We start from the raw sequence: 57,671 nt of genomic DNA on the forward strand, positions 1-57,671 counted from the left end.
ACACCTGGTTCAGCTCGGCCCTGGTGCCGTTCTCCACGCTGGGCTGGCCGGAAGAAACGCCGGACCTGAAAGCCTTCCTGACCTCCAATGTGCTGGTGACCGGCTACGAAATCATCTTCTTCTGGGTGGCCCGGATGATCATGATGACCAAGCACTTCACCGGCAAGGTCCCGTTCAAGGATGTCTACATCCACGGCATGGTGCGCGACCACGAAGGCAAGAAGATGTCGAAGTCCGAGGGCAACGTCATCGACCCGGTGGACCTGATAGACGGCATCGCGCTGGAGCCGCTGGTGGAAAAACGCACCACCGGCCTGCGCCGCCCGGAAAAGGCCCCGGCCATCGCCAAGGCCACCGAGAAGCTGTTCCCGGAAGGCATCCCGGCCTACGGTACCGACGCGCTGCGTTTCACCATGGCCAGCTACGCCACGCTGGGCCGCTCGGTCAACTTCGACTTCAAGCGCGCCGAAGGCTACCGCAACTTCTGCAACAAGCTGTGGAACGCCACCCGCTTCGTGATGATGAACGTCGACGGCAAGGACTGCGGCCAGGATGAAAGCCTGCCGCTGGAATACAGCTTCGTCGATCAGTGGATCATCGGCCGTCTGCAACAGGCCGAGATCGACGTCACCAACGCGCTGGAAACCTACCGCTTCGACATCGCCGCCCAGGTGATCTACGAATTCATCTGGAACGAGTACTGCGACTGGTACGTGGAACTGGCCAAGGTGCAGATCCAGGGCGGCAACGAAGCCCAGCAGCGCGCCACCCGCCGCACCCTGGTGCGCGTGCTGGAAGTGGCGCTGCGCCTGAACCACCCGCTGATGCCCTTCATCACCGAAGAGCTGTGGCAGACCGTGGCCCCGCTGGCCAACGCCAAGAAGGCCGACTCGCTGATGCTGGCCCCGTGGCCGGTGGCGGACGAGAGCAAGATCAACGCGGCAGCCAACGCCCGCATGGACGCGTTCAAGGAGATGGTCAACGCGGTGCGCAATCTGCGCGGCGAAATGGGCATCGGCCCGGCCGTCAAGGCCCCGTTGTTCATCGAAACCGCCGACGCGTCCATCGCCGACTTCGTGCCTTATCTGAAGCTGCTGGCCCGTCTGACCGAAGGCACGCTGGTGGCCAAGCTGCCGGAAGACGACGCTCCGGTGGCGATGTCCGGCGAAGCGCGTCTGATGCTGAAGGTGGAAGTGGACAAAGTCGCCGAAACCGCGCGCCTGACGAAAGAGCAAGGCAAGGTGGAAGCCGAGCTGGCCAAGCTGACCGCCAAGCTGGAGAAGCCGGGCTACGTCGACAAGGCGCCGGCGCATTTGGTCGAACGCGACAAGGCTCAGTTGGCTGAGTTGAATGACAAGTTGGAGAAGATTAAAGCGCAGCTTGTGAAGCTGGCTTGATAGTCAGTCGTCATTGTGATAAAACCCCGCATTATTTATGTGGGGTTTTTCAATTTGGAGTGTGAAATGAGTAATGGGGTTTTGTACTACCCGTCAATTAACCTTTCTTCGATTGAATACCTCAAGGCACTGTCTCTTTTCTATGATCATTTATATAGAATTGTTCCGGCTGGAGTGGATATTCGAGATGCTGATGGTGTTGAGTATTTGGAAGATATCGGGTTTGTAAGACCTGGGCTAAATCCAGCTCCATATGTTGAGGCTACTTCAGATGTTTTTTTGAATAAGACGAAGGAGTGGTCTGCAGCTGCACTTGATACCGGTGATGAGGCAGTTTTTGTCCATGAGGATAAGATTGATGTGGTTGTTAGGGGGATTTTTAGTGATCTTGGTTTTGATAATGATGGCGGGTGGTATTCAGTGCCAACTGACTTGGCATCTAATTACATGCTCTATTTGGCATCAGAGATTGCAAATAGAAATAATCTGAGTCTTGTGACGGATAATTGGGGGGCGTGGACTGCAACTAGCTATTTTAATCTAAATGGTGGTGTTGAAGAGCTTTGCTCTCCTCCGGACGTTGAAGTAAGTGAGTTTGCTTTGTTTTCATTTGTTATGAGTGATTTTGTCCCGCTTAATTTAGTGGATATTTCCTTGGAGGATATTGAGAGATTTAGGCGAACTCGCAGAGATGAGATAGTTGCATTCAGAGATTCTATTTCTTCTTTGAGGAAGGAGTTGAATGAGGTTCTTGATCATGGCGTAAGGCTGGATGTTATTAATTCAAAAATTAAAGAATATGATAAGGCTCTGTCTGACTATAAGAGATCAGCTAGTCTGATTAATATTAAAGGGTGGGGTGGTGTTTCAATGATGGGTATTCCCATGCCTTCTGCTATTACCAATCATCTTTCATTGGATGCAAGAAGTATGTTTGCGTTGGGCGTAAGTGGATTGGCTATTGGCGGGCTATACAGTCTTGTTAATAAGAAAAAAGATTTGATCGACTTATCAAGGGCCAATCCGGCATCATTTATTTTTCATGTGGAGAGAACATTTAAGAATTATACTTTAAAGAGAGGTGGAGGGGATATTAATTTTCATGCATGGAATTGTATGGAAGAGTATGTCAATGATTGATGCTGTGCATGTGAGAGATAGCCTTCGTATCGAAGGCTATCTCTCAATAAAAGGGAAGTGATGCTATTAATCCGGCAGTCAAATACCGTACAGAAAGCTCATGCCGCGTAGCGGATTTTTTCATGCCGGAAGTACGACCGGATTCTGGCCGGCTGCTTCTGCAATGAGCGTAAATGGGACAGCACTTTCCCTTGAAGTTGACCGTCTGATCGAACCGGCTCACCTGCGCTCATTCTGGCCTTCAGGTCGCCGTTCAAGTATTCATCCGGGTTCAGTTCCGGTGAGTAGCTGGGCAGGAAGAACAACTCAATCGCCTTCTTGTTCTCTTCCTCCTCCAACCATGCTTGCACCAGCTTGCTGTGATGCACGCGCAAGTTGTCGAGGATCAAGAACACCTTCTTGCCGCCAGCATCACGGATCAGCCGCATCAGAAACTTGATCAGCACCCGGGCCGTCAAGGTCTCCCGGTACAGCATGAAGCGCATCTTGCCTTGGTTGGTAATGGCCGAAATCAAGTTGATGCGCGCTCTTTTCGATTGGGATAACACCAGAACTGGGGTTTGGCCTTTTGGGGCGTAGCCACGCGGAAAGTGCTCAACACTCGACACCGCCGATTCGTCGCCCCAGCTGATTTCAGCCATTTCCGCTTTGGCACGCGCGACGATAGCCGGGTATTCCTCCTTGAGCCATTTCTCGACTGCTGCCGGTCGCTGCTCATAAGCGCGTTTGAGCGGGCGCTGCGGCGTAAAGCCCCAGCGGGCCAAGTACAGACGGACAGTACGGATCGGCAGATCGATCAGAAACATCTGCTTGATTACAGCCTTGACCGCCTGAGCACTCCACAGGGCAAACCTCAGCTTCATCTGGTCTGGCGTGCGATCCACGATGTCCTGCTTGATCCGGGCTTCCTGCGCCTCGGTCAGCCGACGGCCGGTGCCTTCGGCGCGACCGCGCTTCTGTTCTTTGAATCCCTGCGCACCTAGTGCTGCCTCACGCACCACCCAGGCGGAAATGGTGGGGCGGCGCAGCCCGAGTTCTTCGGCAATACTGGCTTGAGACCGGCCTCGCTTGTACATCCGGATAGCGGTACGCCTCAGCTGCTCACGGGCGGCCAGTTCAAGCTTGCGCACATCGATTTTTTCCATGCCGGAAGTATACAATCTGTACGGATTATTACTGCCGGATTAATAGGATTTTTGTGCCCGCTCCGCGGGCGGATGTTGGGGTGCCGGTTCCGCCCGGCGTGACGGTTCTTTTTCTTTTGCTCCGCCAAAAAAATGGGCGAAAGAAAAGGCGGCCCAGCAGTGCCATGAAACTCCGTTTTCAAAGCCATTCTCAAGAAGTCGCAGGAACTAGCGACGAGCTATCGTCGCACCGCGTCGAACAACCGGAGACTTAAAACCATTGAAAATGGCTTTGAAGCCGGCTTGCGCTGATGGGAGTGTGGCGTGATAGTTCGGTTTTATGCTCTCGAATTTGGTCAGTTTTCCTGTGGACGTTACATTTGTTTTCTGTCCTCCTTGTCAGTTTTTCCGTTGTAACTTACCCTTGACCCTTTTTCGTTTGGGTTTTAATCTGGCCAAGTCGTGTTCAATAGCACGACTGGGTTTGGCGACCCAGACTACACGGCAGGCATGGCATCACGGCTATGCTTGCTGTCCTCGTGCGCGCTCATGCACTCCATGGCGGGCCGGGTGGGGAGACCTCCGGGTCTGCCGGGTCGTGTAGCCGGTTCGCCAACCCCGCTTTGGCCTGCCGCCCCCGTTTGGCGATGTGGGTGGTGGAGTTGGTGAAACTGCACGGAGGTTCACTTCATGGAACATTCCATTTCATCACCCGCGTCCCTGTCTCTGCGGGAGTTCACTTTTCTCGATAATCCCTTTCGTCTTCTCCGCCGCCACAACGGCTTGTGGTTCTTCGCCGACGACGTCGCAACTGCGATCCAGTGTCGCAGCACCGACGCGTTGCTCGGCAAGTTGAACAAGGAAGAAGTCCGTACCTTGTCGCTTGGCGGCCAGGACGTGGTCTGCCTGTCCGAAACCGGCGTGGCCACGGCGATACGGCGCTATCGCAAGCCGGCGGCGCGGCGCTTTCGGCGCTGGCTGGAGGACGAGCTGCTGCCGGTTTTGCGCGGGGAGGGCGAGGCGATGTTGGCGGCGGACCAGCTGGAGTGGGCGCTGGCCCTGGCGGCGGAAGCGGCGCGCCAGGTGAGCCGGGCGGTGCTGGACGCGGTATTGGAGAACGGCGAGGCCTGCTGGCAGCATACGCGCTGGCTGGTGACACTGGATTACGAGCGCCACAACCGCCAGAAACATCCGCTCGGCCGCATGATGGGCCTGAACAGCGCCGTTTCCACACTAGATGGCCTGGCCGAACTGATCGCCGTGCCGGACGGCATGCCGGCCAGCGACACCGAGTTGGTGAAGCTGGCGGCGGCCTGCCATTTGCGCCTGGCCGAGCGGATGAGCCTGCGAGTAGGCGATGCATGATGTGTAGGGTGCGTCACCCCGAAGGGGCGACGCACCGATGGGCGACGCACCGATGGGCGACGCACCGATGGGCGACGCACCGATTGGTGCCACGCCTACGGCGTGCCGCACCGTTTATTTTCCATACCTTTAAATGTTGATTCGGTGAACGATGTGGCGGTGCGTCGCCCCTTTGGGGTGACGCACCCTACGAGCTGAACCGCGTCGTTTCCACATTGGATGGCCTGGCCGAGCTGATCGCCGTGCCGGATGGGATGCCGGCCAGCGACGCCGAGTTGGTCAAGTTGGCGGCGGCCTGCCATCTGCGCCTGGCCGAGCGGATGAGCCTGCGAGTAGGCGATGCATGATGTGTAGGGTGCGTCACCCCGAAGGGGCGACGCACCGTTTGCGTCTCACTCCCTCAAATGGTGATCCGGCGAGATGTGTTGGCGGTGCGTCGCCCCTACGGGGTGACGCACCCTACGAGCGGCATGACCGCCAGATGTGGTGGTGGGGGCGGCTCAGCCTGCCGATGCTTTCGCGTGTTGCGCCAGGTCGGAAAGGCGTATTTGCGCGAGATGCTGGAGCAGCGCTTCTTCAGCCGAGCTCAAGGCGGCGTCGAGCACTCGGTTGACCGTGGTTTCCACTGGGCAGGCCGGATTGTCATGGGCCGCGCTGATCGCGAACGCGCTCTTGTGCGTGATCGCCGCGTAGATGTCCCGCACAGTCAGATCCGCCAGTTCGCGGCAAAGCATCCAGCCACCGTTGGGGCCCGGAATCGACGCGACATGGCCGGCTTCACGCAACGCGGCCATGGTGCGGCGAACGAGCGAGGGCTGGGTGTGCAGCATTTGCGCGATGGTTTCGGAGGTGGTGGTGCCGCCGCGCAGATACATATGGATCAGCACGTGAAGCAGCCGGGCTAGCCGAGTATCTCTTTGCATGATTCTTTGGATGGGTGGTAATTCGTCACATTTAATGTTACGGTTTGGCGTGACTTTAGGCAACTATCGGAGCGCGATCATGTCTGCATTCAATCAGTCCATTCTTGAAATCAACGGCATTCGCCTGAGCACCGCCACGCAGGGCGCCGGACCGCTGGTATTGCTGCTGCATGGATTTCCCGAGACGTCGCACGCATGGCGGCACCAACTGGCGGCCTTGTCGGGCGCCGGGTTTCGTGTGCTTGCGCCGGATCTGCGCGGCTACGGCGCCAGCGAGAGTCCGGAGAATCCGCAGCGGTACACAAGCCTGGACATCGTTGGCGACCTGGTGGGGATCTTGGACGCGCTAGGGGAGGCGGATGCGGTGGTGGTCGGGAACGATTGGGGGGCCAGCATCGCATGGCAGGCCGCGCAGCTGCGACCTGATCGCTTCCGCGCCGTGGCTGCCCTCGGGGTGCCGATGATGGGCCGGGCGCCGATGGCGCCAAGCCGGCTGTTTCCGTCAAGCGGGCAGGCGTGGTTTTACACGCATTACTTTTCCCAGGCGGGGCTGGCGGAGAACGAATTCGAGCGCGACGTTGCCGCCACGCTGCGGAAAATCTATTTTTGGGCCTCCGGCGAGGCCGGCCCGCGTGATGGCCGGACGCCGAATCCTTTCGGGATGGTTGCGCGCGAGGCGGGGCTGCTGGATGCCTTGCCGGACCCTGGCGCACTGCCTCGCTGGCTGGATGGCGCGGATTTCGATGCTTTTGTGAGCGCATTCGAGGCGTCGGGCTTTCGCGGCGGCTTGAACTATTACCGCAATCTGGATCGCAACTGGGATCTGCAAGCGGCATTCAAGGACATGCTCGTCCACGTTCCCGCCCTGTATCTGGTTGGCGAGCACGACACTGGGCTGGCCATGCCCGGCATGCGCGACATCATCGACGCCATGCCGACGCTGGTGCCCGATCTTCGGGATTCCCGAGTCATTCCAGGAGCGGGCCATTGGTTGCCGCAAGAAGCCCCCGATCCAGTCAACGCCGCATTGATCGAATTTTTGCACGGGCTGTAGGGTGCGTCACCCCATCGGGGCGACGCACCGTTTGTTCCATACCTCTCAAATATTGATTCGGCGAGATGCGTTGGCGGTGCGTCGCCCCGTTGGGGTGACGCACCCTACGGTGGGACGCATCCTGCCATTGGTCCGGCGGGTGGGCCTGCGGGTGGCGGCATGTGACGCACCGTTTGTTTACAAAGCCCGAACCCATTATCCGTCTCGTGGTCTATTTACCTAATGCTGCTATGCTGTGGTTTAAAGCAGCCTTCATGCAGGTTTCTCGATTGCTCTTCCCGAACGGTTGCCCGGCTTGTCCTTGCCAGGTCTTTGCCCGGCGAGACAGGTGGCCGTTCGTCAACAATAAGGAAAATCCATTGATTGATAACACGATTCCGCGTTGGACCATTGTCACCCCTGTATTGGCCTGGGCCGCCATCGCCGCGTCTTCGGCGGCGGGCGGACAGGCTTTCTATCTGGTTCTGCTGGCGGTTTTGTTGGCGGGAACGGTATTCGCCGCGGTTCACCACGCCGAGGTGGTGGCGCACAAGGTGGGCGAGCCGTTCGGCACGCTGATCCTGGCGTTGGCGGTGACGGTGATCGAGGTGGCGCTGATCATTTCCTTCATGCTGGGAGGGGGCGAGGAGAAGCTGGCGCTGGCGCGGGACACCATCTTTTCCGCCATCATGATCACCTGCAACGGCATTCTCGGCATTTGCCTGCTGCTGGGCGGTTTGCGCCATCGCGAGCAGAATTTCCAGCTCAGCGGCGCCAAGGCTGCCTTGACGGTGCTGGCGGCGATTTCGGTGTTGGCGCTGGTGCTGCCCAATTACGGCACCAGCCAGCCGGGCCCGCTGCTGTCGTCGTCGCAGTTGGCGTTCACCGGCGTGGTGTCGCTGGTGCTGTACGGCGCTTTCGTGTTTGTGCAAACCATTCGCCACCGCGATTATTTCCTGGTGGAAGGCAGCCATGACGAGGACGAGCACGCGCCGCCGCCATCGAACAAGATGGCCTTGCTTGCCGTGGCGATGCTGCTAATTTGTCTGGTCGGGGTGGTGACCCTGGCCAAATTGCTGTCGCCGTCTATCGAGAGCTTCGTCGCGGCCGCCGGCGCGCCGGCGGCGGTGGTGGGCATCATCATCGCGTCCCTGGTGCTGCTGCCGGAAGGTTTGGCCGCCGCCAATGCGGCGCGGGCGGACCGGGTGCAGACCAGCTTGAACCTGGCCCTGGGTTCGGCGCTGGCATCGATTGGCCTGACCATTCCCACGGTGGCGATGATTTTCGTGTTCATGGGCGAGCCGCTGATCCTGGGCTTGGAAATCAAGGAAACCATCTTCCTGTTGCTGACCTTGGTGGCGTGTTCCTTGTCGCTATCGGTGGGGCGCACGACGATTTTGCAGGGCATCGTGCACCTGGTGATCTTCGCCTCTTTCGTGTTCTTCGCGATCAGTCCCTGAGCTGAGTTTTGTGAGATAAGGCAAAAGCCGCCGGCATCTGTGCTGGCGGCTTTTTTGTTTGTGGGCGAGGTGTTTTACGGCCACCTAATTGTTGATTGATATGTTGGCGGTGCGTCGCCCAGTGGTGCGTCGCCCCTTCGGGGTGACGCACCCTACGGGTGATCGTCCGGCTTTTCTTGGGTGCCAAACCATTGCGCCGGCCATGTAGGGTGCGTCACCCCAACGGGGCGACGCACCGTTTGTTTTCCATTCTCACAGGGGTGGATTTGGCAGGATATATCGATGGTGCGTCGCCCAACGGTGCGTCGCCCAGCGGTGCGTCGCCCAATGGTGCGTCGCCCCTTCGGGGTGACGCACCCTACGGGTGATCGTTGGGCTCTTGTGCTTGGCCAAACCATTGCGCCAGCGGCGCCGCTATCTCCTTGGCGTCGGGAGCTGTTTCGCTGGCCCAGGCCACGACACCGTCGGGCCGCACCAGCACGGCGCGCAGGCCGAGGCTGTTCTTGGCCTTCGTCGCTACATAGTCGACCCGCCCTCGCCAAGGCCGTATCGCGGTCGACAGCGGGGCGTCGGCATCGAAATCCAGCAGCAGCCCCCGGCCATTGCGCAACAGGCAACCGGCCTTCGTTCCGTCTGCAAATTCGAAATCCGGCATGCTGCGACCCGTCAGCGGATGCCGGCCGGCCAGGTCGTAGCGCAGCGACACGCCCCAGACCCGCTCGGCGAAGTAGCTCGCGCCGTCGACAGTCCCGACCAGGTCGTGGATGACGGCCGCTAGCGCGCGGGTGCTGGGCGTGGGGCGCATCAGCGCGACTTGGGCACGCGACCAGTCGAGCACCCGCGCGCCAGCGGGGTGCCGCTCGGCGTGGTAGCTGTCCAGCAGCCCGGCCGGCGCCGTGCCGCCTAGCGTCGCGGCCAGCTTCCAGCCCAGATTGATCGCGTCGGCTATTCCCAGATTGAGGCCCTGGCCGCCCAGCGGCGAGTGGATGTGCGCGGCGTCGCCGGCCAGCAACACGCGCCCTCGGCGATATGCCGTCGCCTGACAGGCGCGGTCGGTCCAGGTGGTGGCAAGCTTGAGGTCGGTCAGCGCCGCGTCCATCCCCGACACGCGGCGCAATACATCCTGTATGCGCTCCCGCGTCAGCGGCTGATGGCGATGACAGGCGCCGCCGTCGAATTCGACCATGGCGATCACGCCGGGACGCGCGTAGGTGTACATGCCGGTCGGCGTGTAGTGCCGGCCGGGCTGTAGCGCGTGCGGCTCCGCCAGCGTCGCGTCGACGGTATAGCCGGTGAACTCGGGATCGGTGCCGGCGAATGCGAAGCCGCCGGCCTTGCGAACCGCGCTGCGGCCGCCGTCGCAGCCGACCAGCCAACTGCTGCGGAACGCTTCGCCGCCGGCGTGGACGGTCACCTCGTCGTCCGTGGCCAGATAGCCGTCGACGCCGACGCCGCGCAGAATTTCCGCTCCCATCGCCGACGCCCGGCGGGCCAGGACGCTTTCGAAGACGTCCAGCGCGACCGCCATCGGGGCGTCGGCCGGGCCCGGCAGACGGAAAGGCCAGCTCGAGGCGTCGATGTCGTCGTGATAGAAGGGGATGCCGGCGAAATGCCCGGCGGCGCGACGCGCTTGCTGCATCCAGTGCGCGCCTGCCTCCGCCTGTCTGGCCGCGCCGCTGGCGTCGGTCTCGGCGACGACTTCGTCCAGCAGGCCGCGACGGTGCAGCGCTTCGACGGTGGGAATTGACAGGCCGCGCATGCCGAATGGCAGGCGCTTCAACGGGGACGATGAATCCCTTGCCCGCTCCAGCACCAGGACCGAAAGGCCGAACAGGCGAAGCTCGCAAGCAAGGAAGAGTCCGACGGGACCGGCGCCGGCGATGATGTCGTCGTAGGCGGAGGAATGGTGATTGCGCATGAGGGGCTCCTAAGTCGAGGTTCGGGTATCGATGTTCGACCGGAGCGTTTCTCGCCTGCAGACCCGCACGGACGAACAATGGGCGCTTGCAGCGCCTGCTGTTCGTCGCGGGGATCTTGTGCGCGAGGCCAAAGACCAGAGCTTTCGTTACCGAAAGGACTTGGGCTTACCAGACCAAGCCTGCCTTTTCCGACGCGGCTTTATACCACGCTGGCATGCTGGCTGCAATGGCGGGCGGTTTGTGTTGCGGGGTGGGGTGTGGGCCGATGGCGCGTCGCCCGGCGGTGCGTCGCCCCGTTGGGGTGACGCACCCTACGGTGCGGGGCTTGTCCGCGGCGCGGCGGATCAGACCGAGGTGAGCAGGGCGTCGGCCTGGTAGCTCGCGGTCTCGACGCCGGAGGCCGAGCTGAACGTGACCTGGAAGCGGCGGCCGATTTGCTTGATGGACAAGACTTTGAACGAGACGACCAGATTGTCGATTTGCTGGGTGATCAGGTCACCCTGTTTCAGTTCCTGAATTTTCATGGTTTATATTCCGATCGCCATGCCTTCGGCACGGCTTGCAATGATTAAAGCGCGTCCCTTCGGTAAGGACGGCCTGCGATATTTTCATGAGTTCTGCCCGGATGTCATGTAGGCTGCGAGACAAGGAATTCCAATCGGTCGACGCGCATTCAACGGGTTCGTGCTTGGCGGCTTGCAATGGGCTGCTGGCTAGGCTTGTGACAACTACCTTCGCGTGCCAACGACTGATGATTTGGAAGTAAGACTTGGCTTGAGAAGAGGAGCTTTGATGGCTCTTGAGCTGGACAACATGAAGCGATTTCTGCGGATTTTGCAGTTAATTTTTTGATTTGTCAACATTTTTAGAATGTCAATAGCGCAGCATCGACAAAATCGAGCATTCAACCCGGCCCGCGGAGGTGACGAACCGGTCGGCGGGGCGGGGCGGACGCGTCATGGCGGCGGTACTCTGAAGCGTTTGTTTTCGAGTGGAGCGGCCATCACTTGGCATTGGTTTTCAGATTGTTCAGCGAAGCCTCCAGCATTTTTATCCGGTCTATCGACTCATCGACCAGATCGGCGATTTCCTTCGACGACTTTGTCGACTCGACCGATAGTTTTCTTACCTCGTCGGCCACCACTGCGAAACCCCGGCCCATTTCTCCGGCGCGGGCGGCTTCGATGGTGGCGTTCAGCGCCAGCAGATTGGTTTGCGCGGCGATGTCGTTGATGGTGCCGATGATGGACGCGATCTTCTCGCTGGACGAGATGACCTGGCGCATTTCCTGGTCGGTCACTCTTTCCGCTTCCATCTTGGCGGTGACGTCGACGCCGTAGGTGACGATATTCTTGACGACGCCTTGCTGGGAGGTCAGCGGGCAGACGGTGACGTTCATCAGCACCATCGATCCGTCCTTTTTCCGCATTTTGAATTCTTCGGTCAGCATTTCACCCTTCAGCGCGCGGCTGAAATTATCCGACCCTATGATTTCCGACAGCGGGCGGGCGTGTTCCTGCAGCTCTTCATTGTCCTTCAGCGCGAGATGGGAAACCATGTAATCGTTGGCTTGCAGCACCTTGCCCTCGGTGTTCCATTCGCAGATGGCGTTGGACATGCCTATCGCGGCGAATTTCTTGCTGTATTCCTCTTCCCTCTCCTTGGTTTCGGTGATGTTGGCCTGGATGGAGATGTAGTTCGCCAGATGACCGGTCTCGTCGAATACCGGATTGATGGCCAGCGAAACCCAATAGGGTTTCCCGGCCTTGGTGTAATTGAGGATTTCGCCATGGAAGGGGCGCTGTTCGCGCAGGCAGGCGCCGATTCTCTTGACGGTTTCCGGATTGGTTTCCTCGCCCTGCAGAATATGCCCCGGTTTTTTGCCTATGATCTCGTCCGCCGCGTAGCCGCTCATTTTCGAGAAGCCGTCGTTGGCGAAGATGATCAGGCCGTTCCGATCCGCCACCAGCGCCGCGTTGTCGGTCTGATTGATGATCAGCGACATCAGCTTGCTGGAGTTTCTCGCCTTGACGGCCTCGGTGACATCGGTCGCGTATTTGACGATTTTGATTATCTTGCCGTCGGGGTCGAAGATGGGGTTGTAGGTTGCCTGGATCCAGACCTTGCGGCCGTGCTTCGCCACGCGGCAGAATTCCCCTTCGTGGAACACGCCGCTTCTCAGGCTGTTCCAGAAGGCCTGGTAGGTGTCGTTTTGGCTTTCTTCCGGCAGCACGAACATTCGGTGGTGCTTGCCGACGATTTCCTCTTCGTCGTAGTTCAGCGCGCGGCAGAAGTTCGGATTGGCGCGCAGGACGATGCCGTCGGTGCTGAACTCGATGACAGCCTGCGAGCGGTTGATGGCCTCGATCTGCCCCTTGCGGTCGGCGACGACCATTACCTCGCCGCTGATGTCGGTGGCGAACTTGATGACGCTGACGATCTTGTCGCCTTTACGGATCGGAATGTAGGAGGCCTGTATCCACACGTCCCGCCGGTTTTTGGCCACGCGCCTGAATTGCGCCGTCTGGTGTTTCCCTTGGCGCAGATCAGTCCAGAATTGCTGATAGGAAGGGTTGTTTCTCTCGCCGTCCGACAAGAACATGCTGTGGTGCCTGCCCACCACCTCGTCCAGCGAATAGCCCAGCAAGTCCAGGAAAATGGTGTTGGCGCCGATGATGGTGCCGTCGGGCTTGAACTGTATGACCGCCTGCGCGTCGTTGATCGCGTCGACGATGTCCCGAGAGCTGCCCGTTCTGGAGAAATGTTTGGCGAGTTCCACTTTTCTTTTCCCTGTATCTTGGCCGGCTGGCGTTGGCGGCGTCTACCGACAAGCCATTGGCATGTCCCGATCACCTTATCTTTCTAGATCAAGCGGTTTTTATTTTCTTGACATTTTTGACTGGGCAATAATGGGATGGGATCGGCTTGTGCGCTGTCTATGCTTGGCAGCAGAGGACGCCTGCGGCGGGCTATGATGAAGTTGCGCAGGTTTTCTGCGCGACGAATCCGGCAGCAAGCCACCGTACGGCGATGCCCGATGGCGCGAGCGCGCGACACCGACCTTGAACGGGACTTCGTGCCGAAGCCATGGGTGAATGATCATGAAGAAGGCGATGATGGTTTCCCTGCTGGCCATCTCCGGCGTGTGTCATGCCGGCGGCGGCGGCGGGTATGGCGGCGTGCCGTCCCTGGCGGAGCCGTTCATGCATGTGGGCGAGTGTCTGGACAAACATGGCAAGGAGATCGGCGGCACGGTGGAACAGAAGAAGGCGGGGCAGTGCGAGGTCGTCGGCATCGAGGCGATCGACAAGAAGAATGCCGAATTCGTCAAGCGATGACGGCATGATGGAGCGGGGCGTCTTCGGGCGCCTCGCCCGTTTTGCGCTGTCGGGGGCGGCATCGTTCCCCGCCCGTTCCGTCTGCATGGGAGGCTTCGGATGCTGAGGGGAAGTTGCTTGTGCGGCAGCGTGCGGTATGCGGTGCCGGACGCGTTTCTGTACGCGTTCAATTGCCATTGCGGCAATTGCCGCCGGGCCACCGGCGCCGCCTGTAAGCCCTTTGCCGGCATGGAGCGGCGCAAGCTCGACCTGCTGCAGGGGCGGGACGAGACGTTGATCTACGGCGACGACAAGGCGCACGACGTCCGTTGCCGGCGTTGCGGCTCGCTGCTGTACTCGGTGGTGCGCGATGGCGAGTTCGTCCATGTCGCCCTCGGCACATTGCTGGACGCGCCGGGCATGCTGCCGTCCGCGCACATCTTCGTCGGCTCCAAAGCCCCTTGGCACGCGATCACCGACGATTTGCCGCAGTATCCGGAACTTCCGCCGGATTGAGCGACCGGGCTGTGATTCTTTCCGTGGCGACGGCGCTTGTCGGGACCGGCTGCGCTTGCCTTGGGCACCCACTCTGCCTATCGTGTCGGTTTTGCGCCGCTTGCATCCACGCCATGTCCCGTCCCCAAGTCGAATTGCTGCATTACGGCAGCGACAGCATCCGCCATGTCCATGGCGATCACCAGCAATGGGTGATCGGCCTGGAGGGCGCGCTGGAGCTGGAGATGGACGGCGTGCTCTACCGCAACGCCGCCGGCGAGGCGGTGTGCATTCCGGCCGGGGTGGCCCATTGCTATGCCGGTGCCGCCGGCAACCGGCAGCTGGTGTTGAACCTGCCGGCCTGCGGCGGCGCGACGCGCCAATTGACCTTGCCGCCGGCCGCCAGGGAGCTGGCCGCGTGGGCGGCGCGGCATCCGTTGCCCGAGGCCAGCCAGCCGGCGCTGGCCGGCTTGTTGTTGGATTGGCTGGCGCCGTCGGCTTTTCTGCTGGCGCCGCGGCTGGATCGTTTTCTGGCTAGCCGGCTGGCGCGGCCGCTGACGGTGGCGGACATGGCGGCGGCCTGCCATTTGTCGGCCAGCCAGCTGCATGCGCGGCTGAAGACGGAGACCGGACTGACGCCTATGGCCTATCTGTGCCGGCTGCGGATGGAACGGGCGCGCAGCCTGCTGCGGACCCGGTCCGGCAGCGTGTTGGACGTGGCGCTGCAGGTCGGCTACCAGTCGGCGTCGGCGTTCGGCGCCGCCTACCGGTTGCACTTCGGCGAGCCGCCCAGCGCCGGGCGCGGCAGAGTCCGGCGCGTCTAGAGCATAGTCCTGCGAGCGCGCAGCGGCCCTTGCCTTGTCATACTTTCCGGCTGTTTCAAGGCAAGGAGAGATGAAGTGAACGAAATAGGCTGGGACGATTTTCTGAAGGTGGACTTGCGGGTGGGCACCATTGTCGGCGCCGCGCTCAATGCCCAGGCGCGCAAGCCGGCCTATGTGCTGACGGTGGATCTGGGCGAAATGGGCGTCAAGACGTCCAGCGCGCAGATTACCCACCACTATCCGCCGGACAGCCTGATAGGCCGGCGGGTGCTGTGCGTGTGCAATTTCCCGGCCAAGCGCGTCGCCGGCGTGCGTTCCGAGGTGCTGGTCACCGGCGTTTACGACGAGGCCGGCAATGTGGTGCTGGCGGAGTTCGCGCTGCCGGCGCCGAACGGCGGCCGTCTGGTTTGACGCGGTCGCCATCGCTGTCCGGCGGGCGGCCGGGCTTCGTTTTACGGTAAGGCGCTTGTCATGAAATTTGGGCGCATATACGCTATGCGCTGGACAACGCAGGTCCGGAGGATGCGATGGAGAAGCCGCCGTTATTGCTGGAGACCGTTGAGCAGGCTGAGGAGGTTTTGCGGAACGCCCCGTTCGCCACCATCTGGCATTATCAGGTAAGGCATGTGCAGGCCGGAAAAGTGGAGCTGCTTCTGCCGGCGCAGCCGCAGTTCTACCGCCCCGGCGGCATCGTGCAGGGCGGCTGCCTGATGTCTTTGGCAGACACCGCCTTCTGGCTAGCCGCGATGACCGAGCTGGGCATCGATGCGCCTATCGTCACGCTGGAAATGAAAACCAATTTCCTGCGCGGGGCGCGGGGCGACGTTTACTGTCGCGCCGAGGTGATGAAAAGCGGCAGGCGCGTCACCTACGGGACCGCCACCATCAGCGATGGCGCGGGCCAGACGCTGTCGCACCATACCCTGACCTATATCGGCGCCGAAGCCGTCGCCGCCACCACGCTGGCGATTTGAGCCGGCTCGCCGTTCGCGGCCAGCCTGCGTTGCAGCCGCAACGCAGGCTGGGTGGCGTTCCGTATGGCCGTTGCGGGCGCCTTTCCCTCTTGCCGCCGCTACCCGGTCGCGCAGCATTCGCCATGTCTCTTGCATAGTCGGGCATTTGTATTTTAAGATATGTTTTAAGATGTATTTTTCGCATCATGCTGCCCGGAAGGAGCCGGTGCGGCGAACGGTCTGTCGGGCCGGCGATGGCCGGATCCGCGGGAGAGAGGGAAATGACAAGACCAGATACGAAAATCGAGGCGTTTCACGCCCATGTGTATTTCGAGGCCGAGCAGCAGCCGCAGGCGCGGCGTTTGCGCGAGCTGATACCGTCGCGCTTCGACGTCAATCTGGGACGGTGGCGCGAGGTAGCCTACGGTCCTCACCCGACCGGGGCGTACCAGGTGGAGTTTGCCGGCGAGCTGTTCGGCGAACTGGTGCCCTGGCTGATGCTGCATCGGGACGGACTGGATATCCTGGTGCATCCGCTGACCGGCGACGATGTGGTCGACCATACCGACTACGCGATGTGGCTGGGCACGCCGCTGACGCTGAACATCGATTTCCTGCGCCGGAACAGCTATTAATCCGGCAGTCAAATACCGTACAGAAAGCTCATGCCGCGTAGCGGATTTTTTCATGCCGGAAGTACGACCGGATTCTGGCCGGCTGCTTCTGCAATGAGCGTAAATGGGACAGCACTTTCCCTTGAAGTTGACCGTCTGATCGAACCGGCTCACCTGCGCTCATTCTGGCCTTCAGGTCGCCGTTCAAGTATTCATCCGGGTTCAGTTCCGGTGAGTAGCTGGGCAGGAAGAACAACTCAATCGCCTTCTTGTTCTCTTCCTCCTCCAACCATGCTTGCACCAGCTTGCTGTGATGCACGCGCAAGTTGTCGAGGATCAAGAACACCTTCTTGCCGCCAGCATCACGGATCAGCCGCATCAGAAACTTGATCAGCACCCGGGCCGTCAAGGTCTCCCGGTACAGCATGAAGCGCATCTTGCCTTGGTTGGTAATGGCCGAAATCAAGTTGATGCGCGCTCTTTTCGATTGGGATAACACCAGAACTGGGGTTTGGCCTTTTGGGGCGTAGCCACGCGGAAAGTGCTCAACACTCGACACCGCCGATTCGTCGCCCCAGCTGATTTCAGCCATTTCCGCTTTGGCACGCGCGACGATAGCCGGGTATTCCTCCTTGAGCCATTTCTCGACTGCTGCCGGTCGCTGCTCATAAGCGCGTTTGAGCGGGCGCTGCGGCGTAAAGCCCCAGCGGGCCAAGTACAGACGGACAGTACGGATCGGCAGATCGATCAGAAACATCTGCTTGATTACAGCCTTGACCGCCTGAGCACTCCACAGGGCAAACCTCAGCTTCATCTGGTCTGGCGTGCGATCCACGATGTCCTGCTTGATCCGGGCTTCCTGCGCCTCGGTCAGCCGACGGCCGGTGCCTTCGGCGCGACCGCGCTTCTGTTCTTTGAATCCCTGCGCACCTAGTGCTGCCTCACGCACCACCCAGGCGGAAATGGTGGGGCGGCGCAGCCCGAGTTCTTCGGCAATACTGGCTTGAGACCGGCCTCGCTTGTACATCCGGATAGCGGTACGCCTCAGCTGCTCACGGGCGGCCAGTTCAAGCTTGCGCACATCGATTTTTTCCATGCCGGAAGTATACAATCTGTACGGATTATTACTGCCGGATTAATAAAATGCCATTGGAGCGGATTGGCGAGCCCGGCGCCGCCGGAACTCTAAACAGGCTCTCAGGGCGTGGACGGCCAGGCCGGCTCCGGTTCGCCCATCAGCTGGAGCAGGGCGGTGACGACGGCGCTGTTGTGGCGCAGGTAGAAATGTCCGCCGAAGAAGCCGCGCAGCTCGAAGCCCCCGTCGCCGTGGCCGGACCAGGCCGCGGCCTCGTCCTGGCTCAGCTCGGCGTCGGCGTGGCCGATGAAGGCGCTGATCGGCAGCGGCAGCGGAGGCAGCCCGGCCCGCGGGCGGTAAGTCTCGATCAGCCGGTAATCGTTGCGTATCGCGGGCAGGAACAGCGCGCGCATTTCGACCGAGGTCCGCAGCGCGGCGGCGGCCTCGTCCAGCCGAGACAACTCCTCCAGCAAGGCCTCGTCGTCGGCCAGGTGCCAGCCGCCGCCGCGATGGCGGCAAGGGGCCTCGCGCGCGGAAACCACCAGCCGCTCCGGCAGCCTCAGGCCCTGCTCGCGCAGGCGCAGGCAGATTTCGTGCGCGACGGCGGCGCCCATGCTGTGCCCGAACAGCAGATAGGGCCGGTCCAGCAGCGGCCGGATCTGCCACGCCAGTTTGTCGGCCAGCGGGCCCATCTCGTCCATCATCGGTTCGGCCAGCCTGTCCTCGTGTCCGGGGTACTGGACCGCGATCAATTCGACGTCGGTCGGCAGCAGGTGGCACCAGCTGCGGTAGAAGCTGGCGGAGCCGCCGGCGTGCGGCAGGCAGATCAGCCTGCGCTTGGCCTGCGGCCTGGGCTGATAGCAGCGGAACCATGGTGAAACGCGTGATGGATTCATGCGCCGACCTCCGCGGCCATCAACTGTCCGGCGGCCAGCGGTTCGCCCAGGCCGGATGACATCGGCGACGACGGCCCCAGCAGCGCGCCCAGCTGTTGCCAGACCTGGCAGCAGGACAGCGCGTACTGGTTGTCCGCCGTCGGCGCGATGCCGCTGACGATATTGTCGCGCATGCGCAGCAGCGCGCGGGCGATGGCGTCGGGCCAGACCCGGCGGAAGACGTCGGCGTAGCTGGCCGTCTCGGCGCGGCCCAGCAGCGTGGCGGTCGGCAGCGCCAGCGACGGCGCGTCGCTGGACAGGTCGAGCACGCCGTCGCCGCGGCGCTCCAGATGCATGCGCGGATGCCAGATGACGTGGCCGTGCGTGTCGTCCAGCCTCAGCGTGCCGCCGGTGGTGCCCAGCTCGATCCGGTGCAGCAGTAGCGTGTGGTTGTCCGGGTCCCGCGGGTCCAGTTGGTTCTGAACCCGCAGGGTCAGAGGCACGCCGCCCAGCTGGCCGCTGACGCAGGTGAACGGTCCGGCGGCGCCGTCCACGCGGTGGACCTGGAAGGACCAGGGTCGCAGCCGGCCCAGCGCGCGGCCTATGATGTCCAGCAGCGGGTATAGCACGTGGACGCTGCAGGCGGCGTCGACATAGCACGGTCTGCGCACCGCCAGCGCGCGCCTCGCCGCCGCGATGAAATTCGCCACCGGCTCCACGTCCGGATAAAAGCTGTTCAGGCGGTACTGCCTGCCGGCCCGCTTGGCGGCGTGCAGGCAGGCGGCCAGCTCCTCGGCGTGCAGCGGATGCTCCTGCAGCACGTGGACGCCGCGCGCCAGCAGCGCCTGGGCCAATTCGCCGCCGGCGCCGCCGACGATGCCGGCGCGCACGACGACGCAGGCCAGCTCGATATCGGCCGGCAACTCGTCGACCGAGCGGTATAGCGGCACACCGCGGCGGCGAGCGCAATCCTGGGCGTGCGCGCTGCCGCGCGCCAGCATGCCGGTGAGCTCGAAGGATTCGGGCAGCTGTTCGATGCCGGCCAGATAGGCCTGGCCGAAAGTGGCGCCGCAGACCACGGTCTTGATGCGGCGATCGGTGTCGCTCATAGCGCGCCTTCTTCTATGGTTGGGGTGCCGGCCATAGCCAGTTCGGCCAGATCCAGTCTTTGCCATATCGGCCAGCTCTCCAGCCTGGCCAGCGTCGGTCCTGGCAGCAGCACGTCGGCGGCGGGGCCGCCGGCCGCCGAGCCGTCCAGCAGCGCCAGCGCCGCCGCGGCCGCCACCGCGCCGCTGATCCGGTAGCTGTCCTCGGCGCGCAGCACCGCGCGCAGCCTGCGCCGACCGCCGTCGGCCCAGCCATCCATTTCCGCCACCATCCGGTAGTAGGGCCGATGGCCGGCGAGTTGCGCCTGAGCGGTCGCGGCCAGCTCCGTCGCGCCGCGTTCCAGCAGCTCCGCGTCGTCGGGCGACAGCGCCAGCAGGCCGGCGTAGCGGGCGATCAGTCGGCTCGCCGCGCCGTCGGGCGCGATATTGCGCCATTCGGCGCTGTCCAGGCCCAGGCGGGCGGCCAGTCTCTCGGTTTCGCCGCTGAGAAAGGGCTGCAGATGGACCCGGCCCGGCACGCCGACGATCTCGGCGTCGTCCTCCGGCGCCAGCGCCTGGGCGGAGAGCCTGCCGTCGCGCCAGGCGGCGCCGGCGCGGCCGAAGCCGTCCAGCGTGCTCAGCAGCACGTCGCGGGCCGCCGCCGGCGTACAGCGCTCGCGGCCGCCGGCCCAGATCTTCAGCGAGCGGGGCCGGCCGGGGAAGCGCTCGGCCATCCAGGCCGGCAGCAGCGCGGACAGGCCCGGAAACACGCCGGCCGAGTGCACGACGCGCCGCGTCGGCGCGAGTCTTGCCAGCTGCAGAGCCATGGCCTCGCCGCCGTAGGCGTCGACATAGTCGGCGCCGGCGGCCAACGCGGCCCGCAGCACCCGGTCGCCTATCAGGCTGGATGGGCCGGCGGCGTTCAGCACCAGCGCGCAGCCGGAGCAGAAGGCGGCCAGCGACGCGTCGTCGAACACGTCTACCCGCCTCCAGTCCGGCGACGCGTCGGTCGCGCCGCCGCGATGGCCGGCCCGTATCGTCAGACCCTCGACGCGCAGCAGCGCCGCCGCCGCCGATCCGACGGCGCCGGACCCGCCGACGATGCCTATCGTCGTCATCGGTCGTCCTCCGCCAGTATCAGGCCGGCGACGGCCGCGGCGCGCGGGGCCTGCAGGCAGCTGATGTGGTCGCCGTCTATATCGTCTATCCGCAATCCGCCTATGGCGATGCCGCGCCAGAAGCCGCGCATGTCGGCTTCCAGCCCGGGGAGGAAATGCAGCGACTGCGAGTCGCACAGCAGCTGCAGGTCGCCGAGGAATGGTTCCGGCCGGTAGGCGCGCACCGCCTCCAGGCTGTGGCGGAAATTGCGGAACAGCATGTCGAGCTGATCGCGGATGCCGGCCTCGATCTTGCCGGGAGCCGTCGCGGCGAGCCGGGCCATGCGCTCGGCGGGGGGCGCGCCGGCCAGCTTGCGATAGGCGTCGGCGACGTCGGACAAGTCGCCGCCCAGTTCGAGCAGGCAGCCGTCCGGCAGGTCGCCGCCATGCCGCGCCATCGCGGTCCGGACCGCGCGCGCCATCGTTGCGTCGGCCGGCGGGTGGCCGGCGGCGGCCAGGTCGGCGCCCAGCAGGCCGCCGAAGGCCCGCTCCAGCAGCAGGTCGTCGTCGACGCGGATGCCGAAGTGGTCGCTGCTGATCACGGTGGTCGGCAGCAGCGCGACGCCGGCCTCCAGCAACACGCGGGACAGTTCCAGCGCCAGCAGTCCGCCCATGCAATAGCCAATCAGGTGGAAGCGCTTCTCTGGCCTGGCCAGCAGCCGCTCGGCGTATTCGGCCGCCAGCCCGGCGATCAGCGTGCCGGCGTCCCGGTCCAGATAGATGTGGGCGTCGGGCACGGTGAAGGCCAGCAGCGAGCCGGTCCGGCGCGGCGAGTCCATCAGCAGCGGCTGCAGCGCGCGGTAGGGCGCCAGCGTGCCGCTGCCGTCGTGCAGCAGCACATGGGCCAGCCCGTCGTCGCCGCCGGCCGGCGCCAATTCGACCAACGGGTCCGGCGCGCCGCCGTCCAGGTCCGGCCCGTCGTCGCGGGGGCGGCGCAGTTTTTCGGCGATGGCCATCACCGTCGGGGACAGCAGCACCTCGCGCATCAGCCTGTCCCATTCCCAGCCGGCGGCCTCGGGCAGGCGTTCGCGCATCCGGGCCACCACCTGGGCGATCAGCAGCGAGTCGCCGCCGGCCTGGAAGAAGTCCTGCTCGCGTCCCGGCGCATGGCCGCCCAGCGCCTCGCCCCACAGCGTGGCGATGCGGGCCTCCAATTCGTCCAGCGGCTGTTCGCGCCGCGCGTCGCCGTCGGCTGGCGCGAACCCGCCCCTGGCTTTCAGCGCGGCGCGGTCCAGCTTGCCGTTGCGCGTCAGCGGCAGCGACGGCAGCCATTCCAGCCACGCCGGCTGCATCGCCTCCGGCAGCCGCTGCCGCAGGTGGCGGCGCAGATCCTGCTCGTGCAGCGCCGCCCGGGTCTCGGGGAAGCGGACGACGAACACGGTCTGACCGACGCTGGCGATCGCTTCGTCCGCCGCCGGATAGCAGCACAGCGTCTCCGCTCCGGCGCCGTCGAACAGGCGCAGCCACTGTCCGCGGTCGAAGAAGGTCTGATCCAGCTCCTCGCGCTCGTCGACGAAGCCCGACAGGCCTACCTGGAACTCCATCGAGGTCATTAGCGCGGCGATTTCCCGCGTCGCCTCTATCACCACCAGCGCGCATCCGGGCGCGCCCAGCTCGCGCAGGTTGGCCAGCACGGTGGGCGCGTGCTTGGCGTTGTGCAGCACATTGGAGCAGACGATCATGTCCCAGCTACCGGCTTGCAGGCCCTGCTCGGCATAGGGCTGGTTCAGGTCGAACAGGCCGTAGCGCACCCAGGGCTGGCCGGCGTGGCGCGCGCGCGCCTCGTTCAGGAAGAAGGGGGAGACGTCGGTGTACAGATAGTCGACGTTGATGCCATCCAGCGCCGGAATCAGCGCGCGGCTGGTGCCGCCGACGCCGGCGCCGACTTCCAGCACACGGAACGGTTTCGCCGGATCGGAGGCGGCGCGGCCGGCGGCGATTTCCGCGGCCGCCGCGCAGACCGCCGCGTTCATGCAGCGGTTGACCAGATTGTCGTTGTAGGCGGCGACGGCGGTTTCCAGGCGGCCTTCCGGGAACAGCAGGCGCAGCGGATCGACCTCGCCGCTGAGCAGGCCTGACAGGTGGGCGGCCGAGTCGCGCAGATAGCGCAGCAGCTCGCGGCTGTAGCCTACCCGGTCCTCCAGCCGCAGCAGTTCCCGCCAGGCCTGCTCGGGCTCGTCGACCGCAGGCAGGCGCGCCAGCGCGTAACCTTCGTCGTTTCCGTCCAGCCAGCCGGCCCGCTGCAGGCTGCGCAGCCAGCGCCGCAGCAGCCTGTGGTGCTGCGGCGCGGCCGATGTCGCGACGACGATGCGCTCCGGCGCATGCCGGACTGTCAGGTCGGCGAAAAGGCCGCGCGAGCGCAGCAGCGTCAGCATGTCCAAGTGCGCGACGGCATCGGCGGCGGCCACCCAGCGTTGGAAGGCCGCCAGATCGACGCCGGCGATGCTGGCCGCGCCGGCCCCTGCGACGCTGGCCGCCACTTGCCGGCGCAAGGCCGCGGTGTCCGGCTGCGGGCAGGCGACGGGCTCGACGAAGGCCGCGATCCGGCGTTCCAGAGGCGAGTCGCCGCATACCACCGCCGAGGCCATCGCCACTTGCGGATGGGCCTGCAGCGCCGCCTCGATCTCGCCCAGCTCTACCCGATGGCCGCGTATCTTCACCTGGGCGTCGTCACGGCCGAGGAACTCGATTGTCCCATCCGGCAGGTAGCGGCCGAGGTCGCCGGTCCGGTACAGCCGCTCACCGCTCGCCGGATGCGAGATGAAGCGCTCCCGGCTGCGGGCCTCGTCGTTCAGATAGCCCAGCGCCAGCCCGTCGCCGGCGATGTACAGTTCGCCGGCCACCCAGTCCGGGCGCGGCGACAGACCCCGGTCCAGCACGTGGAAGCGTTGGTTGGCCAGCGGCTTGCCGTAGGGGACGCTGCGCGCGCCGGCTGGAAGCCGTTCAATCTCGTGCCAGATGGACCAGATCGCCGCCTCGGTGGCGCCGCCCAGGCTGATCATGCGCAGCGACGGGCAATGGCGGCGCATCGCCGCCGGCAGCGGGACCGGAATCCAGTCGCCGGACAGCATGGCCAGCCGCAGCGAAGGCGGCGCGAGGCCGGGCGCGCTGTCCAGATAGCTTTGCAGCATCTGCAGCTGGGCTGGCACCGAGTTCCAGATGGTGACGCCGGCATCGGTTAGCAACTGCGCCCAGTGGCCAGGATCGCCGCGCCGCTCCGGATCCGGCAGCACCAGCGCGCCGCCGGCGGCCAGCGTGCCGAAAACATCGAATACCGACAGGTCGAAGGACAGACTGGCCAGGCCCAGCACGCGGTCGGCAGCGTTGACGCCGAAGCGGCGGCCTATGTCCCGCAGGGTGTTGACGGCGGCCTGGTGGCTGATCATCACGCCCTTGGGCTGGCCGGTGCTGCCCGAGGTGTAGATCACATAGGCCAGCGCCTTGGCCGGCACTGTCCGGCCGGTCGATTCGGTCCCCGGCGCGGGGAGGTTCCGCGGCTCGGTGGAGATGACGATCAGGCCGTCCGGGTAGCCGGCGCCGCGCCACGCCGCGTCGACCAGCACCCGCCGCACGCCGGCATCGGCCAGGATGGCGTCGCGCCGCGCCGGCGGTTGCTGCAGGTCCAGCGGCAGATAGGCGGCGCCAGCCATCAGCGCGCCGATGACGGCGGCGATCTGCGTGACGCTCTTGTCGACGGCGATGGCCACCGGCTCGCCCGGCTCCAGTCCGGATGCGGTCAGCGCCTGGGCGATCGCCCGGGCGTGCGCGGCCAGTTCGCCGTAGCTGCAGGCCTGCCCGCCGGCGATCACCGCCGTCGCCTGGGGCCGCGCGAGCGCCATGTCGAGGAAGCTCTGGTGCAGCGTCTGTTCCGGCAGCGGCATGGAGGTGGCGTTGGCCCGCTCGCGCGCGGCCAGCATGTCGTTCGGCAGGGCCGCCGGCAGTGCGTCGTCCCAGTCGGCCTCTGACGCGGCCAGCGCTCGCAGCGCGGCCTCCAGCGCGGCGAAGGCGGCTTCCGCCATGCCGTCCGGGAACACGCCTTCGCGCACGTCCCAGTTCAGCTGCAGCGCGCCGTCCCTTTCGGCGGCCTGGCAGTCCAGCCACACCTGGGGCGTCTGCGAGATGCCGTAGGACAGGCGGCCGTCCTGCATGAAACCGTCGCCGCCGCCCAGGCCCAGCGTGCTGGTGAACACCACGGGCATGATCAGGTCGCGCCGCTGGCGCTGGCGCGCCATTTCCCGCAACACGGCGACGCCGGAGAAGCCGTCGTGTTCCAGATCGGTCCACAGCCGGCGCTGCAGCCGCTCGGCGGCGGCGGCGAAGGCCTCGCCGGCGGCCGGCTGGACTTCCAGCAGATTGACCGAGGTGAAGTCGCCTATCACTTTGTCGACATCGGGATGCAGCGGCGGCCGCTTCAGCAGCGTGATGCCCAGGCTGAAGGCCGGCTGCGACGACCAGCGCGCGACGACGTCGGCGAAGGCCGCCAGAACGGCCGACGACGGCGTGATCCTGCGCGCGCCGGCGTGGCGGCAGAAGTCGCGCCAGGCCTCCGGTTCCAGCGAGAGCGCCAGGCGGCGGAAGCGGGCGGCTCCGGACGCGGCCGCGTCGTCGCGCAGCGGCAGGGCCGGGGCCTCGGGCAGCGTGTCCAGCCGCTCCAGCCAGTATTGCCGGTCGCGCTGCAGGCGGGCTTGGGCCGCCGGGCGTTCGTGCTCGGCCTGCCGGGCCAGCACCAGCTCGCGGAAGCCTATCGTCGGCAGCGGCGGCTCCCGGTCCGGGTGGCGGTACAGCAGGTCCAGCTCGGCCAGCATCAGCCGTATGCTGACGAAGTCGGCGATCAGCAGGTCCAGCGACAAGTGCAGGCGGCTGCCCGAGCCGGTCTGGCTCAGCCGCAGCGCGTGCAGCGGCCACCGGTCGGGCGGGTAGACCCGATGCGACATGTCCTCGCGCAAGGCCGCCAGCGCCTGCTTTTGGATGGCTTCCGGCTCGGCGCGCAATTCCAGCACCGGCAGCGACGGCGGCGGCACCTGTTCCAGCACCTGCTGCCAGCCGGCCGTAGAAACCACCGCCCTCAGCATGTCGTGCCGCGCGATCAAACGCCGCCACGCGGCCTGCAGCCGCTCGGGGGCCAGATGCTGGTCGAAGTCCAACTCGACATAGCCGTGGCAGCCGGTGCCGCCGTAGGCGTAGGCGTCGCTGCGGCCGACCAGGTAGGCAGCCTGGATGTCGGTCAGCGGGAAGGGCTGGTGTCGGTTGGCGGGGTCGGCGCGCGGCGCCTCGGCTTCTTCCGACAGATGGGCGATCAGTGCCGCCTTGTGTTCGCGCAGCAGCGCCTTGCGCTCTTCGGTCAGCGCGCCGTCGGGCGCGCGAAAGCGCAGCTGACCCTGTTCCACCCATAGACGGATGTCCAGGGCTTCCATTTCGGCCAGCAGGGAAATCGGATTCATATCGCACCTTCTTCGTAGACGGAGGTCGCGGCGGCGGGGGCGCCGGCCTGGATGAGCAGGGCCGCCTGGGCGGCCAGCGTGGGGGCGGAGAACAGGCTGCGCAGCGAGAACGAGCCGTCGACCATCCGGCGTTGCTTCAGGGTCTCGACCAGCCGGGTGGCGCGCAGGCTGTCGCCGCCGACGATGAAGAAATCGTCGTCGCGCGACACCGGGCCGCAGGCCAGGACCTGGCGCCAGATTTCGGCCAGCTCGCGTTCGGCCGCGCCTTCCGGCGCCTGCCGCCGCTCGGACGGTTCCAGGCCGAAGGGCATCGCCGCCAGCGCCCGGCGGTCGACCTTGCCGTTGGCGGTCAAGGGCAGCGCGTTCAGCGTCAGCCAGCGCGTCGGCACCATATGGTCAGGCAGCAGCAGGGCCAGCGCCGAGGCCAGCGCGGCCGGATCGGCGCCGGCCACCGCGGCGGCCAGCGCCGGCGGTTCGCCGACCACCCAGGCCGCCGCCTGGCGCACGCCGGGCTGGGCCAGCAGCGCGGCCTCGATCTCGCCCAGCTCGATGCGGTGGCCGCGCAGCTTGATCTGATGATCGCGGCGGCCGAGAAACTCCAGCGTGCCGTCGGGCCAGTAACGGCCGAGATCGCCGGTGCGGTACCAGCGGCCGTCCTCACGCTCGACGAAGCGCTCGGCGCTCAATTCCGGCGCGCCGCGGTAGCCGCGGGCGAGGCCGGCGCCGCCTATCCACAATTCGCCGGCGACCCAGTCCGGGCAGTCGGCGCCGGCGGCGTCGACGACGCGGAAGCGCTGGGCGGTCAGCGGGCGGCCGTAGGGCACGCGGTTCCAGTGCGGCGGAATCGGCGCGGTGGCGTCGCAGACATTGGACCAGATCGCGGCTTCGGTGGCGCCGCCCAGCGCCAGCAGCCGGGCGTTGGGCGCGCGGGCGGCCAGCCGGCCGGGCAGGTCCAGGCCGACCCAGTCGCCGGAGACCAGCGCCAGTCGAAGCGGCAGCGGCCGGGCTCTCTCCTTGGCCACCACCAGCAGCATGTCCAGCAGCATCGGCACGCTGTTCCACAGCGTGACGCCGTATTGAACGATCGCGTCCAGCCAGCGGCCGGCGTCGCGGCGCGAGGCCTCGTCGACCAGGACCAGCGCGCCGCCGGCGCCGAGCACGCCGAACAGGTCATAGACCGACAGGTCGAAGTCCAGCGCGGACACCGCCAGCATCCGGTCGTCGGGGCCGACGCCGCAGCGGCGGTTGACGTCGTCGACGGTGTTGCCGGCGGCGCGGTGGCTGAGCTCGACGCCCTTCGGTTCGCCGGTGGAGCCGGAGGTGAAGATCACATAGGCGCTGGCGTCGGGATCGTCGGCCAGCGGGCCGTCCCATGGCGGCAGCGCGTCGGCGTCGGCGATGTCCAGGCCCTGCGGGTAGTCGGCGAAGTGTGTCGCGTCGGTCAGCGTCAGCCGGATGCCGGCGCGGGCGTGCATCCGCCGCTGGCGGGCCAGCGGCTGGCCGGCGCCGACCGGAACGTAGCAGCCGCCGCAGGCCAGCACGCCGAGTACGGCGGCGGCCTGTTCCGGTCCGCGCGGCAGGGTCACCGCGACGGCTTCGCCGGGGGCGAGGCCGTCGCGGAGCAGCAGGGCGGCGACGCGACGGGCGCGCAGCGCGAGTTCGCCGAAGCGGATGGATTGACCGGAGGCGGCGTCGATCAGCGCGACGGCGTCGGGCCGCAGCCGGGCTTGTTCGAAGACCGGGCCGTGTAGCGCGCGCGGCGGCAGCGGCTGGCCGCTGGCGTTGACGGCGTCGCGGACGGCGCGCTGGGTCTGGGGCAGGGCCGGAGCGGTGGGATGCAGCCAGCTGTCTGGCTGGTCGGCCAGCCGTTCCAGCAGCTCGACATAGGCCGAGAACATCGCGTCCATCAGGCCGGCCGGGAACAGACCGTCGACCAAGTCCCAGGCGAGGATTAGCTCGCCGCGAGATTCGTACAATTGATGATCCAGCGAGACCTGCGGCGTTTCCGACAGCCCGCCGTCGGCCAGCGCCGGGAAGCCCGGCGGCGCGCCGTCGAGGAAATCGTCGGCCAGGCCCAGCGTGCTGGTGAATACCACCGGCAGCGCGGCGGCCTGCCGTCCGGTCTGCCGCGCCTTCTCGCGCTGCACCCAGATTGACGACACGGCGCGGTATTGCAGCGCGTCTGCGGTTTCCCGCTGCGATCGACGCGCCAACTCGAGAAAGCTCGCCGCCGCGTCCGGCAGGAAGGCCACCGGCGCCAGCGTGGTGAAGTCGCCGACCAGGCCGGGAATGTCCGGATGCGCGGCCGGGCGGTCGAATAGGGTCAGGTTCAGCGAATGGGCCACGCCTCCGCTCCAGCGCGCCAGTATGCAGGCATAGGCAGTCAGAAGGCTGGACGAGGCCGTCAGGCCGTGGCGACGCGCCGATTCGCGGAAGCGGCCCCAGCGCGCCGCGTCCAGCCGGGCCGACAGGCGGACGAAGCGGGAGCGGGACGGGGCGGCCGTCTCCCGCGCCATCGGCAACGCCGGCGCCGGCGGCAGCGCGTCCAGCCTTTGCCGCCAATACTGCTCGGCCTCGGCCGTCGCCTCGGCGTCTGGCCGTCGCTGGACGACGAAGTCGCGGAAGGCCAGACGGGGCGCCGGCGGCAGCGAGGCGGGGTCCTGGAAGGCCTGTTTCCATTGTGCCAGCAGCAGCTTGATGCTGTAGCCGTCCAGCGTCAGATAGTCGAAGAACACGCCGATGCGGCAACGGCCGCCGGCATAGGGCACGGCGTGCGCCGCGTGGGGCTGCCCGGCGCGCGCCGAGCTTCGTTCTTGCCAGACCGCGGCGATGGCGGCGCGAGCCGCCGCCAGGTCCGCGGTCGCGGCGTGCCTGATGATGGCGGTGTCTGGCTCGGCGCGTGGTATGGACTGCTGTCCGTCGGACGAGACGACGGCGCTCAGCATGGGGTGGCGGCGCCACAGCAACCGCCAGGCTTGCTCCAGCCGTGTCAGGTCCAGGCCGGCGCCGTCGAATTCGATCAGATAGCCGGTGCCGCAATGCTGCGGCAGCCCTTCGGACTGCCCCATCCAGTAGGCGGCCTGCACCTCGGTCAGCGGGAACGGTTGATGCAGGCGGTCCGGTTCCGGCGACAGCGACGCCTCGGACTTTTGGTTCGCGCCGCGCTGCCAGATCGTGCAGAAATCGGCCAGCCGCGGCCGGATGAACAGCTGCCGCAACGGCTGCGGCGCCCGCCATCCTTCTGCGTCCAGCCTGGCGATCAATTTGGTGGCCAGCAGGCTGTCGCCGCCGAGAACGAAGAAGCCGTCGTCGCGAGACACCGCATCCAGCCTCAGCATGTCGCGCCAGATGGCGGCCATGTCCTGTTCGATGCCCGGCCTGGGCGGCTCGCCGGCGGCCGGCGCGGAAACCGGCGGCATCGCCGCCAGCGCCCGGCGGTCGACCTTGCCGTTGGCGGTCAAGGGCAGCGCATCCAGCGTCAGCCAGCGCGTCGGCACCATATGGTCAGGCAGCAGCAAGGCCAGCGCCGAGGCCAGCGCGGCCGGATCGGCGCCGGCCACCGCGGCGGCCAGCGCCGGCGGTTCGCCGACCACCCAGGCCGCCGCCTGGCGCACGCCGGGCTGGGCCAGCAGCGCGGCCTCGATCTCGCCCAGCTCGATGCGGTGGCCGCGCAGCTTGATCTGATGATCGCGGCGGCCGAGAAACTCCAGCGTGCCGTCGGGCCAGTAACGGCCGAGATCGCCGGTGCGGTACCAGCGGCCGTCCTCACGCTCGATGAAGCGCTCGGCGCTCAATTCCGGCGCGCCGCGGTAGCCGCGGGCGAGGCCGGCGCCGCCTATCCACAATTCGCCGGCGACCCAGTCCGGGCAGTCGGCGCCGGCGGCGTCGACGACGCGGAAGCGCTGGGCGGTCAGCGGGCGGCCGTAGGGCACGCGGTTCCAGTGCGGCGGAATCGGCGCGGTGGCGTCGCAGACATTGGACCAGATCGCGGCTTCGGTGGCGCCGCCCAGCGCCAGCAACCGGGCGTTGGGCGCGCGGGCGGCCAGCCGGCCGGGCAGGTCCAGGCCGACCCAGTCGCCGGAGACCAGCGCCAGCCGCAGCGGCAGCGGCCGGGCTCTCTCCTCGGCCACCACCAGCAGCATGTCCAGCAGCATCGGCACGCTGTTCCACAGCGTGACGCCGTATTGAACGATCGCGTCCAGCCAGCGGCCGGCGTCGCGGCGCGAGGCTTCGTCGACCAGGACCAGCGCGCCGCCGGCGCCGAGCACGCCGAACAGGTCATAGACCGACAGGTCGAAGTCCAGCGCGGACACCGCCAGCATCCGGTCGCCGGGGCCGACGCCGCAGCGGCGGTTGACGTCGTCGACGGTGTTGCCGGCGGCGCGGTGGCTGAGCTCGACGCCCTTCGGTTCGCCGGTGGAGCCGGAGGTGAAGATCACATAGGCGCTGGCGTCGGGATCGTCGGCCAGCGGGCCGTCCCATGGCGGCAGCGCGTCGGCGTCGGCGATGTCCAGGCCCTGCGGGTAGTCGGCGAGGTGTGTCGCGTCGGTCAGCGTCAGCCGGATGCCGGCGCGGGCGTGCATCCGCCGCTGGCGGGCCAGCGGCTGGCCGGCGCCGACCGGAACGTAGCAGCCGCCGCAGGCCTGCACGCCGAGTACGGCGGCGGCCTGTTCCGGTCCGCGCGGCAGGGTCACCGCGACGGCTTCGCCGGGGGCGAGGCCGTGGCGGAGCAGCAGGGCGGCGACGCGACGGGCGCGCAGCGCGAGTTCGCCGAAACGGATGGATTGACCGGAGGCGGCGTCGATCAGCGCGACGGCGTCGGGCCGCAGCCGGGCTTGTTCGAAGACCGGGCCGTGTAGCGCGCGCGGCGGCAGCGGCTTGCCGCTGGCGTTGACGGCGTCGCGGACGACGCGCTGGGTCTGGGGCAAGGCCGGAACGGCGGGATGCAGCCAGCTGTCTGGCTGGTCGGCCAGCCGTTCCAGCAGCTCGACATAGGCCGAGAACATCGCGTCCATCATGCCGGCCGGGAACAGCTCGTCCACCGCGTCCCAGGCCAGCAGCAGGCCGTCGGCGGTCTCGTAGACCTGGTGGTCCAGCCAGACCTGCGGCGTCTGGGAAATCATGTGGCCCAACCGGCCCAGCGCCGACTCGGCCTCGTCGGTCAGCAAGGGCATGCCCAGATTGCATGCGAACACCACCGGCGCGGCGACGCGGCCGGCCAGATCGCGTAGCGCCCGGACCGCTGAATAGGCGCTGTGGGCGATGTCGCGGTGCAGCTGTTTTTGCACCGCGTGGGCGCGCTGTTCGAAACTGGACGCGGCGTCGGCGTCGATTTCCAGCAACAGCAGATTGGTGAAGTCGGCGACCACGTCGGCGAGCGCCTCGCCGTGGCGGTCGAACAACGGCAGGTTCAGCAGGAAGTGCGGGTTGGCGCTCCAGCGCGCCAGGACCTCGGCATAGGCGGTCGCCAGCGTCACCGCCGGCGTCACTTGCGCCGTGGCGGCGCGCTCGCGCAAGCGCCGCCAACGTCCGGCGTCCAGCAAGGCCTGTCGACGGACGAAGCGGGGCCGGGAAATCGTCTCCGGCGCGCGGCGCAACGGCAGCGCCGGTCCGGATGGAAGGCTGTCCAGTCGCTGCCGCCAGTAGTCGCGGGCCGTTTCCTCGCCGGCGCCGCCGGCGCGGGTCCGTTGCAAATGGCGGCCGAAATGCCAGGCGGCCGGCGCCGCCGGCAGCGCTTCGCCGCGGTAGAGCCGAGCCAGGTCGCGCAGGAGGATCTGCAGGCTTTGCACGTCGGCCACCAGCAGGTCGATGTCGAAATGCAGGCGCGCGCGGCCGCCGGGCAGCAGGCTGAGCGCCAGGCCGGCGTTCCGCCCGGCTTCGACGTCCAGCCTGCGGTGAGAGCGTTGTTCCCGCACGCCGGCCAGCGCCTCGGTCAGCGTGTCGGCCGACAGGCCGCGCCAGTCGAATACCTCGACGGCGTCGTCGGCGGGGGCCGGTCGTATGCTTTGCCTGCCCTGCGCGTCGAAGCGGGCCCGCAGCATGCCGTGGCGGGCCAGCAACTCGCGCCAGGCCCGGCGCAGCCGCGCCGGATCGATGTCGGCCCCGTCCAGCTCCAGATAGGCGTGGCAGCCGACGCCGCCGAGCACCTGCTCGTCGCCGCGGCCTATCCAGTAGGCGTGCTGGACGTCGGTCAGCGCGAACGGCGCGGCGGGGTCGCCGTCGGTCTCGGGCGCCGGCGGCGGCGCCGGCTCGGCCCGGACGGCGCCGAGCAGCGGCCACCATGCGCCCAGGCTGGGCTGCTCCATCAATTGCGGAAAGGTGACCCTGGCCCCGGCCCGGCGCCAGGCGGCGATCAGCTGCATCAAGCTCAGCGAGTCGAGTCCGGCCTCGATCAGATGCGTGTCGTCGGACAGCGGGACGGCCGGATCGGGCAACTGGGCCCGTATCTGCGCGCGTATGCCTTCGCGGTCGGACAGCGGCGTATTGGCGGTGGAGCTCATGGCTGGCGGCCTCCGGCGATCAGAAAATGGGAGACGCTGGCGAGTTTTTCCCGGGTTTCTTCCAGCTCGCGTTCGGGTGTCGACATTTCGACGATGCCGGCGCCGGCCTGTATCCAGGCGCGTTGGCCGTCGCGATAGACCGAGCGCAGTACCAGGGCGGCGTCCAACATGCCGTCGCAGTCGGCGATCAGCACGCAGCCGCTGTACAGGCCGCGAGGACGGCCCTCCAGCGCGGCGATGGCCTCGATGGCCTCGCGTTTGGGGATGCCGGAGGCGGTCACGGCCGGAAACAGCGACTGGAAGGCGGACCAGCTGTCGCAGCCGTAGGCCAGCTGGCCGGCCACCCGAGAGGCCAGGTGCTGGACACTGCCACGCAGCGACACATTCATGAATTCGCGCACGACGATGCTGCCGACGCGGCAGATCCGCGCCATTTCGTCGGCCGCCAACTTGACCGACGACGCGTGCTCGGCGATTTCCTTGGGATCGTGGTAGAGCTCGGTGCGCAGCCTGGCCTGCTCGTCGGCGTCACGGCCGCGCGAGCGCGTGCCGGCCAGCGGCTGGGTGGAGACCAGGCCGTCGGCCGACACCTCGACCACGGTCTCCGGGCTGAAGCCGGTGCAGGCGAAGCCGGGCCGGGACAGCAGGAAGGAGCGGGCGGGCTGATTGCCGCTGCGCCCGCTCAGATAGGTGGAGACCAGGTCCAGCGGGGTCGAAACCGTCAATTCGCGGGACAGGATCACCTTGTGGTAGGCGCGGGCGCGGATCTGCTCGACGGCGGTCGCCACCGCCCGGCGGTAGGCCGGATCGTCGTCCGACAGGTCGAAGGCCACCGGGCATCCGTCGTCCGGTGCCGCGTCCCGGGCGTCGGCGGCGGCCACGCTGTCGATCCAGGCCGGCAGCGCGCGCGCGCGCAGCGTTCGCAGCCGGGCCAGGCCCTGGCGCAACCGGATCTCGGTTTCCGGGACGACCAGGCTCATCAGCGGGCGATCCTGCCTATCCAGCGGCAGGCCGGCGAAGTGGCGGGACAATTCGAATTCGGCGGTGCCGTACAGCCGCCAGCCTGCGATGTCCAGGCTGGCGAGCGCCTCGCCCAGCACCGCGGAGAACGAGGCAGCGTTGGCGGACCAGCGTTGGCGCGATTCGCCGCGGACCAGCTCTATCGCGTCGGCGCGGACGATGATTTCGGCGGCGACCCCTATGCCCAGCGACCATTCGCCGCCGCGCTCGTACACGGTGTAGGTCTGGCCGTCCAGCGTGCGGGCCAGTGCGGCGGCCAGCGCCAGCGGCGCATGGCGTATGGCCAGCGCCTCCTCCTGGTAGCGGTCCTGCTGCGGCTCGGCGGCCAATTCGGCCAGCTTGCGCTTGTCTATCTTGCCGACCGCCGTCAGCGGCCAGGCGGCGACGCGCAGCAGCTGGTCGGGCAGTTTGTGCCGCGGTAGGCCGCGGCCGCGCAGGAAGTCGTGGACCGCGCGCAAGCTGGGCGGCGCGTCGGTGAGCAGGCAGGCGCAGCTGCGCTCTCCCAGCGTCCCGTCGGCCATCGCGATCAGCGCGACGTCGCGTATTGACGGCAGCTCGCGCAGGTGGCTCTCGATTTCCGCCGCCGATATTTTTTCGCCGGCGCGGTTGATCAGCTCCTTGATCCGTCCCTCGACCACGAGGTTGCCGTCGGGTCGGCGGCGCACCAGATCGCCGGTGCGGTAGAAGCCGTCTTCGGTGAAGGCGGCCGCGTTGGCCGCCGGCGCGCGGTAATAGCCGCGTATGGTGTAGGGACCGCGCGTTTGCAATTCGCCGGCCTCGCCGTCCGGCAGCTCGCGGCCGTCCGGGCCGACGATGCGGATTTCGTCGGCCGCCGACAGCGGGCGCCCCTGGGTGTTGAGCACCACTTCCTCGGGATCATCCGGCCGGGTATAGCACAGCAGGCCCTCGGCCATGCCGAAGACCTGCTGCAGCGTGCAGCCCAGCCTGGCGTGGACGCGGCGGGCCAGCTCGGGTCCGAGCCGGGCGCCGCCGACCTGCAGCAGCCGCAGGCTGGACAGATCGCCCATGCCCCATTCGTGTGCCTGCAGCCACAGCGGCAGCATCGCCGGCACCAGCGCGGTCGCGGTGACTCGTTCTCGCTCTATCAGTTCGAAGGCCACGTCGCTGCTCGGCGAGGCGGCGAACACCACCCGGCCGCCCATCGCCAGCGTGCCGATCAGGCCGGGGCAGGCCAGCGGGAAATTGTGGGCGATAGGCAGCGCCGCCAGATAGACGCTGTCCTGGTCCAGGCCGCACAGCCTGGCCGATTCCTGCGCGTTGTAGCCATAGTCGGCGTGTGTGCGCGGAATCAGCTTGGGCGTGCCGGTGGTGCCGCCCGATTGCAGCAGCAGGGCGATGTCGCCGGCCGCAGGCTCCGACCAGTCACGGGCCGCGCCGCCAAGGCTGGACAGAGGAATGCCGACTTCCCCGTCGGTGATCAGGTGGCGGAGGGCGGGGTGGCGCTTGCGCAGCGCCTGGGCCATTTCGTAGTGGTCGAAGCCCATGAAGCGCTCGGGCACGATGCAGGCCTTGGGCTGGGCCAGCGCGCACAGGCCATCCAGATCGCCGATGCGCTGCGCCGGCATCGCCAGCAGCGGCACCGCGCCCAGACGGAGCAGCGCGAACAGCGATTCGGCGAAGGCCACCCCGTTGGGAAGCTGCAGCAGCACACAATCGCCTTTGCCTATGCCCAGCTCCGCCAGGCCGGCGGCCAGGCTGTCCGCGCGCTTGTCGAGCTCGGCGAAGCTGACGCGCCGTTGCTCGTCCACCAGCGCCGTGCGTTGGCCGTGACGCCTGGCCCACTCGTGTAGATGGCGGCCCAACGGCACAGTGGGCCATGGGGTCGGGTGGCGGATCGGCGCCGTCGGATTCGGACGCGTTGCGGCATTCGCTTCCACTGAAGTCTCCTTGAGGACGGTTTTGGTTGAGAGCAAAGACAAGAATCATTCCACTCGAGTGTCGGCTTTACCGCCCAAATGTGGATAGCATTGCCCGAATCGGGATTTTTGTCGGACACGCCGTGGTGCGGAATCTACCGTTTCGGGCCGCGCCGTCCCGATACGGGTAGCGCGCACGGCGCATGGCGGAATACAACATCGTCATTCGCCGATGCCCGTCTTCGACGCTCATATGAAAGCCGCTGCCCAAATGAAAAACGCGACCGATTCCCCGTTCGCCAGCCTGCTGTCCCTGCTTGCCGGATACCGGCTGAAGCTGGGGGTGGCCGTCTTGCTGGCCATCGCCGCCGCTGGACTGGAATTGCTGCCCTACGGATTGTTGTGCGCCTCGTTCGGCCTCTTGCTGGCCGGCGCCGGCGCGGACGCCTTCCTGCGGTTGTGCCTGTGGCTGGCGCTGGCGCTGGCCGGCAAGTACCTGCTTTATTCCATCGCCTACTTCCTCAGCCATGGCGCCGCCTACCAGATCTTGATGCAGACCCGGCAGCGGCTGGCGCGGCGGATGGCCTGGGCGCCGCTGCCTTGGCTGCAGCGGCACGGTTCCGGCGAGTTGAAGAAGTTGCTGATGCAGGATGTGGAGCGGCTGGAGCAGTTCATCGCCCATCATCTGGTCGAGATGGCGGCGGCGCTGGCGGCGCCGGCGCTGACGGCCGCGGTGCTGGTATGGCTGGACTGGCGGCTGGCGCTGGCGGCGCTGGCCACCCTGCCGCTGGCCATACTGTTCCAGACCTTTGCGCTGGGCGACATGGACGCGCGAATGCACCGGTACCAACAGGCGGTCGCCGACTTGAACAACGCCTCTGTGGAGTATCTGCGCGGCATCGCCGTGATGCGCGCTTTTCGGCAGGACGCCCGCTCGTCAGAGCGGATGCGCGGCGCCTTGCGACGCTACGGCGAGCTGATCGAGGGCGTGACGCGCGGCACGGTGCCGGGCTGGTCGGTGTTCATGGTGCTGCTGAACGCCAATATCGTGTTTCTGCTGCCGCTGGGTCTGTGGCTGCTGCAGCGCGGCGAGATCGATCTGTCCGGCCTGTTGCTGGCCGTGTTGCTGGGCAACGGCATGCTGAAGCCGCTGTTCAAACTGATGCGTTTCCAGGGCCAGATACGCGAAATCCTCGATGGCGTTGCCCGCATGCTGCCGTTGCTGGCCCTGCGTCCGCCCGAGGCCGGCGACGGCGGCTCGCCCGACGGTCGCGACGTGGCGTTGGAGGGCGTCAGCTTCCGCTACGGCGAGCGCGCCGCGCTGCGCGACTGCACGCTGAGCGCTCCGGCCGGGAGCATGACGGCGCTGGTTGGCCCGTCCGGCGCCGGCAAGAGCACGGTGGCGGCCTTGCTGGGCGGCCTGATCGAGGCGCAGCAGGGCAGGGTTCGGATAGGCGGCGCCGATCTGGCCGGGCTGGACGAGGCCCGGCGAGCCGGCCTGGTCGCGGTGGCGTCGCAGCATCCCTTCCTGTTCCGCGGCAGCCTGCTGGACAATCTGAAGCTGGCCAATCCCAACGCCGACGAAGCGGCCTTGCGCCGCGCGCTGCGCATCGCCCAGGCCGAGGAGCTGGTCGACGCCTTGCCGGACGGGGTGAACTGCGTGGTGGGCGAGCGGGGCGATGGTCTGTCCGGCGGCGAGCGGCAGCGGATCGCGATCGCCCGCGCGCTGCTGGCGGACACGCCGGTGCTGGTGCTGGACGAGTGCACCGCCTTCGCCGACAGCCGGACCGAGCAGCGCTTTTTCCGCCAGCTTCGGGAGGAGTGCTCCGGCAAGACCCTGCTGGTGATCGCCCACAGGCTTTACACGATAAGCGACGCCGACCGCATCGTGGTGCTGGACGGCGGCGAGGCGGTCGACGCCGGCCGCCACGACGAGTTGCTGGAGCGCTGCTCCCTCTACCGGGACATGTGGCAGGCGCAGGCGCTGGCGGAGAGCTGGGCCCTGGCCGGGACTGAGGGGGCGGTCGCAATGGAGGACGGTCATGCTTGATTTTCTGAACGCATGCCGCAGGGTGGTCTCGGCCAGCGGACACGATGTTTCCCGGATACGGACCGGCATGGCGATGCGGGCGCTGGAGCGGATCTGCGCCGTCGCGCCCTATTTCCTCGCCTGGCGGTGGTTGTCCGACCCGGCCGGTGTCACCTGGTGGAGCGCCGCGCTGTGGCTGGTCCCGATCCTGATCGCGCAGATGGCCTGCTCCTACCTGGGGCAGCTGCAATGCTTCCTCGGCAGCTACGCGATGACGCTGGACTATCGCCGGCGGCTGATCGACCATCTGCGGCGTCTGCCGCTGGGCGCGTTCGGACGCCGGCGGCTCGGCGAATGGGTGGCCGCCTTGACCGACGACGTGAAGCGCGTAGAGGACGCCTTCACCCATCTGGCGGCGGAGCTGCTGGCCGCGCTGGTGGCGCCGGCGCTATGCGCGGCGGCGCTGTGCTGGGTGGACTGGAGGCTGGGCACGCTGCTGGTGACCGCATTGCCGCTAGGCATGCTGGCGCTGGCCGCCTCCGACCGTTTCTTCCGCGCCAGCGGCGCGCGCAAGCAGGCGCTGTTCGCCGAATCCAGCGGTCTGGTGGTTGAATATGTCGGCGGCCTGGCCACGTTGAAACTGTTCAACCAGACCGAGGCCTGGCTGAGCGGGCTGGACGACCGCTTCGACCGGCTGCGGCGGCAAAGCATGGGGGCGGAGGCATGGGGCGGGGGCTCGATCCAGGCTTACAGGCTGGCGCTGGAGGCCGGCCTGCTGCTGCTGATCGCCGCCGCCGCCGATCTGCTGCAAGGCGGCGAACTGACGGCGCCGGTCTGGCTGTTGTTCGTGCTGCTGGCCTACAAGATGCTGGACCCGCTGCTCGACGCCGCCGCGTTCTGGGTGGAGTTGAAGCTGATGGTGCAGAGCGAGGCCAGGCTGCAGGCGATGCTGGACGAGCCCGAGCAGGCCGAGGGCGCGCCGGACGCCGAACCGGTCGGCTGCCGACTGGCCTTCGAGCATGTGGCGTTCGGCTACGGCGAGGCCGACGTGCTGCGTGATCTGTCCTTCGTCGCCGAGCAGGGCCAGGTCACCGCGATAGTCGGGACTTCCGGCTCGGGCAAGAGCACCGCGCTCAATCTGCTGGCGCGCTTCTACGATCCGCGGCGCGGCCGCGTGACGCTGGGCGGGCGGGATCTGCGCGAGCTGAGTTTCGACAGGCTGTACGGCTGCCTCGGCTTCGTGTTCCAGGATGTGCAGCTGTTCGACGGCAGCATTCTGGACAATGTCCGGATAGGTCGGCCGGACGCCGACGACGAGGAGGTGATGGAGGCCTGCCGCCAGGCCTGCTGCGAGCCGTTCGTCAAACGCTTGCCGGACGGCTACGCCAGCCGGATAGGCGAGAACGGCCAGCAGCTGTCGGGCGGAGAGCGTCAGCGCTTGTCCATCGCCCGCGCGATGCTGAAAAACGCGCCGGTGCTGCTGTTGGACGAGGCCACCGCCTCGGTCGATCCGCAGTCCCAGCACATGGTGCAACAGGCGCTGGCCCGGCTGATGGCGGGGCGCACCGTCGTGGTCGTCGCCCACAGGCTGCAGACGGTCAGGCACGCCGACCGCATCGTGGTGCTGGAAAACGGGGCGGTCAGCGAAACCGGGAGGCACGAGGAGCTGATGGACGCAGGCGGCCTGTACGCCGAACTGTGGCGCCGGCAGCACCGGGCGTTGGAGGCCGCAGAGGAGGTCTGACTCAGCTCGGCTCGGCGCGGCGAGCCTCGCTGGGCAGCAAGCCGAACTCCTTGCGGAAGGCGCTGCTGAAATGGCTGATATTGCTGTAGCCGAGCCGGGAGGCGGTCTCTGTCACGCTGAGCTCCTGCAGCAGTTTCAGCGCCTTCGCCATCCTCTCTTTCTGGAACAGCGCGTAGACGCTGCTGCCGAACAGCGTCTTGAAGCCCTGTTTCAACTTGCATTGATTCAGTCCGGTCGCGCGAGACAGTTGTTCTATCGTCGGCGGTTGGCTCAGATCGCTTAGCAGTCGTTCGCGCGCCTCCTGCAGCTGGCGCCGCTCCCGCGACGGCATGGCCTCGGCCGGCGCCGCCGCGGCCTGCAGCGATCTGACCTGCCAGGCCAGGAACTCGAGCGCGGCGGAGTGCAACAGCAGGCGATCGACGCCTTGTTCCAGCAACCGGGCCAGTCTTTGCGCCGCCACCCGTGTCTGCAGGCTGCAGCGCCGCTGCAGCAGGCAACCTTCCAGGCGGTCGTCGAAACCCAGGCTGTCCGGGTCCGATTGCGTCAGCTCTGCCAGCAGCTGCGGCGTGATGCGCAGCTCGATATTGCAGCAGTCCTCGCTGCAGCCGAGCAGGAAGCGCTTGCCCGGCGCATAGGAACTGAGGGTCTTGTCGCAATCCAGCTGCATGCAGCCGCCCTCGTGGCGGACTTGTATCGATCCGCGCAGCAGGCAGTTGAAATGGATGCAGCCGTCGTCGCCTTCGGTGCTGGCCAGCAACTCCTGCCTGCGGTCGAACTGCGCGCGGGAAACGGTCAGGCCATCGCTCAGGCGTATGGTCTGCACGCGGATGCCGTGAGGTCTGGGCGCGGGCGGGGCGAGTGCGAAGAAGTCGCCTGAATTGAACTCGTTCATGCAATGTCTCCACATCTTTCGGGTATATGCATATTCCCAAAGGATTTTCATGTCAACATGCTAATGATAATGAATCTTATTTAACTTGTATATGCTCAGAGTATTTTATTCGATGGACAGGAGCCCTGGCGAGGAAACTACCGTTGCGGTTGGTCTTGTCCCGATTCGGGTGGCGATGGCAATGCAAGAAATTATCATTTGAGAATTTTCCGACAAGAACCGCCCCATGTCCCGCCATTTCCGCTACGTTTTTCCCTATCCCAAGCCCTTGTTCTGCTGCCTGCTTGGCGCCCACGGCCTGCTGCCGGTGGCGGCGCTGGCTGACGAAGCCGTTGAAACGCTGCCGCCGGTGCAGGTCACCGCGCAGGCCGCCGCTCCGCCGTCCGGGCTGACGATGGATGGGCAGGATTTGCGGCGGCGTCAGCTCGACACCCTGGGCGATGTGGCGGAACGGCAGGCCAATATGAGCGTCAGCGCCTATACCCGGAGCAATCCGGTGGTCTTGATCCGCGGCCTGGGCATAGACGCCGACGAGTCGGACAGCGTCGGCATTCCGGTGACGCTGGACGGCGTGCCCTTGAACGGCCTGGCGCTCGGCCAGTTGTTCGACCTCGGTCAGGCCAGGGTACTGAAGGGACCGCAGACGCTGTACGGGCCGAACGGCATGGGCGGGCTGGTCATGCTGCGCTCGCGCGATCCGGGCGGGGTCGCCGGCGGCAGTCTGGATATCGAGCTGGGCAACGACGGCCGACAACGCCTGACGGCGTCCGGCGATCTGCCGCTGGACGGAGGCACCTTTCTGCGGCTGGCCGCCGGAGCGGAAAACAGCGACGGCCCGACCCGCAACACCGTCTTGCCTGATGGCGACACCGCCTGGTGGCGCAACCGCTTCGCCCATCTGAAGCTGCTGCGCGAGGACGCCGCCGGTGGCGAGTGGCGACTCAGCCTGTTCCACAGCGACGCCCGCGGCGGCAACGACTATCTGGCGCCGTCGCAACTGGCGGCCCGGCATCAATCCGCGGCCGGCGACAGCGGCGTCGACGATACCGCCTACACGCTGGCATCGCTGGAATACCGGCGCGAGCTGGACGACGGCGTCCGGCTGTCCGCGACGGTCGGCGCCAGCCGCCACGACTGGCGTTACTGGCTGCCGCAATCGCTGTTCCACGCGCGCACCGGCTACGATATGAGCGGTTGGCAGTGGAACGGCGACTTCCGGCTGAGCGGCGCGCGCGGCGCCGCCGACTGGATGCTGGGCGCCTTTGTCTCGCAAAGTGGCAAGGACGCGCCGTATCTGTTCGACAGCGGTCCGTATTTTTCCAGCAGCTCGCAGGCCGACATCCATGCCGCGCAATACGCGCTGTACGGCGAGCTGGGCTGGCGCGTCGCCCCGCGCTGGCGGCTGGCGCCGGGCATGCGGCTGCAATACGACGATCAGCGCATGGACTGGCGCGGGGGCACCGCCGGTCTGTACGCGCCGGACCCAGGCATCGCCTCGACCAAGGCGAGCGTCGGCCGCGGCGCGGCCTTGCCGCGGCTGACGCTGGAGTATGGCGCCGACGACGGGCGGTCGGGCTGGCTGACGCTGGCGCGCGGCTACGAGTCGCCGGGCTTCAACAAGTATGCGCTGAGCGCCGACGCCGCCGGCCAGGCCTATCTCCCGGCCACCGCCACCCATGTCGAGCTCGGCTACAAGCTGAGCGGTGCCGACGACGGCTGGGAAGTCGGCGCGGTCGGCTTTCTCACGCGCCTGCGCGACATGCAGGCGGTCACCTCCGACAGTCACGGCGCCAACGTCACCGTCAACGTGCCGCGCGCGCACAGCCGCGGCATCGAGCTGAACGGAGCCTGGCGGCCGTGGCGCGTTTTGCGGCTGTCGGCCGCCGCCGGCTGGATAGATGCGCGCTACGACGAATACCGGGTCAACGGCGTCGACTACGGCGGACGGCAGTTCGCAGCGACGCCGAAACGCAGCGGCCGGCTGGCTGCCGACTGGCAGCCGGCGGAAAGCTGGGAACTGGGCGTCTCGTTGACGCATAGCGCGTCGTCGGCGCTCTATCCGGACAGCCAGGTGGTCAGCCCGGCCCACAATCTGGTCGACGCGCATCTGGACTGGCATGGCCGCAAGTGGCGGGCCGGCCTCTATGGCAAGAATCTGGGCAACGCTGTCTATTACACCCGAGCGGTTTCCGGCGGATATGTCGTCGCCGGCGCGCCGCGCGGCTACGGGATCAGGATGGGAGTCGATTTCTGATGAGACGCTTGCTTGCCAACGCCGCGCCGTCGGAGACGGACGCGTCCCGCGCCGACCGTTCGCTGTATATCGCGCTGGCCGCGATGTACATCGCCCAGGGCCTGCCGATAGGCTTCGCCTTCAACGCGATGGGCACGCTGATCCGGGAGAGCGGCCACGATCTGGCCATGGTCGGCATGACTGGCCTGGCCTTCCTGCCGTGGGCGCTGAAATTCCTGTGGGCCGGCGCCGTCGACAACGCCTGCCGGCGCTGGGGCATGGCCCGCGTCGCGCTGGCGTTGCAGGCGCTGATCGTCGCCGGTTTTCTCGGTCTGGCGCCGCTGTCGCTGCGCACGCAGCTGGGCGTCGCGCTGGCGGCCCTGGTCTGGCTCAATCTCTTGTGCGCCACCCAGGACATCGTCACCAACGCCTGCGCCGTCACCCGGCTGCAGGGTCGGCGGGCCGGCGCCGCCAACGCCATCCAGGTGGCCGGCTTCCTGTTGGGCATGTTGGCAGGCGGCGGCGGGGTGCTGCTGCTGTACGCCCGCTTCGGCTGGATGACGGCGATGGCGCTGCTGGCCGGCGCGATGGCAACCGTCTTTCTGCTGCTGGCCGGCAATCGCGGCTGGGCGGTCGACGCCGGCCAGGCTGCGCCGGCCGGCAGGGCGAGGCTGCGCGACAGCTGGAAGCGGGCCGATTTCGCTTGGGCCGTCCTGCTGGCGCTTAGTTTCAAGACCGCCAGCTCCGCCTTGCCGGCCTTGCTCCAGCCCTGGCTGCTGGACCATGGCTTCGGCGTCGCGCGGATAGGCACGCTGCAGCTGAGCAATATGCTGGCGACGGCAGTCGGCGCGCTGCTGCTGGGCATGCCGCTGGTGCGCCGGCTGGGCAGCCGCCGCGCCGTCGGCGCCGGCCTGGCGCTGGCCGCGCTGGGGCAGGGCGGGGCCAGCCTGTTGAGCGGCTGGCCCGGTTTTCCCGCCTGGGCAGCGTTCGCGCTGTTCGGCGCGCAAAGCCTGCTGGAAGGCGCGATGTACGTGACGATCTGGTCGCTGTTCATGAACTGGGCTTCTCCGAGCCGGCCGGGAACCGACTATACGGCGATGCAATGCTGCGAAAGCCTGGGCAGCACGCTGGCCATCGCCGCGGTCGCGCCGTTGGCCGGCCTGCTCGGCTACGGCTACGTCTTTGCCGGGATCTGGGCGCTGTCCTGGCTGCTGCTCGGCGTCGCCGCGCTGTGCCTGCCCCGGCTGCGGCTGTGTGCCGATTAGGCGCCGGCGGTTTCCCGGCGCCTGCCGGGCGATCGTCGCCCGGCGTCCCGCCGCGGGATACGGCTGTCCGGGCCGGCTTCGCAGGCGGGGCACGCCGCCGCGGGCGACATGGGAAGGGCTCGAGGAGGAGCTTCCTGGAGCCGGGGACGAGGCTGGCCGCGGCTGAAACCGTCGGTGAGGAGCGCTCCGTTGATTGAGCGCTTCTGTGGCGGCGAGAGCCACGACAGGGCCACGGCCGTTGCCGAGGCTGGCGATCCGGCGGGATGGGGCGATGCCGGCCGGCAGGATTTTGACCTTACCGTTCGATAAAATTTCCGATAAGTATAATTATCGGAAAAATTTAAGGAAAAAGATAAATAAATAACGTTATACGTAATATATTTTCTACTCTGCTTTTGCTACACTGCCGGCAACAATCATTCGGCGGAGAAGACTGATGGCTGCGGATATCTATGCGCGGATCCGGCAGGCGGCATTCGAGCTGGTCGGCGAGGGCGTGTGGCCGACGGTGGTCGAGGTGCGCGCCCGGCTGGGCAGTGGTTCCAACACCACGATCAACAACACGCTGAAGGCGTGGCGGCAGGAATTCCTGGCGCGGGTGGCGGTGTCGTCGCGGCGGCCGGACTGGCCGCCCAGCCTGGTGGAGGCGTTCGAGCAGGTGTGGCAGAAGGCCTGCGACGAGTCGGAGCGGCAGCTGGAGTCGGTGCGGCAGGAAATGGAGGCCGAAGCCGCCGGCCTGCGCGCCGAGTCGGAGGCGCTGACGGCGGCCGGGCAGCGGGCCGAGGCCGAGGCGCAGTCGCTGCGCCATCAACTGGAGTTGGGCGCCGCCCGCCAGGTCGAGCTGGACGCTGCGCTGCGGCGCGAACGCTTGCAACTGGAGGCGCTGCAGCGAGAGCGCGAGGCCCTGTCGGTGGCGGCGGAAGCGCTGCGCGGCGAGCTGGCCGAGGCGCGCCAGGCGTCCGATGCGCGTCAGGCTGAGCTGGAGCAGCGGCACGAGCAGGCCTTGCGAGAAGCCAGGGCGGAGTCCGAACGCAAGGAGGCTCTGGCCTACGAGCGCTTGGAGGGTTTGCGCGTCCGGCTGTACCAGCAGGTGGAGGACGAGCGCAGGGACATGAAGGGGCAGTTGCAGAAACAGGAAACCGTTCTGCAGCAGACGCGGCAGGATGCCGCCAAGGTGGAAGGCCTGTGGCGCGAACGCATGCTGGAGCGCGAGCGCGACAACGGCGGCCTGTTGGCGCGCTTGGAGTTGTCGCAGCAGCAGGCGGACGCGGCGCGCGAGGAATTGGAGCGGCAGCGCGGCGCCGGCGAGGCGGCGGCGGCGCGGGTGCTGGAACAGGCGGCCGAGCTGGCGCGTTTGCAGGAGCGGCAGCGGTTGCAGCGGGAACATTGGCTGGAGCGCATCGAAGGCGCGCTGGCCGCGAACGCGGCGCCGGTGGAGACCGAGGCGCGCCGGAGCTGGCTGGAGGCCTTGCTGGAGCCGCGCGCTTAGAGCCTGTATTACGGTCTTTTTGCGGCGTCGGCGGTTTTCTGCTGCATGCAGGGCGCCCAAAGCGGCCCGCCGCAGTGTCGTTCACTGCAAGGGACGTTTGACAAAGCCATGCGCCGGCAGAAAACGGCCCCGGAGGGCAGCCCAGCCAGCAGGCCATCTGCGGCGTTGTCGGGCTGGACCTTGGAATCACCAAGGCCTACGCCCCCCGCCTTGCATCTGACCTGCTGGCTGGGCTGCGATGCTCGTCAAAAGATCGTAAACAGGCTCTTGGCGGCGTCATCTTTGCGCCAGTATCGCCGGCCTGTCCTTGCCGGGCCGCTTCTGGCGCCCTGGATCGGCGGAGCGGCCGCTGCCGCAAAAGACTTTGAACAGGCGCTTGGGCCACCTGTCCCGACTGCCTGGACGGTTGGCGCACCGCCGTCGCGCCATCGGCTATGCTGAATGAGTTTCACTCGTTCAAGGAGCCGACCATGACTGTGCAAGGATTCGCCGTTCTCTATGTGGTGCTGGTCCTGCTGCTGTTTGCCGCGGTGGCCTGGAAAACCCCGATACTGCGCGACCGAGGCGCGCTGGCGCCCGGCGTCGCGGCCGGCGGGCAGACCTTCAGCCTGGCGCGCAGCCAGTTGCTGTGGTGGACGCTGGCGATCGCGCTGGTGGCCGGCTGGCAGTTGATCCTGACCGGCAATCTGTTGTCGCCGACGCCGCAGGTGCTGCTCTTGCTTGGCATCAGCGCCGTCACTTCCAGCGTGGCCGGCCTGGTGGACCAGCAGAACGGCGCGGCGGCGCCGCTGGGCGCTTCCCGCGGCTGGCTGCAGGACATCCTCGACGACGGGCAGGGCGTTTCCATCCACCGTTACCAGGCGCTGCTGGCCAATCTGGGCCTGGGCCTGGCCTTCATCTACAAGTCGATCGCGCTCGACCGTTTCTACGAGATCGATCCGATGTGGCTGGGCGTGCTCGGCGTCAGCAGCGCGCTCTACGTCGGCGTCAAATCGCGCGAGGGCGGCATTCCCGCCGCGCCGGCAACGGCCCCCGCCGCCGCGCAGCCGCAGCCGGTCAATCCGGGCGGCGCGCCGCCGGCCCTGACGGTCTAGCCCGCGATCGCGACGGGCCGCCGCGGCGGCCCTTTTTCTTTGCGCCGCGCCGGCCGCCATGGTCAGCCGGGGCGCAATCCCCTACAATATCGGTCGATTCAATGGCGGCCTCCGCGTACGACGCGACCGGAGTCCGCTTTTTCATTACGGAAAGACCAAATGGAACCTGTACGCCTGTCAAAACGCATGGCCGAACTGGGCTTGTGCTCGCGCCGGGAGGCTGACAGCTATATCGAGCAAGGCTGGGTCAAGGTGGACGGCGAAGTCGCCGTGCTGGGCCAGAAAGTGCTGCCGCACAATCTGATCGAGGTGGATCGCAAGGCGCAGGACGCCCAGTCCGCCCGCGTCACCATCCTGCTGAACAAGCCCATGGGCTATGTGTCCGCCCAGGCCGAGGACGGCTATGAGCCGGCGGTGGTGCTGATCAAGCCGGAAAACCACTGGGCCGAGGATGGCAGCCGCAAGCGCTTCCAGCCCTCGCACCTGCGTGGGCTGGCGCCGGCCGGCCGGCTGGACATCGACTCGGTCGGCCTGCTGGTGCTGACCCAGGACGGTCGCGTCGCCAAGCATCTGATCGGCGAGAACTCGTCGGTGGAGAAGGAATACCTGGTGCGGGTCGAGGGCGAGCTGATTCCGGGCGGCCTGGCCTTGCTGAACCACGGTCTGTCGCTGGACGGCAAGCCGTTGCGGCCGGCCAAGGTCGGCTGGCAGAACGACGACCAGCTGCGCTTCGTGCTGCAAGAGGGCAAGAAGCGGCAGATCCGCCGGATGTGCGAACTGGTGGGCCTGCGCGTGGTGGGCTTGAAGCGCATCTCCATCGGCAAGGTCAAGCTGGGCAATCTGCCGACCGGCCAGTGGCGCTATCTGCGCGACGACGAGCAGTTCTGAGCCGAAGGGCGAGGCGGCGATGTTCGAGCATGTGCTGCGCAGACTGGGCCTGGACGCCGGCAGCCGGCGACAGGCTAAGGCGCTGGCCGCTCAAGTCGAGCAGCTGATCGACGGCTGCGACCGCCGGCTGCGGCTGCTGCCGGACTACCAGCGGGCGCTGGCGCCTGGGCTGCGCGTTTCGCAGGACTATCTGTCCGGCTTGCTCGAGCAATTGCCGCCGCCGCTGCGGCTGTCGCTGCCGTTTTCGCGCGATCCGCGGCTGGGACTGTTGTTTTCCGGTCCGTCCAGCCTGCTGCAACTGCTGGACGGCAGCGCCGAGCTGCGCGAATTCTTCCTGTCCGCCTCCAATGGCGACGAGGTCTGGGCCTTGCTCAGCATGCAGCGCAGCGAGACCCGCCGTTTCGGCGCCGCGCTGGAGGGCGGAGAGCTGCGCAACGATGTGGCGCAGGTGGTGGTCAGCTTCGACGGCCATCGGCTGATGATGCCCAGCGTCAGCGACGAGGCCTTGCTGAGGCAGTCCGGCGCGCATGCGCTCGACGTGCTGTGCGCGGTGATCGCGCGGCATTTGGGCGAGCGGGAGCAGGCGCGCCAGCTGGCGGAGGTCGAGCAGACCCGGCTGATGTTGCGCCGGCGCGCGTTGGGGGCCGACGATTGCACGGTGATAGACGGCGGCGGCGACTGCGGCGATTTGCCGGACACGCTGTCCGGCGTGGACGCCCGCCTGGCCGAGTTGGCGCCGCGGCTGGCGGCCTTGCGCGAAGACGCCTGCCTGGAGGGCATGCTGCGGCAGGTGAGGCAGATACTGGAGCGGCCGGCCGATTATTTCAGCCTGCGGGCCGTCACGCTGCACCTGAACCGGATGGGCGTCCAGGCCGAGCCGGGCGGCGACGGCGTCGCCGAGCTCAGGCTGAAGGAGGTGGTGCTGGGGCGGGAGCAGTCGGTCCGCCGCGCGCTGCTGCCGGTGCGCATCCGCCGCGACGACATCGCCGAGCTGCGCCGCCGGTTCGGCGACGACTGACGAAAAGGTCAGGCAGCGCCCCGGCTACGGACTATGCTGAATTAACGAGAGTTTCAATCGGCCTCAGGGCGGTCGGTTGAATCTGCCCCGACCTTCTGGCCGGGGCTTTTTTATGCGCGCCGCTCAGTCGCGCGCGCGGCCGTCCTGGCCGAACAATATCGCGCGCGATTTCTCGTCCACGGTCGGCGCGGTATTGATTTCGGCGGCGCGATCGTAGGCGCGTCGGGTCGCCGGCCGCGCCTGGATGCGCTCGAACCAGCGCCGCAGCGACGGGAAATCGTTCAAATCCTGCCGTTGCTTCTCATGCGGCACGATCCACGGATAGCAGGCCATGTCGGCGATCGAGTATTCGCCGGCGATGTAGTCGCGCCCGTCGGACAGCGCGGTGTCCAGCACCCGGTACAGCCGCGCGGTCTCCCGAACGTAGCGGTCCACCGCGTAAGGAATCGGCTCCGGCGCGTACTGGGTGAAATGGTGGTTCTGTCCGGCCATCGGCCCCAGTCCGCCCATCTGCCAGAACAGCCATTGCAGCGCCTCGTTGCGTCCGCGCAGGTCCTTGGGCAGGAAGCGGCCGGTCTTGTCGGCCAGATACTGCAGGATGGCGCCGGACTCGAACAGGCTGATCGGCTGGCCGCCGTCGGCCGGCGCATGGTCGACGATGGCCGGGATGCGGTTGTTCGGGGCGATGCGCAGAAAGTCGGGCTGGAACTGCTCGCCCTGGCCGATATTGACCGGAACGATGCGGTAGGGCAGCCCGGCCTCCTCGAGAAATAGGGTGATCTTGTGGCCGTTGGGCGTGGTCCAGTAATACAGGTCGATCATGATGGCCTTCCTGCTGTCGGGTGATGGAAACAATGACATGGGGGCGGCGGCGCGTTTTCAAAGGGGGGGCGCTGGCCGGCGGCGAGCCGGCTGAGCGATAATGGCGCGATGTGTGTCAATTTCATTCCGCCGTCCCGTGGGCAGTTGCCGCGGCATTTCGGCGCGGAGGCCGCGGACGACTGGCAGTGGCCGGACGAGGCCTGGCAGGACTACGCGGCGCCTATCCTGACGCGCGACGGTCCGCGACTGGCCTCGTACGGCTTCGTGCCGAAACGCCATCAGCCGGCCGGCGTGCGCTTGTCGACGATGAACGCCCGCGCCGAAACGATAGGCCAGCTGCGCAGTTTCCGCGACGCCTGGCTGCGCTGTCAGCTGTGCCTGGTGCCGATGCGGGCCTTTTGCGAGCCGTGCTACGAAAGCGGCAGGGCGGTGCGCATGCGGATAGGCCTGGCCGACGGCGCGCCGTTCGCGGTGGCCGGCTTGTGGCGGGAGTGGCGCGAGGCCGACGGTTCGATCAGCGCGGCCTTCGCCCAGATCACCGTCAACGCCGACCATCATCCGCTGATGCGGCGCATGCACAAGCCGGGCGACGAAAAGCGCGCGCTGGTCATCGTGCCGCCATCGCTGTACGACGTCTGGCTGGATTGCCGCGATCCGGAGCGCGCGCGGGCGCTGCTGACGGCTGCGGCCGGAGATGGCCTGGTGGCGGAGGCCGAGACGCCGCCGCCGTCGCCGCAGGGTTCGCTGTTCGATTGAGCGGCGGTTCAGGCGTTTTCGGCGTCGGTGGTTTTCAGTCGATTGACCAAGGCCACGTAGTCCGCCATCGCCTGTTGGCGTTCCACGCCGCGGCGGGCCGCCCAGGCGTCGTACTTGGCGCGGCCCACCATGTCCATCACGCTTGGCCGCTCGCCGGCGACGTCGCCGACCGAGCCCTGTTTGTACAGCGAGTACAGCGCCAGCAGCGTGTCGTTGTCCGGCGCCTTGCGCAGCGTGCGCGACAGCGCCGCGGCGGCCTCGAAGGCCTTTTCCGCCTCGCTGGGGCCGTCCGGCAGCGGCTGGCCGCCGAAATGGCGGTCCTCGGCCGCGACGTCGTCGGGAAACCAGCGCGCCTCCAGCAGCCGCCGCTGCCGCATCTGCAGCGCCAGCACGCCGGACGAGGCCAGCTCGCCGTGGCGCAGCGTGGCGGGCAGCACCACCATGCCGGCGTTGACCACGGCGGCGCCGAAGGCGGTGAAGGCCGTGCCGTCGCCGGCCCAGGCGAGCAGCCGCTGCAGGCCCTTGCGGCCGGAGAAGGCGCCGCTGCTGCGGTTGGCGCCCGGCTGCAGCCAGACGAAGTCGGGGATGCCCAGCCGGTATAGCGCGGCGAAGTCGCCGCGCTCCAGCTCGGCGCGCGCGGCCGCCAGCAGCTCGGCGATCTCGGCCGCCGTCATCCGCGGATCGATCATGCCCATGCCCAGCGAGCCGGCGGCGCTGGCCTCGAGGAATTCCAGCACGTTCTTGCCGACGATCTCGCGGTCGTTGTCGACGCAGACCATGTGGTAGCTGTCCTCCAGCACCACCATCCGGGCCTGGCCGGCGCGTTTGCCGTGGCCGATGCGCTCCACCAGATAGTGGGCCGAGCGCAGGCTGGTCAGCTCGTCCTGGCGAGCGTGGACGACCAGGGTTGGGCAGGCGATGCGCTCCAGGCCGCGCATCACCGCCGCGCGCAGCCGGTCCACCTCGCGTATGCAGGCCAGCGGCACCCAGCCGTAGTGGAAATTCTCGCCGCGCTTGAACTTGGCCTTGACGATGGCCCGCAGCTGCTCGTTCTTGATGCCGTAGGGTTCCTCTTCCTCCACCTTCATCCGCTCGGGCAGGCCGGGTATTCGGTACAGCAGCGGGCGCAGGCCGCGGTACCACGGCGTGGCCCAGCCGTCGATGTAGACCGGCGGAGCCAGCACGATCAGCCGGCCCTTGTCGTGCCGTTCCCGCTTGGCGGTTTCCACCGCCAGCAGCGCGCCCATGCACATGCCCATCAGGTGCAGCACCTCGTGCTGGGCGGCCACTTCCCGGTATTTGGCCCGCACCGCCTCCAGCCAGTCCTCCATCCGGACGCTGTTCAAATCCTCGGGGCGGCCGCCGTGGCCGGGCAAGGTCAGCGAGTGGGTGGCGAAGCCGGCGTTTTTCAGCCGCTTGTGCATCGAGCCCAGATCGTACTGGGTGCCGCCCAGACCGTGTATCAACAGGATGCCGGGTTCAGCCATCGTTGTTCTCCAGCCGCAGCAGGCCGACCACCTGCTCGACGGCTTCGTCGGCGCCGCGTATGCCGGCCAGCCTTTCGCGCACGCGCACGCTGCGGCCGTCCCCCAGCCGCAGCGTGTAGCTCTGTTCGCTGGCGCGCGCGCCGCCCTGGGCCACCTGCAGCCAGGTGGCCTGCACCAGCTCGCGTTCGGCCGGGTCTATCCGTTCCAGCCATTCGTCGAGGCTGGCGATGGCGGCGGCGTCGGCGCCCAGCACGCGGTCGGCACCCTCGCTCCAGGTGGCGCCGCCGGTGACGGCGTCGTATTCGACGCTGGCCACGCCGACCGCCTGCATGATGCGCTCGTAGCGCAGCCGCCAGGCCTGGGCGTCGTCCCGCGACTGGCGGCGTTCGCCGGACAGCGCGCGCACCGCTATCATCACCGCGGCCCAGATGATGACGAAGCCCTGTACCTCTACCACCGCCTCGCCGTGGAAACCCTCGTCGACGGCGAACGGTCCGCCGCCTGCGGCGGTGCGGCCTATGATCAGCAATCCGCCTATCAGCAGGGCCAGCGCGCCGCCGCGCGCGCCCCACAGCGCGGCGGCGATCAAGAGGAAGGGCATCGGCAGATAGGCCAGCGTGGCGGCGACATGGCCGTAGTGCTGCTGGCCGTGGTCGATGAAGACCAACGCCACCGCGATCAGGAAGACGGCGAAGGCGGCGGCGCCGCCGAGGAACTGGGTCATGGCCATGCCGCCGGAACGGCGCAGGCGGAAGCCGCGAAAGGCGGTCACCACCGGCGTCAGCAACAGGGTGCCGACGGCGCTGGACAGGGTCCAGGTGCAGCCTTCCAGCAAAAGATTGAGGTCGGGGCGCTGCCATTGCCACAAGGCCACCGCCAGCGCGCCGCCGAGGACGGAGCCGGCCAGCGCGCCGACGATGAACAGCGCGGCGCCGGCCGGACTGTCGGGATCGCGGCGGCCCAGCGTCGCGATCCAGGCGCCGACGGCCACGCTGGCCACTTCGACGCCGGCGAAGGCGACGGCGCCGAGCGGATCGAGGCCGTGGGCCGCCATGCCCCAGGCGGCTGCCGCCAGCGCGGCGCCGGCCAGCGTGGCCGGCCACCACCAGCGGGCCGAGATTAGCAGCGCGGAGAAGGTGACGCCGCTGCCCAGCCAGACCGGTATCGTTTCGGTCGCCGCGCTGGCCAGCGATTTGGAAATCGCGGCGACAGCGAGAAACAACACGGCGATCAGCAGAATCCTTTGCAGCTGTTGCACGGCGACTCCTGGTGGCTTGGGAGGGGGCGATGCGAGTTGCGTCAGACCGGATCGCGATGCGGCCGATCCTGCATACAGCATAGCCGGCCGCGCGGCGTCAGCCCACCCGTTGCAGCCGGAAGGCGTCGCGACCTGCCTCCTTGGCCCGGTACAAGCTTTCGTCGGCGATCTCCAGCAGCCGCTCGGGCGTGACGTCCGGCCGGGAGGCGTAGGCGACGCCTATGCTGGTGGTCATCCGGCGCGTCTGGCCATGCAGCTCGATGTCCTGCCGCGCCACCGCCAGCAGCTTTTCCACGACGCTGACGGCTGTCTGCTCGGAATCCAGCCCTATCAGCAGGATGACGAACTCGTCGCCGCCCAGCCGCGCCACGTGGTCGGTGGCGCGCACATTGCCGCGCAGGCGGCGCGCGAACTCGCGGATCAGCTCGTCGCCGGCGGCGTGGCCCAGCGTGTCGTTGACCTGCTTGAAGTGGTCGATGTCCAGGAACAGCAGGGCCAGTCCCAGGCGCTTGATGTAGTGGTGCTTGATTTCGTCTTCCAGCAACTCCATGAAGGCGGCCCGGTTCAGCAGGCCGGTCATCGCGTCCTGGGTCACCTTGCTGCGCAGCTCGATCTCGCGCGCGCGCGCCTGGGTGATGTCCCAGATCATCACGTAGAAGCCGGATATCGAGCCGTCGGCGTGCTGCTGCGGAATGTAGCGGCCTTCGACGTAGCGGCTGTCGCCGCGCACCATCATTTCCCGCTCGAAGGAAACGGCCTGGCCCGCCAGCGCCTGATCGACATAGGGCCGCACGGTGTCGTAGGCCTCGTCGCCGAGAAAATCGCGCATCGACGAACCGATGATCTGCTCCGGTGCGATGCCGAACAGCCTCATATAGGCTTTGTTGCAATAGCGGTAGCGTTGCTCGTTGTCGATGAAGGCCACCAGCGCCGGAATGGAGTCGGTCACGGTCTTTAGCAGGGCTTCGCGCAATACCAGGTCCAGCTCGGCCAGCTTTCTTTGCGTGATGTCGCGCACGCTGACACTGACGCCGTCGCCGGCGCGGACGATCTCGTGGTGTATCCAGGTCGGGTGGGTGGCGTCGTAAGCCTTCGGCATTTCCTCTGAAATGGCCCGGCCGGTTTCGATCACGCTGCGGTAGTGGTCGAAATGGCTGGGAATGCGGTATTGCTCGGTCAGTGATTTGAGCTTGCGGCCTATCGCCTCGTCGCGGCGCAGCTGCCACATCCGTTCGGCCTCGGAATTGATGTAGACCACGCGGAAGTCCATCACCGCGCCGGAGGCGTCGCGCAGCGCCTCCATGATGATGAAGGCGTCCATATTGGCCTCGGCGGCGTTGCGGAAACGCTCGGCCGCCAGTTCCGCCATCAGATTGGAGCGCAGCACCTCGCGCAATAGCGGCGAGGTGCGCCAGCGCAGGATCAGCGTGCCGACGGTGACCAGCGCCAGCATGATCAGCGCGTCCACTTCCAGATCGTGGCGGATCGGCGCCAGCAGGTCCGCCACCCGGATCTTGTAGCTGAAGGCGAGTCCGCTGTCGCCGACCGGCGCATAGGCGGCGATCACGTCGCGGCCGGAGAAGTCCACGGTGTGCAGCGAGCCGCTTTTTCCGGAAAAGGCCGGCCACATGGTGAAATGGTGGATGTTGCCGGCCATCGGTATCGTGGGGCCGATCTCGTGAGGAGATTGCGAGAAACAGCGCAGATCATGGCTGTCGTGGCCGCACAGCGCATACAGGCCGCTGAGGCTGTCGCGCGGCGCGGTGTCCATGACGATGCGGTCGAACATGTCCAGACGCTGCTCGACGACCAGCCGCGACACGCCGGCCGAGGTGCGGTAGACGTCGACGGTGCGGTACAGATAGTGGCCGTTCCACAGCAGCCGGGCGCCGGGCGGCGAACGCAGCGCCAGCGCCTGGCGCGGCCGGGTTTCGAAATAGCCGACCTGCACCAGGGTGCGGCCGCCGCCGTCCTCGATGGCGATGCCGTTCAAGGTCATGTGGTTGCGGGCCGACAATTCGGCGGCGGCGGCGCTGGCGTCCAGCTTGTCGCGGCTGGCGTCTTCCAGCAGCTTTTGCATCGCCGGACGCTGGTAGAGCCGGCGCACGATATTGTCGCTGATGCCGAACTGTGCGGTCAGCAGCGCCATCCGCACCGACGCGCCCCAGCTGTACAGCAATTCCAGATTGACCAGATAGGCCACCGCGCCCAGCATGCCGAGCAACAGCGGCAACCGGACGCAGAGGTCCACCAGCCGGCGTCGGCCCGGCGTCGAGCCGGGCTGCAACAGCATGCCGCAGCCCAGCATGGCCAGCGCCATGGCGGTCGGCGGCGCCATCCGGCCGGGATGGGGCAGCATGTCGTGGCGCCAGGCGTGCAGCCGGGGCAGGTCCAGCCACCAGGACTGGCCGCTGAGGAGCTCCAGCAGCGCCAGCGCCGCCAGCGCCAGCACCGCCGCCGCCAGCGGTCGATGCGCCCGCCATTGCGGCCGCCACAGCGCCAGCGTCAGCGCGAGGCCGTACAGCGCCAGACAGAACGCCGTGGAGATCACCATGTGGATGTTTTCCGGAATCAGGGCGGGAGAGCGGGAGAGCCAGCCATCGATGACGCCGGCGCCAAGCAGCATCAGGAACAGTCCGGCCGCCGAGGCCAGCAACCGGTATCGATCGTGCAGCAGCTGGCGTTTGAGTCCGCTTATGGACAGGGTGAGTCTATGCACTGCATTCCATCCTGCGAGCCGGCGCTGAAAGTTCTTATAAGAAATGTTAGGACAAATATCGCCGGGCATCGCCCGCGGGCCGGAATAAACTGGGCGGGCGCGCGGCGCGCCATGTCAGCCGGATGCCGCAATGCCGCATGACTTTGATTTGCCCGACGCCATGTCGACGGTATAGATTGTTCGACGCAGGCACGGGACGCGCCGCGCCAAGACGGCCGCGCCCGGGAGAAGCCAGGAGAAACCGTCATGCCAACGCAAGCATCCGTCCGTTCCACGCTGACCGAGCGCCGCTCGATAGACTTCATTCCCGAGACCGAGCGCCATGGGCGCGTTTTCAGCCAGTTTACCTTGTGGCTGGCGGCCAATCTGCAGATCACCGCCGTCGTCACCGGCGCGCTGGCGGTGGTGCTGGGCGGCGACGTGCTGTGGTCCATCGCAGGCCTGGCCCTGGGGCAGGCCGCCGGCGGCCTGGTGATGGCGCTGCACGGCGCGCAGGGGCCGCGGCTGGGGCTGCCGCAGATGCTGGCCAGCCGCGCGCAGTTCGGCGTCCGGGGCGCGGTGCTGCCGCTGGCGCTGGCCTGCGCGATGTATCTGGGTTTCAACGCCACCGGCATGATCTTGTCCGGCCAGGCGCTGGGACAGTTGCTGAGCGTCGACGATCGTGTCGGCATCGCGCTGTTCGCGCTGGCGGTGATGGCCGCCGCCGCGCTGGGCTACCGCGCGATACACAGGCTGGGGCGGGTGGCCAGCGCGCTCGGCCTGCTGGCCTTTCTGTATTTGTTCATCCGCCTGGCCGGCAGGGCGGACCTGCTGCAACTGGCGCTGGACAGGCAGCATTTCGATCCGGCCGCCTTCTGCACCGCGGTATCGCTGTCCGCCTCGTGGCAGATCGCTTTCGCGCCGTATGTGTCGGACTATTCGCGTTATCTGCCGTCGGCGACGCCGCCGGCCCGGGTGGCGCTGGCGATAGGGCTGGGTTCGGCGCTGGGCGCGCAGATCGCGATGTCGCTCGGCGTGCTGGTGGCCGCCGTCGGCGGCGCGGCCTTCCGCGGGCACGAGGTCGCGTATTTCGTCGGTCTGGGCGCCGCCGGCGCCGTCGCGTCGGCGCTGTTCTTCTGCGTCGCCTTCGGCAAAATCACCATTTCCACGCTGAACGCGTATGGCGGCTTCATGTGCGTCAGCACCATCGCCGCCTCCTTCGGCGGCCGGTCCGCCGCGATAGGTCCGCTGAGGCGCTGGCTGACGGTGGCGGCGCTGGTGCTGGTCTCGGTGGCCGTCGCCGTCTGGGCGCAGCACAGCTTCCTGCCGCTGTTCAAATCGTTCCTGCTGTTGCTGCTGGCCTTCTTCACGCCGTGGAGCGCGGTGAATCTGGTCGATTTCTACCTGCTGTCCGGTGCCAGGACCGATGCGGCGGCGCTGGCGGGCGGCGGCGACGGTCCCGCTTACGCCTGGCCGGGCCTGACCGCCTATCTGGCCGGCGTGCTGCTGCAACTGCCTTTCATCGATTGCGCCTTCTTCACCGGACCGGCGGCGAGACTGCTGGGCGTCGATCTGTCCTGGCTGGTCGGCTGGCTGGCGCCGGCGGCGCTGTACTGGCTGCTCCGCCGGCGCGCGGGCGCGGGGCGGATGGCCGCCGCGCGCCATCCCGGCTAGGTCACCACAGCCGGTTGGTCGACGCGCACAAGGGCACGACCGGCGCGTTGCTGCCGGTGTCCAGGAAGCCGTCGCTGATCCATTGGCCACCGTCGGTGCGGTTCCAGATATCGGTGCGGCCCCAGACGCCGCTGACCGCCTCGCCGCGGACATGGCATTGCAGGGCCACCTGTTCGCCGCGGGATACGCTGCCGGCTATGGCGGCGGAGAGGCTGGGGGCGCTGCGCAGATTGACGCGATTGTCGCCGCCGCCCGGCATCGCGGTGCCGCTGGCGCCATCCGGCGTCGGGGCGGGATCGGCGCCGCCGCCGTAGTTGACCAGCCGGCCGCCGACATTGACGCGGCTGCCGTTGCGCGCCGCGTAGCCCTGGTAGGCGCGGTTGCCGGCGAAGAACTGCCAGCCGCCCAGCCATTTGCGGTTCACCGGCTCGGCCTGGCCCTGGTGGATCAGCGAGAAATGCACGTGCGGGCCGGTGGTGCTGCCGCCGCAAGGCAGGCCGTTGCCTATGGTGCCGAGGTAGGCGCCCTTGGCGACGCGCTGGCCGTCGGCCACCGTGTTCAGCTTGATCATGTGGTAGTAGGTGGACGAGTAGCCGTTGTCGTGCACCAGCTTCACCAGTCCGCTGCCGCCGCGCAGGCAGCTCTTGTAGAGCACGCCGGCTTGCGGCGCCAGCACCCGGCCGTCTCCGCCGGCGAAGTCTATCGAGTCGTAGGGCTGGCTTTCGCCGCT

Annotated in this window: 40 protein-coding genes (2 of these 40 only partly in view); 22 read left to right on the plus strand and 18 right to left on the minus strand. The window is 67.2% G+C overall.

Annotation, left to right across the window (positions count from 1 at the left end; genetic code table 11):
- Both CXB49_RS08400 and CXB49_RS23345 read left to right on the plus strand, forming a co-directional pair.
- On the plus strand, positions 1–1,397 hold the end of the coding sequence (locus CXB49_RS08400; protein ID WP_101707976.1) for a valine--tRNA ligase. 1,423 nt of this gene lie to the left of the window's left edge; only the last 1,397 of its 2,820 coding nucleotides appear in the window; its start codon lies beyond the left edge, outside the window; it ends in the stop codon at positions 1,395–1,397.
- A 66-nt stretch (positions 1,398–1,463) separates the two neighbouring features.
- The gene (locus tag CXB49_RS23345; RefSeq protein ID WP_158300680.1) at positions 1,464–2,537 is read left to right on the plus strand and encodes a DUF6236 family protein; all 1,074 of its coding nucleotides are present in this window, start codon (positions 1,464–1,466) and stop codon (positions 2,535–2,537) included.
- Between the two features lie 98 nt (positions 2,538–2,635).
- Here CXB49_RS23345 and CXB49_RS08405 read toward each other — a convergent pair whose 3' ends face one another.
- Complete coding sequence (locus CXB49_RS08405) at positions 2,636–3,682, minus strand: IS630 family transposase (protein WP_101706528.1); 1,047 nt, start codon at positions 3,680–3,682, stop codon at positions 2,636–2,638.
- 669 nt (positions 3,683–4,351) lie between these two features.
- On the opposite strand from CXB49_RS08405, the gene CXB49_RS08410 reads away from it, so the two are divergent.
- A complete protein-coding gene (locus tag CXB49_RS08410; RefSeq protein ID WP_101707977.1) occupies positions 4,352–5,026 on the plus strand; it encodes a BRO family protein in 675 nt (224 codons plus the stop codon).
- A gap of 215 nt (positions 5,027–5,241) precedes the next feature.
- Positions 5,242–5,373, plus strand: coding sequence for a hypothetical protein (locus CXB49_RS24265; RefSeq protein WP_255409601.1), 132 nt, complete (start codon positions 5,242–5,244; stop codon positions 5,371–5,373).
- 153 nt (positions 5,374–5,526) lie between these two features.
- Here CXB49_RS24265 and CXB49_RS08415 read toward each other — a convergent pair whose 3' ends face one another.
- Entirely contained in the window at positions 5,527–5,949 is a 423-nt protein-coding gene (locus CXB49_RS08415; RefSeq protein WP_101707978.1) for an Rrf2 family transcriptional regulator, read from the minus strand.
- Between the two features lie 79 nt (positions 5,950–6,028).
- Between CXB49_RS08415 and CXB49_RS08420 the strand changes: the two genes are divergently transcribed.
- Together CXB49_RS08420 and CXB49_RS08425 are read left to right on the plus strand one after the other, a co-directional pair.
- On the plus strand, positions 6,029–7,003 hold the full coding sequence (locus CXB49_RS08420) for an alpha/beta fold hydrolase (RefSeq protein ID WP_101710656.1): 975 nt from the start codon (positions 6,029–6,031) through the stop codon (positions 7,001–7,003).
- A 359-nt stretch (positions 7,004–7,362) separates the two neighbouring features.
- Complete coding sequence (locus CXB49_RS08425; RefSeq protein WP_101707979.1) at positions 7,363–8,442, plus strand: calcium:proton antiporter; 1,080 nt, start codon at positions 7,363–7,365, stop codon at positions 8,440–8,442.
- 358 nt (positions 8,443–8,800) lie between these two features.
- Here the strand turns inward: CXB49_RS08425 and CXB49_RS08430 are convergent, their stop codons facing one another.
- From CXB49_RS08430 to CXB49_RS08440, 3 genes are all read right to left on the minus strand, one after another.
- On the minus strand, positions 8,801–10,360 hold the full coding sequence (locus CXB49_RS08430) for an FAD-dependent monooxygenase (protein ID WP_101707980.1): 1,560 nt from the start codon (positions 10,358–10,360) through the stop codon (positions 8,801–8,803).
- Positions 10,361–10,705: 345 nt separating this feature from the next.
- Positions 10,706–10,885 (minus strand): hypothetical protein, encoded by a 180-nt coding sequence (locus CXB49_RS08435; RefSeq protein WP_101707981.1) that lies wholly within the window; start codon positions 10,883–10,885, stop codon positions 10,706–10,708.
- 479 nt (positions 10,886–11,364) lie between these two features.
- The gene (locus CXB49_RS08440) at positions 11,365–13,140 is read right to left on the minus strand and encodes a PAS domain S-box protein (protein ID WP_101707982.1); all 1,776 of its coding nucleotides are present in this window, start codon (positions 13,138–13,140) and stop codon (positions 11,365–11,367) included.
- Positions 13,141–13,462: 322 nt separating this feature from the next.
- Here CXB49_RS08440 and CXB49_RS08445 point away from each other — a divergent pair, with 322 nt between their 5' ends.
- The 6 genes from CXB49_RS08445 to CXB49_RS08470 all read left to right on the plus strand — a co-directional run bounded on the left by CXB49_RS08445 (position 13,463) and on the right by CXB49_RS08470 (position 16,585).
- Positions 13,463–13,699 (plus strand): hypothetical protein, encoded by a 237-nt coding sequence (locus tag CXB49_RS08445; protein WP_158300681.1) that lies wholly within the window; start codon positions 13,463–13,465, stop codon positions 13,697–13,699.
- A gap of 99 nt (positions 13,700–13,798) precedes the next feature.
- Positions 13,799–14,194: a GFA family protein gene (locus CXB49_RS08450; RefSeq protein WP_101707984.1), complete on the plus strand. Its 396-nt coding sequence runs from the start codon at positions 13,799–13,801 to the stop codon at positions 14,192–14,194.
- Between the two features lie 113 nt (positions 14,195–14,307).
- Positions 14,308–14,997: an AraC family transcriptional regulator gene (locus CXB49_RS08455; protein WP_101707985.1), complete on the plus strand. Its 690-nt coding sequence runs from the start codon at positions 14,308–14,310 to the stop codon at positions 14,995–14,997.
- A gap of 75 nt (positions 14,998–15,072) precedes the next feature.
- Complete coding sequence (locus CXB49_RS08460) at positions 15,073–15,408, plus strand: tRNA-binding protein (protein WP_101707986.1); 336 nt, start codon at positions 15,073–15,075, stop codon at positions 15,406–15,408.
- Between the two features lie 116 nt (positions 15,409–15,524).
- Positions 15,525–15,971 carry a PaaI family thioesterase gene (locus CXB49_RS08465; protein ID WP_101707987.1) on the plus strand — a complete coding sequence of 149 codons (447 nt, stop codon included), beginning with the start codon at positions 15,525–15,527 and terminating at the stop codon, positions 15,969–15,971.
- Between the two features lie 260 nt (positions 15,972–16,231).
- Positions 16,232–16,585, plus strand: a complete 354-nt coding sequence (locus tag CXB49_RS08470; RefSeq protein ID WP_101707988.1) for a DOPA 4,5-dioxygenase family protein — start codon at positions 16,232–16,234, stop codon at positions 16,583–16,585.
- Positions 16,586–16,613: 28 nt separating this feature from the next.
- Here CXB49_RS08470 and CXB49_RS08475 read toward each other — a convergent pair whose 3' ends face one another.
- From CXB49_RS08475 to CXB49_RS08500, 7 genes are all read right to left on the minus strand, one after another.
- Positions 16,614–17,660 carry an IS630 family transposase gene (locus tag CXB49_RS08475; protein ID WP_101706528.1) on the minus strand — a complete coding sequence of 349 codons (1,047 nt, stop codon included), beginning with the start codon at positions 17,658–17,660 and terminating at the stop codon, positions 16,614–16,616.
- A gap of 101 nt (positions 17,661–17,761) precedes the next feature.
- Positions 17,762–18,535, minus strand: coding sequence for a thioesterase II family protein (locus CXB49_RS08480; protein ID WP_101707989.1), 774 nt, complete (start codon positions 18,533–18,535; stop codon positions 17,762–17,764).
- Positions 18,532–19,623 (minus strand): Gfo/Idh/MocA family oxidoreductase, encoded by a 1,092-nt coding sequence (locus CXB49_RS08485; protein ID WP_158300682.1) that lies wholly within the window; start codon positions 19,621–19,623, stop codon positions 18,532–18,534. Before CXB49_RS08485 ends, CXB49_RS08480 begins: the two co-directional genes overlap by 4 nt.
- Positions 19,620–20,717: a hypothetical protein gene (locus CXB49_RS23350; RefSeq protein WP_158300683.1), complete on the minus strand. Its 1,098-nt coding sequence runs from the start codon at positions 20,715–20,717 to the stop codon at positions 19,620–19,622. Before CXB49_RS23350 ends, CXB49_RS08485 begins: the two co-directional genes overlap by 4 nt.
- Positions 20,714–26,197, minus strand: a complete 5,484-nt coding sequence (locus CXB49_RS08490) for a non-ribosomal peptide synthetase (RefSeq protein ID WP_101707991.1) — start codon at positions 26,195–26,197, stop codon at positions 20,714–20,716. The genes CXB49_RS23350 and CXB49_RS08490 overlap by 4 nt, the downstream gene beginning before the upstream one ends.
- Positions 26,194–32,697, minus strand: coding sequence for a non-ribosomal peptide synthetase (locus CXB49_RS08495; RefSeq protein ID WP_101707992.1), 6,504 nt, complete (start codon positions 32,695–32,697; stop codon positions 26,194–26,196). The genes CXB49_RS08490 and CXB49_RS08495 overlap by 4 nt, the downstream gene beginning before the upstream one ends.
- A complete protein-coding gene (locus tag CXB49_RS08500; protein WP_199406809.1) occupies positions 32,694–35,615 on the minus strand; it encodes a salicylate synthase in 2,922 nt (973 codons plus the stop codon). Before CXB49_RS08500 ends, CXB49_RS08495 begins: the two co-directional genes overlap by 4 nt.
- A 250-nt stretch (positions 35,616–35,865) precedes the next feature.
- Here CXB49_RS08500 and CXB49_RS08505 point away from each other — a divergent pair, with 250 nt between their 5' ends.
- Together CXB49_RS08505 and CXB49_RS08510 are read left to right on the plus strand one after the other, a co-directional pair.
- Positions 35,866–37,644 carry an ABC transporter ATP-binding protein gene (locus CXB49_RS08505; RefSeq protein ID WP_101707993.1) on the plus strand — a complete coding sequence of 593 codons (1,779 nt, stop codon included), beginning with the start codon at positions 35,866–35,868 and terminating at the stop codon, positions 37,642–37,644.
- A complete protein-coding gene (locus CXB49_RS08510; protein WP_101707994.1) occupies positions 37,637–39,367 on the plus strand; it encodes an ABC transporter ATP-binding protein in 1,731 nt (576 codons plus the stop codon). Before CXB49_RS08505 ends, CXB49_RS08510 begins: the two co-directional genes overlap by 8 nt.
- A 1-nt stretch (position 39,368) precedes the next feature.
- Here CXB49_RS08510 and CXB49_RS08515 read toward each other — a convergent pair whose 3' ends face one another.
- On the minus strand, positions 39,369–40,259 hold the full coding sequence (locus CXB49_RS08515; protein ID WP_158300684.1) for a helix-turn-helix transcriptional regulator: 891 nt from the start codon (positions 40,257–40,259) through the stop codon (positions 39,369–39,371).
- Positions 40,260–40,485: 226 nt separating this feature from the next.
- Here CXB49_RS08515 and CXB49_RS08520 point away from each other — a divergent pair, with 226 nt between their 5' ends.
- From CXB49_RS08520 to CXB49_RS08545, 6 genes are all read left to right on the plus strand, one after another.
- Positions 40,486–42,513: a TonB-dependent receptor gene (locus CXB49_RS08520; RefSeq protein ID WP_101707996.1), complete on the plus strand. Its 2,028-nt coding sequence runs from the start codon at positions 40,486–40,488 to the stop codon at positions 42,511–42,513.
- Positions 42,513–43,757: an MFS transporter gene (locus CXB49_RS08525; RefSeq protein WP_158300685.1), complete on the plus strand. Its 1,245-nt coding sequence runs from the start codon at positions 42,513–42,515 to the stop codon at positions 43,755–43,757. The genes CXB49_RS08520 and CXB49_RS08525 overlap by 1 nt, the downstream gene beginning before the upstream one ends.
- A 436-nt stretch (positions 43,758–44,193) precedes the next feature.
- Positions 44,194–45,246 (plus strand): DNA-binding protein, encoded by a 1,053-nt coding sequence (locus tag CXB49_RS08530; protein WP_101707998.1) that lies wholly within the window; start codon positions 44,194–44,196, stop codon positions 45,244–45,246.
- Positions 45,247–45,716: 470 nt separating this feature from the next.
- On the plus strand, positions 45,717–46,340 hold the full coding sequence (locus tag CXB49_RS08535; protein WP_158300686.1) for a hypothetical protein: 624 nt from the start codon (positions 45,717–45,719) through the stop codon (positions 46,338–46,340).
- A 159-nt stretch (positions 46,341–46,499) separates the two neighbouring features.
- A complete protein-coding gene (locus tag CXB49_RS08540; RefSeq protein ID WP_101708000.1) occupies positions 46,500–47,228 on the plus strand; it encodes a pseudouridine synthase in 729 nt (242 codons plus the stop codon).
- Between the two features lie 19 nt (positions 47,229–47,247).
- On the plus strand, positions 47,248–48,246 hold the full coding sequence (locus CXB49_RS08545) for a hypothetical protein (protein ID WP_101708001.1): 999 nt from the start codon (positions 47,248–47,250) through the stop codon (positions 48,244–48,246).
- A gap of 123 nt (positions 48,247–48,369) precedes the next feature.
- On the opposite strand, the gene CXB49_RS08550 is transcribed toward CXB49_RS08545, so the two are convergent.
- Positions 48,370–49,068: a glutathione S-transferase N-terminal domain-containing protein gene (locus tag CXB49_RS08550; RefSeq protein ID WP_101708002.1), complete on the minus strand. Its 699-nt coding sequence runs from the start codon at positions 49,066–49,068 to the stop codon at positions 48,370–48,372.
- 108 nt (positions 49,069–49,176) lie between these two features.
- On the opposite strand from CXB49_RS08550, the gene CXB49_RS08555 reads away from it, so the two are divergent.
- Positions 49,177–49,824 carry an SOS response-associated peptidase family protein gene (locus CXB49_RS08555; protein WP_101708003.1) on the plus strand — a complete coding sequence of 216 codons (648 nt, stop codon included), beginning with the start codon at positions 49,177–49,179 and terminating at the stop codon, positions 49,822–49,824.
- Positions 49,825–49,832: 8 nt separating this feature from the next.
- Here the strand turns inward: CXB49_RS08555 and CXB49_RS08560 are convergent, their stop codons facing one another.
- From CXB49_RS08560 to CXB49_RS08570, 3 genes are all read right to left on the minus strand, one after another.
- Complete coding sequence (locus tag CXB49_RS08560; protein WP_101708004.1) at positions 49,833–51,311, minus strand: acyl-CoA-binding protein; 1,479 nt, start codon at positions 51,309–51,311, stop codon at positions 49,833–49,835.
- Positions 51,304–52,569 carry an MASE1 domain-containing protein gene (locus CXB49_RS08565; protein WP_158300687.1) on the minus strand — a complete coding sequence of 422 codons (1,266 nt, stop codon included), beginning with the start codon at positions 52,567–52,569 and terminating at the stop codon, positions 51,304–51,306. The genes CXB49_RS08560 and CXB49_RS08565 overlap by 8 nt, the downstream gene beginning before the upstream one ends.
- Positions 52,570–52,666: 97 nt before the next feature.
- A complete protein-coding gene (locus tag CXB49_RS08570; protein ID WP_158300688.1) occupies positions 52,667–55,288 on the minus strand; it encodes a diguanylate cyclase in 2,622 nt (873 codons plus the stop codon).
- 246 nt (positions 55,289–55,534) lie between these two features.
- Between CXB49_RS08570 and CXB49_RS08575 the strand changes: the two genes are divergently transcribed.
- Positions 55,535–56,941: a cytosine permease gene (locus CXB49_RS08575; RefSeq protein WP_101708007.1), complete on the plus strand. Its 1,407-nt coding sequence runs from the start codon at positions 55,535–55,537 to the stop codon at positions 56,939–56,941.
- A gap of 1 nt (position 56,942) precedes the next feature.
- Here the strand turns inward: CXB49_RS08575 and CXB49_RS08580 are convergent, their stop codons facing one another.
- Positions 56,943–57,671, minus strand: the 3' portion of a protein-coding gene (locus tag CXB49_RS08580) for a M23 family metallopeptidase (RefSeq protein ID WP_101708008.1). It continues 501 nt past the right edge of the window; the window shows 729 of its 1,230 coding nt (coding positions 502–1,230); its start codon lies off the right edge, out of view; it ends in the stop codon at positions 56,943–56,945.

It is taken from the genome of Chromobacterium sp. ATCC 53434, from assembly GCF_002848345.1.
In the GTDB taxonomy this organism is placed as follows: Bacteria; Pseudomonadota; Gammaproteobacteria; order Burkholderiales; family Chromobacteriaceae; genus Chromobacterium.

Bases quoted from the DNA above. Each gene is read 5' to 3' on its own strand.
- CXB49_RS08485 (WP_158300682.1), bottom strand. From the start codon at position 19,623: ATGAGCGACACCGATCGCCGCATCAAGACCGTGGTCTGCGGCGCCACT.
- CXB49_RS08480 (WP_101707989.1), bottom strand. From the start codon at position 18,535: ATGAATCCATCACGCGTTTCACCATGGTTCCGCTGCTATCAGCCCAGG.
- CXB49_RS08475 (WP_101706528.1), bottom strand. From the start codon at position 17,660: ATGGAAAAAATCGATGTGCGCAAGCTTGAACTGGCCGCCCGTGAGCAG.
- CXB49_RS08405 (WP_101706528.1), bottom strand. From the start codon at position 3,682: ATGGAAAAAATCGATGTGCGCAAGCTTGAACTGGCCGCCCGTGAGCAG.
- CXB49_RS08575 (WP_101708007.1), top strand. From the start codon at position 55,535: ATGCCAACGCAAGCATCCGTCCGTTCCACGCTGACCGAGCGCCGCTCG.
- CXB49_RS08550 (WP_101708002.1), bottom strand. From the start codon at position 49,068: ATGATCGACCTGTATTACTGGACCACGCCCAACGGCCACAAGATCACC.
- CXB49_RS08540 (WP_101708000.1), top strand. From the start codon at position 46,500: ATGGAACCTGTACGCCTGTCAAAACGCATGGCCGAACTGGGCTTGTGC.
- CXB49_RS08510 (WP_101707994.1), top strand. From the start codon at position 37,637: ATGCTTGATTTTCTGAACGCATGCCGCAGGGTGGTCTCGGCCAGCGGA.
- CXB49_RS08470 (WP_101707988.1), top strand. From the start codon at position 16,232: ATGACAAGACCAGATACGAAAATCGAGGCGTTTCACGCCCATGTGTAT.
- CXB49_RS08525 (WP_158300685.1), top strand. From the start codon at position 42,513: ATGAGACGCTTGCTTGCCAACGCCGCGCCGTCGGAGACGGACGCGTCC.
- CXB49_RS08465 (WP_101707987.1), top strand. From the start codon at position 15,525: ATGGAGAAGCCGCCGTTATTGCTGGAGACCGTTGAGCAGGCTGAGGAG.
- CXB49_RS08490 (WP_101707991.1), bottom strand. From the start codon at position 26,197: ATGAATCCGATTTCCCTGCTGGCCGAAATGGAAGCCCTGGACATCCGT.
- CXB49_RS23350 (WP_158300683.1), bottom strand. From the start codon at position 20,717: ATGACGACGATAGGCATCGTCGGCGGGTCCGGCGCCGTCGGATCGGCG.
- CXB49_RS08520 (WP_101707996.1), top strand. From the start codon at position 40,486: ATGTCCCGCCATTTCCGCTACGTTTTTCCCTATCCCAAGCCCTTGTTC.
- CXB49_RS08450 (WP_101707984.1), top strand. From the start codon at position 13,799: ATGCTGAGGGGAAGTTGCTTGTGCGGCAGCGTGCGGTATGCGGTGCCG.
- CXB49_RS08410 (WP_101707977.1), top strand. From the start codon at position 4,352: ATGGAACATTCCATTTCATCACCCGCGTCCCTGTCTCTGCGGGAGTTC.
- CXB49_RS08505 (WP_101707993.1), top strand. From the start codon at position 35,866: ATGAAAAACGCGACCGATTCCCCGTTCGCCAGCCTGCTGTCCCTGCTT.
- CXB49_RS08545 (WP_101708001.1), top strand. From the start codon at position 47,248: ATGTTCGAGCATGTGCTGCGCAGACTGGGCCTGGACGCCGGCAGCCGG.
- CXB49_RS08435 (WP_101707981.1), bottom strand. From the start codon at position 10,885: ATGAAAATTCAGGAACTGAAACAGGGTGACCTGATCACCCAGCAAATC.
- CXB49_RS08560 (WP_101708004.1), bottom strand. From the start codon at position 51,311: ATGGCTGAACCCGGCATCCTGTTGATACACGGTCTGGGCGGCACCCAG.
- CXB49_RS08415 (WP_101707978.1), bottom strand. From the start codon at position 5,949: ATGCAAAGAGATACTCGGCTAGCCCGGCTGCTTCACGTGCTGATCCAT.
- CXB49_RS23345 (WP_158300680.1), top strand. From the start codon at position 1,464: ATGAGTAATGGGGTTTTGTACTACCCGTCAATTAACCTTTCTTCGATT.
- CXB49_RS08530 (WP_101707998.1), top strand. From the start codon at position 44,194: ATGGCTGCGGATATCTATGCGCGGATCCGGCAGGCGGCATTCGAGCTG.
- CXB49_RS08420 (WP_101710656.1), top strand. From the start codon at position 6,029: ATGTCTGCATTCAATCAGTCCATTCTTGAAATCAACGGCATTCGCCTG.
- CXB49_RS08515 (WP_158300684.1), bottom strand. From the start codon at position 40,259: ATGAACGAGTTCAATTCAGGCGACTTCTTCGCACTCGCCCCGCCCGCG.
- CXB49_RS08455 (WP_101707985.1), top strand. From the start codon at position 14,308: ATGTCCCGTCCCCAAGTCGAATTGCTGCATTACGGCAGCGACAGCATC.
- CXB49_RS08535 (WP_158300686.1), top strand. From the start codon at position 45,717: ATGACTGTGCAAGGATTCGCCGTTCTCTATGTGGTGCTGGTCCTGCTG.
- CXB49_RS08555 (WP_101708003.1), top strand. From the start codon at position 49,177: ATGTGTGTCAATTTCATTCCGCCGTCCCGTGGGCAGTTGCCGCGGCAT.
- CXB49_RS08430 (WP_101707980.1), bottom strand. From the start codon at position 10,360: ATGCGCAATCACCATTCCTCCGCCTACGACGACATCATCGCCGGCGCC.
- CXB49_RS08495 (WP_101707992.1), bottom strand. From the start codon at position 32,697: ATGAGCTCCACCGCCAATACGCCGCTGTCCGACCGCGAAGGCATACGC.
- CXB49_RS08445 (WP_158300681.1), top strand. From the start codon at position 13,463: ATGAAGAAGGCGATGATGGTTTCCCTGCTGGCCATCTCCGGCGTGTGT.